The organism is Enterobacter sp. SES19, assembly GCF_011765665.1.
In the GTDB taxonomy this organism is placed as follows: domain Bacteria; phylum Pseudomonadota; class Gammaproteobacteria; order Enterobacterales; family Enterobacteriaceae; genus Enterobacter; species Enterobacter pseudoroggenkampii.
This window is the reverse complement of the sequence record NZ_CP050320.1, coordinates 56,839-114,509: the sequence shown is the minus strand read 5'-3', so window position 1 is coordinate 114,509 and position 57,671 is coordinate 56,839. Positions and strand designations below refer to the sequence as shown.

General features: G+C 58.7%; 47 protein-coding genes and 2 pseudogenes (1 of these 49 running past the window's edge). 19 read left to right on the top strand and 30 right to left on the bottom strand.

The window, feature by feature from the left end; translation table 11 throughout:
• Positions 1-201: 201 nt before the first annotated feature.
• From GXP72_RS00505 to GXP72_RS00495, 3 genes are all read right to left on the bottom strand, one after another.
• The gene (locus GXP72_RS00505; RefSeq protein ID WP_208763381.1) at positions 202-645 is read right to left on the bottom strand and encodes an acetyltransferase; all 444 of its coding nucleotides are present in this window, start codon (positions 643-645) and stop codon (positions 202-204) included.
• A 67-nt stretch (positions 646-712) separates the two neighbouring features.
• Complete coding sequence (locus tag GXP72_RS00500) at positions 713-1,759, bottom strand: class I SAM-dependent methyltransferase (RefSeq protein ID WP_208763380.1); 1,047 nt, start codon at positions 1,757-1,759, stop codon at positions 713-715.
• A gap of 78 nt (positions 1,760-1,837) precedes the next feature.
• The gene (locus GXP72_RS00495) at positions 1,838-2,362 is read right to left on the bottom strand and encodes a lipocalin family protein (protein WP_208763379.1); all 525 of its coding nucleotides are present in this window, start codon (positions 2,360-2,362) and stop codon (positions 1,838-1,840) included.
• A gap of 117 nt (positions 2,363-2,479) precedes the next feature.
• Between GXP72_RS00495 and GXP72_RS00490 the strand changes: the two genes are divergently transcribed.
• From GXP72_RS00490 to GXP72_RS00475, 4 genes are all read left to right on the top strand, one after another.
• Complete coding sequence (locus GXP72_RS00490) at positions 2,480-3,205, top strand: MerR family transcriptional regulator (protein ID WP_032650677.1); 726 nt, start codon at positions 2,480-2,482, stop codon at positions 3,203-3,205.
• A gap of 99 nt (positions 3,206-3,304) precedes the next feature.
• On the top strand, positions 3,305-3,718 hold the full coding sequence (gene uraH / locus GXP72_RS00485; protein WP_032650675.1) for a hydroxyisourate hydrolase: 414 nt from the start codon (positions 3,305-3,307) through the stop codon (positions 3,716-3,718).
• A gap of 102 nt (positions 3,719-3,820) precedes the next feature.
• Entirely contained in the window at positions 3,821-4,780 is a 960-nt protein-coding gene (locus GXP72_RS00480; RefSeq protein WP_024906657.1) for a DUF523 and DUF1722 domain-containing protein, read from the top strand.
• Between the two features lie 147 nt (positions 4,781-4,927).
• Complete coding sequence (locus GXP72_RS00475; protein ID WP_024906658.1) at positions 4,928-6,016, top strand: AAA family ATPase; 1,089 nt, start codon at positions 4,928-4,930, stop codon at positions 6,014-6,016.
• A gap of 662 nt (positions 6,017-6,678) precedes the next feature.
• On the opposite strand, the pseudogene GXP72_RS00470 reads toward GXP72_RS00475, so the two are convergent.
• From GXP72_RS00470 to GXP72_RS00445, 7 genes and pseudogenes are all read right to left on the bottom strand, one after another.
• Positions 6,679-17,508 (bottom strand): annotated as a pseudogene (locus GXP72_RS00470) (hemagglutinin repeat-containing protein); the annotation flags it as partial.
• 651 nt (positions 17,509-18,159) lie between these two features.
• Positions 18,160-18,936, bottom strand: a pseudogene (locus GXP72_RS22800) (filamentous hemagglutinin N-terminal domain-containing protein); the annotation flags it as partial.
• A gap of 95 nt (positions 18,937-19,031) precedes the next feature.
• Complete coding sequence (locus tag GXP72_RS00465; RefSeq protein WP_090420319.1) at positions 19,032-20,729, bottom strand: ShlB/FhaC/HecB family hemolysin secretion/activation protein; 1,698 nt, start codon at positions 20,727-20,729, stop codon at positions 19,032-19,034.
• Positions 20,730-20,911: 182 nt separating this feature from the next.
• Positions 20,912-21,865 (bottom strand): helix-turn-helix domain-containing protein, encoded by a 954-nt coding sequence (locus GXP72_RS00460; RefSeq protein ID WP_061716241.1) that lies wholly within the window; start codon positions 21,863-21,865, stop codon positions 20,912-20,914.
• A gap of 26 nt (positions 21,866-21,891) precedes the next feature.
• Positions 21,892-22,671: an MBL fold metallo-hydrolase gene (locus GXP72_RS00455; RefSeq protein ID WP_061716242.1), complete on the bottom strand. Its 780-nt coding sequence runs from the start codon at positions 22,669-22,671 to the stop codon at positions 21,892-21,894.
• A 122-nt stretch (positions 22,672-22,793) separates the two neighbouring features.
• A complete protein-coding gene (gene nlpA / locus GXP72_RS00450) occupies positions 22,794-23,594 on the bottom strand; it encodes a lipoprotein NlpA (RefSeq protein ID WP_061716243.1) in 801 nt (266 codons plus the stop codon).
• A 147-nt stretch (positions 23,595-23,741) separates the two neighbouring features.
• Complete coding sequence (locus GXP72_RS00445; RefSeq protein WP_048992763.1) at positions 23,742-24,161, bottom strand: GNAT family N-acetyltransferase; 420 nt, start codon at positions 24,159-24,161, stop codon at positions 23,742-23,744.
• Between the two features lie 140 nt (positions 24,162-24,301).
• Between GXP72_RS00445 and GXP72_RS00440 the strand changes: the two genes are divergently transcribed.
• On the top strand, positions 24,302-24,598 hold the full coding sequence (locus GXP72_RS00440) for a YicS family protein (protein ID WP_061716244.1): 297 nt from the start codon (positions 24,302-24,304) through the stop codon (positions 24,596-24,598).
• Positions 24,599-24,659: 61 nt separating this feature from the next.
• Here GXP72_RS00440 and GXP72_RS00435 read toward each other — a convergent pair whose 3' ends face one another.
• Positions 24,660-25,610, bottom strand: a complete 951-nt coding sequence (locus GXP72_RS00435; RefSeq protein WP_023293714.1) for a LacI family DNA-binding transcriptional regulator — start codon at positions 25,608-25,610, stop codon at positions 24,660-24,662.
• 293 nt (positions 25,611-25,903) lie between these two features.
• Here GXP72_RS00435 and GXP72_RS00430 point away from each other — a divergent pair, with 293 nt between their 5' ends.
• The 6 genes from GXP72_RS00430 (at position 25,904) to GXP72_RS00405 (ending at position 31,818) form a co-directional block, all read left to right on the top strand.
• Positions 25,904-26,218: a PTS sugar transporter subunit IIB gene (locus GXP72_RS00430; RefSeq protein WP_061716245.1), complete on the top strand. Its 315-nt coding sequence runs from the start codon at positions 25,904-25,906 to the stop codon at positions 26,216-26,218.
• An 11-nt stretch (positions 26,219-26,229) separates the two neighbouring features.
• Positions 26,230-27,558, top strand: a complete 1,329-nt coding sequence (locus GXP72_RS00425; protein WP_031275290.1) for a PTS sugar transporter subunit IIC — start codon at positions 26,230-26,232, stop codon at positions 27,556-27,558.
• A gap of 17 nt (positions 27,559-27,575) precedes the next feature.
• Positions 27,576-28,952: a glycoside hydrolase family 1 protein gene (locus GXP72_RS00420; RefSeq protein WP_090420316.1), complete on the top strand. Its 1,377-nt coding sequence runs from the start codon at positions 27,576-27,578 to the stop codon at positions 28,950-28,952.
• A 5-nt stretch (positions 28,953-28,957) separates the two neighbouring features.
• A complete protein-coding gene (locus tag GXP72_RS00415) occupies positions 28,958-29,260 on the top strand; it encodes a PTS lactose/cellobiose transporter subunit IIA (protein WP_008500136.1) in 303 nt (100 codons plus the stop codon).
• Between the two features lie 138 nt (positions 29,261-29,398).
• Positions 29,399-30,778, top strand: coding sequence for a carbohydrate porin (locus GXP72_RS00410; protein ID WP_023326394.1), 1,380 nt, complete (start codon positions 29,399-29,401; stop codon positions 30,776-30,778).
• Between the two features lie 134 nt (positions 30,779-30,912).
• Entirely contained in the window at positions 30,913-31,818 is a 906-nt protein-coding gene (locus GXP72_RS00405; RefSeq protein ID WP_061716246.1) for an EamA family transporter, read from the top strand.
• A 48-nt stretch (positions 31,819-31,866) separates the two neighbouring features.
• Here GXP72_RS00405 and nepI read toward each other — a convergent pair whose 3' ends face one another.
• Complete coding sequence (gene nepI, locus GXP72_RS00400) at positions 31,867-33,057, bottom strand: purine ribonucleoside efflux pump NepI (RefSeq protein WP_048992754.1); 1,191 nt, start codon at positions 33,055-33,057, stop codon at positions 31,867-31,869.
• 102 nt (positions 33,058-33,159) lie between these two features.
• Positions 33,160-33,612: a DUF1198 domain-containing protein gene (locus tag GXP72_RS00395; RefSeq protein WP_024907368.1), complete on the bottom strand. Its 453-nt coding sequence runs from the start codon at positions 33,610-33,612 to the stop codon at positions 33,160-33,162.
• Between the two features lie 197 nt (positions 33,613-33,809).
• Here GXP72_RS00395 and GXP72_RS00390 point away from each other — a divergent pair, with 197 nt between their 5' ends.
• Complete coding sequence (locus tag GXP72_RS00390) at positions 33,810-34,610, top strand: MBL fold metallo-hydrolase (RefSeq protein WP_157189896.1); 801 nt, start codon at positions 33,810-33,812, stop codon at positions 34,608-34,610.
• Positions 34,611-34,674: 64 nt separating this feature from the next.
• Here the strand turns inward: GXP72_RS00390 and uhpT are convergent, their stop codons facing one another.
• The 9 genes from uhpT to GXP72_RS00345 all read right to left on the bottom strand — a co-directional run bounded on the left by uhpT (position 34,675) and on the right by GXP72_RS00345 (position 42,742).
• Positions 34,675-36,066, bottom strand: a complete 1,392-nt coding sequence (gene uhpT / locus GXP72_RS00385) for a hexose-6-phosphate:phosphate antiporter (RefSeq protein WP_023309834.1) — start codon at positions 36,064-36,066, stop codon at positions 34,675-34,677.
• A gap of 132 nt (positions 36,067-36,198) precedes the next feature.
• Entirely contained in the window at positions 36,199-37,509 is a 1,311-nt protein-coding gene (locus GXP72_RS00380) for an MFS transporter (protein WP_208763378.1), read from the bottom strand.
• A complete protein-coding gene (gene uhpB / locus GXP72_RS00375; protein WP_061716250.1) occupies positions 37,502-39,007 on the bottom strand; it encodes a signal transduction histidine-protein kinase/phosphatase UhpB in 1,506 nt (501 codons plus the stop codon). The genes GXP72_RS00380 and uhpB overlap by 8 nt, the downstream gene beginning before the upstream one ends.
• Entirely contained in the window at positions 39,004-39,597 is a 594-nt protein-coding gene (uhpA, locus tag GXP72_RS00370) for a transcriptional regulator UhpA (protein ID WP_024907372.1), read from the bottom strand. Before uhpA ends, uhpB begins: the two co-directional genes overlap by 4 nt.
• A gap of 82 nt (positions 39,598-39,679) precedes the next feature.
• Positions 39,680-39,967 carry an acetolactate synthase small subunit gene (gene ilvN / locus GXP72_RS00365; protein ID WP_008500144.1) on the bottom strand — a complete coding sequence of 96 codons (288 nt, stop codon included), beginning with the start codon at positions 39,965-39,967 and terminating at the stop codon, positions 39,680-39,682.
• 3 nt (positions 39,968-39,970) lie between these two features.
• Positions 39,971-41,659: an acetolactate synthase large subunit gene (gene ilvB, locus GXP72_RS00360; protein WP_090420310.1), complete on the bottom strand. Its 1,689-nt coding sequence runs from the start codon at positions 41,657-41,659 to the stop codon at positions 39,971-39,973.
• A gap of 106 nt (positions 41,660-41,765) precedes the next feature.
• Positions 41,766-41,864, bottom strand: a complete 99-nt coding sequence (ivbL, locus tag GXP72_RS00355) for an ilvB operon leader peptide IvbL (protein ID WP_057979964.1) — start codon at positions 41,862-41,864, stop codon at positions 41,766-41,768.
• A gap of 147 nt (positions 41,865-42,011) precedes the next feature.
• A complete protein-coding gene (locus GXP72_RS00350; protein WP_024907374.1) occupies positions 42,012-42,428 on the bottom strand; it encodes a helix-turn-helix domain-containing protein in 417 nt (138 codons plus the stop codon).
• Positions 42,428-42,742: a type II toxin-antitoxin system HigB family toxin gene (locus GXP72_RS00345; RefSeq protein ID WP_024907375.1), complete on the bottom strand. Its 315-nt coding sequence runs from the start codon at positions 42,740-42,742 to the stop codon at positions 42,428-42,430. The genes GXP72_RS00350 and GXP72_RS00345 overlap by 1 nt, the downstream gene beginning before the upstream one ends.
• Positions 42,743-43,230: 488 nt before the next feature.
• Here GXP72_RS00345 and tisB point away from each other — a divergent pair, with 488 nt between their 5' ends.
• From tisB to emrD, 4 genes are all read left to right on the top strand, one after another.
• Positions 43,231-43,320, top strand: coding sequence for a type I toxin-antitoxin system toxin TisB (gene tisB / locus GXP72_RS00340; protein ID WP_023309830.1), 90 nt, complete (start codon positions 43,231-43,233; stop codon positions 43,318-43,320).
• A gap of 64 nt (positions 43,321-43,384) precedes the next feature.
• Positions 43,385-43,831: a GNAT family N-acetyltransferase gene (locus GXP72_RS00335; protein WP_025910712.1), complete on the top strand. Its 447-nt coding sequence runs from the start codon at positions 43,385-43,387 to the stop codon at positions 43,829-43,831.
• Between the two features lie 62 nt (positions 43,832-43,893).
• A complete protein-coding gene (locus GXP72_RS00330; protein WP_208763377.1) occupies positions 43,894-44,727 on the top strand; it encodes an EamA family transporter in 834 nt (277 codons plus the stop codon).
• A 175-nt stretch (positions 44,728-44,902) separates the two neighbouring features.
• Positions 44,903-46,087: a multidrug efflux MFS transporter EmrD gene (emrD, locus tag GXP72_RS00325; RefSeq protein ID WP_208763376.1), complete on the top strand. Its 1,185-nt coding sequence runs from the start codon at positions 44,903-44,905 to the stop codon at positions 46,085-46,087.
• On the opposite strand, the gene GXP72_RS00320 is transcribed toward emrD, so the two are convergent.
• Positions 45,990-47,078, bottom strand: coding sequence for a cellulase family glycosylhydrolase (locus GXP72_RS00320; protein WP_032648552.1), 1,089 nt, complete (start codon positions 47,076-47,078; stop codon positions 45,990-45,992). The genes emrD and GXP72_RS00320 overlap by 98 nt on opposite strands.
• A gap of 84 nt (positions 47,079-47,162) precedes the next feature.
• Positions 47,163-48,089, bottom strand: a complete 927-nt coding sequence (gene dsdC, locus GXP72_RS00315; protein WP_024907380.1) for a DNA-binding transcriptional regulator DsdC — start codon at positions 48,087-48,089, stop codon at positions 47,163-47,165.
• Between the two features lie 204 nt (positions 48,090-48,293).
• On the opposite strand from dsdC, the gene dsdX reads away from it, so the two are divergent.
• Together dsdX and dsdA are read left to right on the top strand one after the other, a co-directional pair.
• On the top strand, positions 48,294-49,631 hold the full coding sequence (gene dsdX, locus GXP72_RS00310) for a D-serine transporter DsdX (RefSeq protein WP_148769886.1): 1,338 nt from the start codon (positions 48,294-48,296) through the stop codon (positions 49,629-49,631).
• Positions 49,632-49,648: 17 nt separating this feature from the next.
• A complete protein-coding gene (gene dsdA / locus GXP72_RS00305; RefSeq protein ID WP_208763375.1) occupies positions 49,649-50,935 on the top strand; it encodes a D-serine ammonia-lyase in 1,287 nt (428 codons plus the stop codon).
• A gap of 35 nt (positions 50,936-50,970) precedes the next feature.
• Here dsdA and GXP72_RS00300 read toward each other — a convergent pair whose 3' ends face one another.
• The 4 genes from GXP72_RS00300 to GXP72_RS00285 all read right to left on the bottom strand — a co-directional run bounded on the left by GXP72_RS00300 (position 50,971) and on the right by GXP72_RS00285 (position 54,689).
• A complete protein-coding gene (locus GXP72_RS00300) occupies positions 50,971-51,318 on the bottom strand; it encodes a DUF202 domain-containing protein (RefSeq protein ID WP_024907383.1) in 348 nt (115 codons plus the stop codon).
• Positions 51,308-51,655, bottom strand: coding sequence for a YidH family protein (locus tag GXP72_RS00295; protein WP_024907384.1), 348 nt, complete (start codon positions 51,653-51,655; stop codon positions 51,308-51,310). Before GXP72_RS00295 ends, GXP72_RS00300 begins: the two co-directional genes overlap by 11 nt.
• A gap of 92 nt (positions 51,656-51,747) precedes the next feature.
• Positions 51,748-53,070 (bottom strand): 6-phospho-alpha-glucosidase, encoded by a 1,323-nt coding sequence (locus tag GXP72_RS00290; protein ID WP_208763374.1) that lies wholly within the window; start codon positions 53,068-53,070, stop codon positions 51,748-51,750.
• Positions 53,067-54,689 (bottom strand): alpha-glucoside-specific PTS transporter subunit IIBC, encoded by a 1,623-nt coding sequence (locus GXP72_RS00285; RefSeq protein ID WP_208763373.1) that lies wholly within the window; start codon positions 54,687-54,689, stop codon positions 53,067-53,069. Before GXP72_RS00285 ends, GXP72_RS00290 begins: the two co-directional genes overlap by 4 nt.
• 221 nt (positions 54,690-54,910) lie before the next feature.
• Here GXP72_RS00285 and GXP72_RS00280 point away from each other — a divergent pair, with 221 nt between their 5' ends.
• The gene (locus GXP72_RS00280) at positions 54,911-55,657 is read left to right on the top strand and encodes a GntR family transcriptional regulator (RefSeq protein ID WP_024907387.1); all 747 of its coding nucleotides are present in this window, start codon (positions 54,911-54,913) and stop codon (positions 55,655-55,657) included.
• Here the strand turns inward: GXP72_RS00280 and GXP72_RS00275 are convergent.
• Entirely contained in the window at positions 55,625-57,286 is a 1,662-nt protein-coding gene (locus GXP72_RS00275; protein WP_208763372.1) for a putative transporter, read from the bottom strand. The genes GXP72_RS00280 and GXP72_RS00275 overlap by 33 nt on opposite strands.
• Positions 57,287-57,451: 165 nt before the next feature.
• On the bottom strand, positions 57,452-57,671 hold the 3' portion of the coding sequence (gene ibpB, locus GXP72_RS00270; RefSeq protein WP_024907389.1) for a small heat shock chaperone IbpB. The gene runs 209 nt beyond the window's last position; 220 of the gene's 429 nt are visible here — the last part of the coding sequence; its start codon lies off the right edge, out of view; the stop codon is at positions 57,452-57,454.

Below are 57,671 nucleotides of genomic sequence, written 5' to 3'. Positions count from 1 at the left end.
GCGCATTCCAGGCAACAGGCAAAGACCCCTAATGCCCCGCGGTTGATTGACCACATACCCTGCCTGGGTTATGTCTGACCGGAGATGGACCAGAAAACGTCCGCTACGAGCGAGGAACTGAAGTTCGCAGTTACTCTCAAAGTCGATGAAGAAATTGCCAGCATTACTGTGTATTAATCAATGGGGAGCAGGTCAAGGGCGTTAAGCCTGTCCACCCAACCGCATATGCAACAGCGGAAACGGATTCCCCTGCCCGTCCAGTTCCGAGCGTCCGACCTGCTCAAACCCCATATGGCGATAAAATCCCACGCCCTGCGGGTTCTGCTCATTCACGTCCACTTCGTTCGCGCCGAACGCTGCGATGGCGTGTTGCAGCAGAAATTTCCCGACGCCCTTCCCCCGGCTCGCGTCATCAACAAACAGCATTTCAATACGGTTTTCATCCACGCCTAAAAAGCCGTGAATAACGCCTGCATCATCGCGGGCCATCACGACCTTGAGGTTAGGCAGATAGGCGTTAAGCAATAACGGGCGCAGCGCCGCAATATCGCTTTCCTGCAAAAAATGATGGGTGGCGCGGACGGAGGATTCCCAGATCGCGACCAGACGTTCGAAGTGTGTGGGGAGTGCGGTTTCGATTTTCATGGCGGGATCATGATTGGAAAACCGAATTATTTCAAGCCACGCTTTGCGGTCTGTTCCCCCCCTCACCCTAACCCTCTCCCTCAGGGAGAGGGGACTGACCGTGCGGTTTTTCATCCCCTACCCTAATCTCCATCACCGCGTACACCCCATCCTTCGGCACGACGACGGTGACGTTTTCCACCGGCACGCCCGCCGCGAGGTGGATATCCTGCAGCTGCTGCAGCGTTCTCGGGTGAATATCCTCCCAGCCGATACCGCGCAGCACAAAGTCAATGTGCGGGCTACTGGTCAGCATGTTCGACACAATCACCGCCCCGCCGGGCTTGACCAGCCGCAGCGCGCGCTGGAGGAAAGTCACCGCATCGGTATCATTGAAGTATTCGAAGATCCCCAGCGCGTCGACCAGTTCGGCCTGATGCTCGCCCAGCTCCAGCAGCAGGTCCTCGTTACGCACCAGCGTATGGAGCAGGTTGCGCCTGAGCAGCGTCAGCTGTTCGCCCACCACAATGCCTTCCTGCGCCGCCATGGTTTCCGCCCAGCTCAGCGCCACCGGGTCTTTGTCCACCAGCGTGAGATAGACCTGCTGGCCGTCGAGCTTTGCTTCACGCAGCGCCTCCAGCACCGGGATGGCGGCACCGCTCGCGAGGCTGACCCAGTTGTTCTCGCTCTCATTGTGAATGTACTTATCCACCAGCGCGGCCAGCACCCTGGCGCGGGAACGCACGCCAACCGCATCGTTCGCGTGGATAAACCACTGGCGGCTGTCGCTGTCCATTTTAGTGCCGTCAGGCAGGCGATCTTCCAGCGGGTTTTGCACCACAAACAGCGCCAGCGCGGAGGGCACCAGCCGGGTGCGCCACGCGGTGAGCGCCGGGCGGTTGCGAAAGGCCTGTTCGGAATAGCGGTTCTGCGGGACAAGCACGGCCTGCTCCCCTTCGTCGTACTCCACCCGCGGCGGCCGGAGCGCTGGCTCGGCTTTCAGGGCGCGGTCAAGGGAGGCGATCTCACGGGCAGCGTCGTCTTTCATCGGCCACTGGTCGCTGACGTCGGGAAATGACGCGCTAAAAATCGTCATATTTTCCGGCGCATCGCCGCGAAAAGGCTGCCAGTTCATGTCGTCTTCCCTCCGTTAGGCTTTTAACGGAAGTCTATCCAGGCGAGCCAGTAATGCCCCAGGAAGAAAGCACGATTTTTATTGCTTCACCCACACCAGCTGGTCAACCCGGAAGCCCAGACTGCGCGCGGTGTTCAGGTAATCCTGCTTCACCGCATCCGGGATGGTCGGCGTGCGCGACAGGATCCACAGGTAATCGCGGTTCGGGCCGCTGACCAGCGCGTACTGGTACTTCTCATCCAGTTTGATCACGTTATAGCCGCCATAGAACGGGCCGAAGAACGACACCTTGAGCGCGGCCGTGGTCGGTTCGCCGGTAAAGTACGCTTTCCCCTCGCTCTCATTCCATTTGTTCTTCACCGGATCGTAACCCCGGTTGAGTACACTGATGCCGCCGTCGCTGCGCTTGCCGTAGGTGGCGGTGACCTGCTCCAGCCCGCGTTCAAAGCGGTTTTCCAGACGGGCGACCTCATACCATTTGCCGAGATAGCGGCTGGCGTCAAAACCAGAAATCGGCTGAACGCCCTTCGGCGGCGTGGGGGATTTACAGGCGACCAGCGTCAGCGCAATGGCAACACCGGTCACAACAGGCCATAGCTTCATGAGAATTCCTTTCATTTGCACGGTTGGACGTTAAGTGTAGTGCACCGTTTCGGCGCTTCATCCCGTTCGGGAAAATTCGTAGTATATTGAGAGTATTCCTCCACTCTGGACACGGACATGGCTTACTCCATCGGCGAATTCGCCCGACTCAGCGGCATCACCGCCACCACCCTGCGGGCGTGGCAGCGTCGCTATGGTTTACTCAAGCCACAGCGCACGGAAGGCGGACACCGCCAGTACAGCGATGAGGACGTCCAGCAGGCGCTCAAAATCCTCGACTGGGTAAAAAAAGGCGTTCCGATTGGCCAGGTCAAACCGCTGCTGGAACGCCCGACGCCGGGACGGACCAACAACTGGCAAACCCTGCAGCAGAACATGCTGCAACGCCTGCAGGACGGCAAAGTCGAATCCCTGCGCCAGATGATTTACGACGCCGGACGCGAATACCCAAGGCCGGAGCTGGTCGCGAACGTGCTGCGCCCGCTGCGCAGCCAGGTTTCGGCCAACGTCGCCGCCGCCATGACCCTGCGCGCGATCCTCGACGGCATCCTCATCGCCTACACCTCGTTTTGCCTCGAAGGCGATAAAAAAGCGCCGGGCGATAATATTCTGCTCAGCGGCTGGCACCTCAACGACCCGTGCGAGATCTGGCTCGAAGCCCTGACGCGCACCGGGCAGGGCCACCGGATCGACATCCTGCCGGTTCCGCCTGACGCGCTGGCACCGGAAATTTTCCCGGAGCGCAAATGGCTGCTGGTCACCAGCGGCAAACTCACCGCCGGGCGGAAAAAGCAGCTGGAGCAGTGGCAGCAGCAGGTATCGCTTGAAGTGATTATCCTCTAATCATTTTCTCCTGCGGGGATCTTCACGAAAAGTTGAATATTTTCCCGCGCCGCAGATGCTAACGTTTTCCTGTGACGAATAATTCCACAGGAAAACACCATGAAAAAAACTGCCCCTCTGCTGATCCTGGCCGCGATGGCCTTTACCCCCGCCGCCTTTAGCGCCGCCCCGGTCGGCACCCTGAGCGTACACATCCTCGACCAGCAAACCGGCACGCCTCCACCGGGCGTCACCGTCACGCTGGAGAAGCAGCAGCAGGACAAATGGACCCCGATTGCCAGCGGCAAAACCGACCACGACGGACGCATCAAATCGCTCTATCCGCAGGATCAGGACATGCAGCCTGGCGTGTATAAAGTGACCTTCAAAACCGCAGATTACTTCCACGGCAAAAAGCTCGACTCCTTCTTCCCGGAGATCCCGGTGCTGTTTACCGTGACCCGCACCAACGAAAAGCTGCACATCCCGCTTCTGCTGAGCCAGTACGGTTACTCGACCTACAAGGGCAGTTAAGACGCATTGATTTTAAAGGATTATAAAAAATAGTTCCGCGAATACTTGGACAAATTAGTCATGTTGTGTAAGTTTTAGTTATATGAACGGGAGGACAACACCATGACAACGAAACCTGTGCTCGGTATTAGCGGATGTTTGACCGGATCCGCCGTTCGCTTTGACGGCGGACATAAGCGTATGGGCTTCGTCATGGATGAGCTGGCCCAGTGGGTGAATTTCAGGCCCGTCTGCCCGGAAATGGCCATCGGCCTGCCGACCCCTCGCCCGGCGCTGCGTCTGATCGTGACGGAACACGGTGAAACGCAGATGCGTTTTAGCCATGCGCCTCACGAAGACGTTACGCAGAAAATGGCGGACTTTACGGCAGATTTTTTGCCGAAAATCGGCGATCTCGCTGGTTTTATCGTCTGCGCTAAATCCCCAAGCTGCGGTATGGAACGCGTGCGTCTGTATGATGAAAACGGCAACCGGGGCCGCAAGGAGGGGGTCGGGCTGTTCACCGCCGCCCTCCTTGAAACCTGGCCGTGGCTGCCTGTGGAAGAGGATGGACGTCTGCACGATCCGGTGCTGCGGGAAAACTTTGTCGAACGTGTTTTTGCCCTGCACGAACTGAACGCGCTGCGTAAAAATGGGCTCACGCGCCGTGCGCTGCTGGACTTCCACAGCCGTTACAAACTTCAGCTGCTGGCGCACCATCAGGCAGGCTACCGTGAAATAGGCCCGTTCGTTGCCTCGCTGCACGAGTGGGAAGACCTGGATGCCTTCTTCGTGGCGTATCGGGAAAAGCTGATGACCATCCTGAAAAAACCCGCCTCGCGGAAAAATCACACCAACGTGCTGATGCATATTCAGGGGTATTTCCGTAGCCAGCTGAACACCCGCCAGCGCGGCGAGCTGCGCGACGTGATCCTGCACTATCGCAACGGGCAGTTGCCTATTCTCGCCCCGATCACGCTGCTGAAGCACTACCTGGCCGAATACCCCGACCGATATCTGATGACGCAAAACTACTTTGATCCCTATCCTGATGATTTGGGTCTGCGTCTGGCAGTCAAGTGATCATAAAAATGCGAAGGCCCCATTGACCCGTAGAGGCCCAAAGCAGTACCCCGTTTAGACGACATCCTCACTGTCGTCTCTTTTTTGCATTTCATCCAAAAGCCTGTGATTATATACAGGTTTATTCTGCAAAAAAGGGGCCTGCCAGTGATCAACACCCTGCACATTCAAAACTACCGCTCCATCCGCGAGATGTCGCTGGAGCTGGAGCAGCTCAACATCGTCTTCGGGCCGAATGGTACCGGGAAATCCAATATTTACAAGGCGATACATCTGATGCACAGCGCCGCCCAGGGGCAGTTTTCCCAGGCGCTGGCGAACGAGGGCGGCATTCTGAAGGTGTTCTGGGCAGGCAAAACCCGCAGCGACCAACTGCGGCGGATGAATCTGGCCGTAGAAACAGAGACCTACGAATACGAGCTGCAGGTCGGGTTTGTGGAGAAGCTGCCCTATCCCTCGCAGTTTCAGCTCGACCCGGTGATCAAAGAGGAGTCCATCTGGCTGAGCGGCCAGCACCGTCGGCCTTCGTCACAGCTGATGAAACGTAAGAACCAGGCGGTCTTTCTGAACAACGTGCATCACGAGAAGGTGACCCACAGCGGCACGCTGTACGAGAACGAATCGGTATTCGGACAGCTCGGCGAACCGCATCTTTACCCGGAAGTGTCCCAGATGCGCGAGTCCCTGCGTAACTGGCGCTTTTATCATGAGTTTTCCGTCTCATCGGGCTCGGCGATGCGGGCTCCGCAGGTCGGTTTCCGCTCCCCGGTGCTGGCCAGCGACGGCGCCAACCTGGCGGCCGCGTTTCAGACTATCGTCGAGATTGGCGACGAGCTGCTGCTGATGCGCATTCTCGATCAGGCCTTCCCCGGCTGCGTGTTTTACAGCGACAACACCGGCGGACGTTTTCGCATGATGATGCAGCGCGAGGGATTGAGCAGGCCGCTGGAACCGGCAGAGTTCTCCGACGGCACCCTGCGCTTTCTGTGCCTGGCGGTAGCGCTGCTCAGCCCGCGCCCACCGGCGTTTATCGCGTTGAACGAACCGGAAAACAGCCTGCACCCGCAGATGCTGCCCGCGCTGGCGAGCTTAATCGCCGAGGCCAGCCGCTACTCGCAGATCTGGCTCACCAGCCACTCGCCGGAGCTGGCAAAGTTGATTGAGAAGCAGAGGTCGTTTTCGCTGTATCAGCTGTCGATGGTTGAGGGGGAGACGAGGGTGGAGAGGCTGGGGTAGTCTCCAGAGGCACGGAGACTGTTTTTTCGCATCTCGCTTCAGTGAAGCATGCCAATAAAGAAACCCAGATACCTGGCCCGACTTAAAGCAGGAGGGGTCCTTCTGGTTTATCTTTCTTTCTGAACCAATTAGCCCCACTGTCGAGCCATTCTTGCCTGTTGCGTTCGATTGATTCTAAATTCATGTTTTCATACCCGAACTCAGCACCACAAATACGACGCACATAAAAATTTTTATTAATAATTACAGTAACCTACGTTTTACTTTTATCCTTCATGTGCAAGATCTAGTTTAAACACCGTTTTGCTCACCCCTTCAAATATCTTCCTGGAAAACAATTTTATAAACTGCCGCTAAAAGGATAAACCTCAACAAAAAAATCACATATTTTTCAGTATCTTATAACTTGAAAAACATAGACACTTGGTACTCATCACACGTAAATCCCTCTTGTGGAGTATCATGAGGCGTACCCTTTGTTGACCAATAACGGAGGTTCGGAACGTTGTCTTCAATTGATTGACGTAATTCCGGGGTCAATTTTCCAGACAACTCAATTACCTGATTCATCTTTGACCATCCAGTAGACACGTTCTCAACGTGGTATCCAACTGATATAGCTAAAGCTACGGCATGTTCGATGTAAGGGGACATAATCATTATTAATGCTCCAGATCTATCTTATCGATCAATTGTAAATTATCTCGGTAATCTTTGATAAAATACTGCGTTGCGCCTCCTGGGCCAAGTAATGGGTTTTCTTTCACAATGCCTGATGGAATTGTTATATCATTGAGTACCTCATAAACACCTATTTGCGGCCGATAACCGAACTCAGGATGTGGTGATACCTGCAGGCTCTGGAAAATACTTGTTCGACTGTAATTTCCGTTTATGAGTGTTTCCAGTGAAGTGTAGTAAGACGATTGCCCAGGAATGCCTCCATATACTTTTTGTCCCGCAGGAATAGTTACTCTTTCCCATAAATCAGCAGCATAACCCCACTGAATTTGATCTGATTTAGCGATGTGAATATCAAAATTCGATGATTCTCTACCTGCCTGGCTAGCAGCAATATTGGCTTTTACATTGCTGGCTATTGTCTTCGCTGTTGTCGCTTCAGCAACTGACTTGCCTATCCCAATTGCGCCACCAGCTCCGACCCCTCCAGGAACTATCGCCTCTGAAGCCATTATCCCTGCATTGTTCAGACACAGTACCGCATTACTTGTACAGGCTGCTAACACAGCTTTTGCTGCAGCGGCTATTTCCGGCGAGGCTGCGGCCAGAACACCACCGCCCAATCCCGCTGGGAGCGCCACCATCAACGCTTCCTGCGTAGACAGACCTCTTTGACATGCTGCACCACCAGGATCAGTATTACAGGACATAACATTTTTCGTATGTTCCTGCATGGCTTTTATCTGACCTTCCTCGGTTCCACCGCCTAGTAAATTATTCTCCGCAGTATTCCTCCCTGCACTGGCCCCAGTCGCCGCGCCAGCCGTATTTCCCCCAGCAATCCCGCCAGCTATGCCCGCTGAAACAGACGCCAGCGTGCTCACGGTCTGCCTCTGCTCTTCCGTCAGCATCGACGGGTCTGTGTCCGGATAAAACTGTTTGGCAATCGCTGTCGCAATCAGTTCGCCGGATGCGGCCCCCACAGCACCCGCTGCGGCACTGTTGCCCTGAAGGGCTGCGGTTACGCCGCCGAGGATGGCATGGGCAATCGCTTTTGCCGCCGTATCGTCATCAATGCCTGCATGATGGCCGATGATGTTCGCCAGCTCCGGTGCTGACGCGCCCGCCAGCGCCCCTCCGATATTGCCGCCCGCCAGTCCCTGCAGCGCTGCCGTAGCCGCCTGGATGCCGCGCTGCATGGCGCTGCCGGTTCCGTAGGTCACCATCACGTTTTTGTATGCCTGGGTATCACGCAGTTTCGCAAGATAGTTCTGGCGCTCTTTTTCTGTCGCATTTGCGGGGAGTGTTGCGCCGGTTTCTTTCTGGGCCGCCTTCAGCCCGTTAAGATCACCCTGCGTCCTGGCAATATCCGCCACCTGGCTACCAATGTCGCTGATCATCCCAACTGCGTTCAGGCGGTTCTGCTCTTTCTCCTTGTCGAAGATTGGGCTGATGCTGTCGTTGGCATGTTCGGTGTCGCGGCTCAGATCGGCCACGTCCTGCTTCTGGTTTGCTTTGTCGCGGATAGTGAGGGAGCCCTCTGCCACGGCGGCCTGCGTGGTGCCTTCCTTATGGCCTTTATTACCCGCAGCGGAGATCATGCCGCCCGGCAGGTTACCCTGGAATTTATCCCCGAAGCTGCCGCCGCCGCTCAGGCTGATACCGGAGTGCGAGGTTTTAAAGTCCGCTTCGTTGTGGATATCGCTGAAGCCCAGCGTCCCGGTATCGAGGCTGTTTTTGTCCGGCGTGGCGGTAGAGGCGATAACCGCTCCATCAAGCTGGGTATGATGCCCCACGGTGATATCGAAGCCGCCGTCCCCGGCATACAGCCCGGTTTGTTCGGCCACCGAATCAAAGCGGCTCTTCATCTTGTCCTGGCTGGCGTTGATATAGCCTGAACCGGACATAGTGCCGAAGGTGAAGCTGCCACCCGCCGCAACGCTGGTCTGCTTGCTGTCGTAGTCGCTGTTGTTCTGCTGGCTGCGCATCAGCAGGTCGTGACCAACATCTGCCACGATTTTATTGCCGTTAACCTGAGCGCCATCAAGAACGGTGTCGTGCCCGCTTTTAAGGGTGACGTTTTTGCCGCTGTCGATCGTGGTTTCGGTCCAGTCGGTACCGTTGCCTTTATCCTTGCCATGCGCGGCGTTGACGTTGGCAAACACGCTGATACCCGCGCCGTTGCCGCCGGCACCGATGCTCACGCCAATGCCGCCGCCGCTGCTGCTGTTCTTGCCGCTGGTTTTTTGGGTATTCGCCGCGCCGGACAGCAGAATGTCGTTCTGTGCATCCAGCGTAGTATCGCCCCCGGCTTTCAGCTGGCTGCCCGCAATCACGATGTCGCCACTGTTTGTACCTTTGTTTTTGCCGCTCGCGGTGATGGAGAGATTGCTGCCTGCGTTCAGCGTGCTGCCTGCCACCGCATCACTCTCAGCATGCTGCTGTGATTTCGACTTCTGGGTCGTCAGCGAGAGGCTCACACCCATTGCGTTCGGGTCGCCGGTGGTTGCCGCCATATCCGCTGCCTGCCCGGCCTGCACGCCGGACAGCACCGTTTTGGTGGCCTGAAGGGCTTTCAGGCGGCCATCACTTTGCTCTTTGGTCTCCTGCGCCGCGCTCACGGCATTGTTAATAGCGCTACCGACGGTGCCGGAGAGCGCCACGGTGAGCCCGCTTTTCTTCTGCTCGAAGGTTTCATCCCGGGTGCGCTTGTCGTGCCCCGGCTCGATGATGACGCTGTCGCCGCTGAGGCTTAAATCCTTCCCGGCGATAAGATCCGCGCCGCCGACGTGGGCCTGGTTTCCAGCAGAAATCGCGACGTTACCGCCCGTCGAACCCACCGTACTGAAGCTCTGGCTCTGGGTGGTGCCCTTCTCACGGAGATCGTGCGTGCTTTTGCTGCTGCCGATGGTGAAACCAATCCCGCCCGAGCCCATCAGGCCGGATTTTTTCTCTTCCTTAAAGCGCCAGGAGGTGTCGCTGTTCGTGGCCGCCACAATATCGACGTTGTTGCCCGCCTTAAGCTTCACGTCGCCATCACCCGCCACGGCGGAACCGTTCACCAGCAGATTATTGCCCGCAACGACCTGCACGTTATCGCCGCTCAGCAATGAACCGGATTCACGCGTCGCGCTGTTCTCCTCAATGGTGTGGGTGGTTTTCTTGCTGAGGAAACCTTTTTTGGTTTTGGTCTGCTCTTTGTAGTGATAATCGCTTTCGGTTGCGGTATTGAGATTGACGTCGCGGCCTGCCGCCACGCCGATATCGCCCTTCGCCGTCACCTGCGCGGCTTCGGTGGTGACATCGCGTCCGGCGAGGATTTGGGTATTCGCCCCGCTGGCGATCTCGGTTCCCTGCTGACGCACCGATTCGTTAATAACGGTTTTCTTGCCTGACCTATAGCTGTCGCCCTGCGTGGTCTCTTCCGCAGCCAGATTCACGTCGCGACCCGCCTGCAGCCCGACGCTTTTCTCCGCCGCCAGCGCGGCGGCCTGAGCGTTGATATCCTGCCCGGCCTTCAGCACCAGGTTATCGCCTGCGGAAATCGTGGTGCGGTCGAGCCCGGTGCTGTGGGACTCGCTTTTCCCTTTCCGGCTGCTTTCGCTGGTCTGTGCCGCGTTCAGGTTGAGATCGTTGCCCGCGCTCAGCCCGGCGCTACCGCCCGCCTTCAGGTCGCTGGCGGTCACGTCAAGGTTGTGCCCGGTATTCACCAGCAGGTTGCCGCCCGCGGTGACGTTACTTCCCTGATACGTGACGGACGAACGGCTGGTTTTCGCCCGGCTGGAGCTGAATGCGTCGTTGATCTGGTTCGCGTTAACGGCAATATCGCCCCACGCGTTCAGCAGCATATCGCCGCCGGAGGCCAGGTTCGCCCCGGTAACGGTGATGTTTTTCCCGGCCTCAAGCGACAGGCTATCCTGCGCGGTAATGGATGCCGTGTTGCCCAGCAGGGTGTCTTTCAGGCCGATCTTGCCGTACTTCCCTCCGGCGTTGATATCAATCTGCTCAACCTGGGTCAGGTTGTTGATGCTGCCGTCCAGGCTCTCCAGCGCGACCGTTTTGCCGCTGATGGTGGAGCTGATGTTATTGATATCGCCGATGGCGCTCAGGTTCAGGTCGCCGCCCGCTTTCATCAGGCCGTTGTTGAGGTTGCTGATGCTGTTCTGGCTGTCGAGCGTCAGGCTGTTTTTAGCCAGCAGCGAGCTGCCGCTGTTGGTGATGTCGCCGCCCTTCAGGGTGACGTTGTTGCCCGCGATCACGCTGCCGTTATTGACGGTGACGTCCTTCGGTGACAGGTAGAGTTTCGGCACCATCACGGTTTCGCCGTTGACGGTGGCTTTCTCCCACCACAGCAGGCTGTGGTCGAGCGCGGCAATCTGACCGGCGGTCAGCGAGACGCCAAACTGCAGGCCCAGCGACTGCTGCGCCGCCGCGGCGTTGTCCATCAGGTAGCGCATCTGATCCAGATCGGAGCCGATGCCGTTCAGGTAGCGGTTACCGGTCTGGTTGAGCACCACGTTGGAGACATAGCGGGTATCGAACGCCGCATCGCCGAGGAAGCGGTAATCGTAATCCGGGTTCAGGTTGAGGCGGCCCAGCATATAGGAGGAGCCGAGGAACTGCTTCTCGTCGGTAAACGCCAGCCGCGTCTCCTGCGGCGCCGTGGACGACGGTTTGACCCCGAGCATTGCGTTCAGATCGGCAAACAGGGCGGGATCGAGCTGTCCGAGACCGTTCAGTTTCGGGTTGATGCCGATCAGGTACGGGCTTTTCGGGTTGTCGGAGAAGACAAAATAGCCGTTGTTGCCCGACGGCAGCGGGTAAGCGCTGGTATCGACGCGCTGTCCCTGATAATGCCCGACGGCTCCGCCCTGAGCGGTTCTGAGATCGGCGGTGGTGACCCCCGCGTTCGCCAGCGCGCCCAGCTGGCCGAGGTTGGCGTTGCCTTTCTGCGTGGTGCCAATGTTGCTGAGAGGCGTGCCGGACGCGCCGCCGTTTTCCAGCGCGCTGCCGCCGTTAAGCTGCTGCAGCGCACCCTGGAGCTGATCGTTCCACTGCGGCGAGTTCACCGCCACGGTGCCGGTAGCGTTCAGCCCCTGTTTTTGCACGCCGCCGCCGACGCTCTGGTTGCTGAGGGTGTTCAGCGACGGGGTAGAGATAACGTTGCTGACGCCGCCCGCGTTCGCGGTGGTATTGGTGTTGCTGATGTTACTGGTAAAGTTTGCGGTGACGTTACCGCCCGCCTGGATGACGGAACGATATATTGTTCCTCCAGATCCTTCGTCCCGATCATCACCCTGTGCAACATAGTGAATGGGGGTCTTCTTATAAACATCTGCGTCGACCGACGCGGAGGGATTTGCTTTACGATTATATTGCTCACGGTCGGCAACATATGTCCTGTAACGCGTCACCGTACCATCAGTCCATGACTGATTTTGCAGAGTCGTACCAGAAAGGAACATATCTTTCGCGGCAAGCAGTGTACTGGCATTATTTTCCAGTTGCCCCGCCTGAATGACCATCCCCTGGGCTGAACTAATCCGTCCCGCTCCACCATTTGCGGACACAGTTTGTGTCGTTCGTAAAATCGCAATCTCTTTCGCCGGACTGTTTTTCATCGGCATCGGAGTAGCTATATCCCTGCATGTAGGACCAGCTCCATGCCCAGGACTGCCACCGCCGCTGCAGGATTCCATGACGATATAGCCATAATCGGTTCCCGCGATCAGCTCAGAAAGAGGGATATCCGCATAGCCGTCCTTCAACCACTTGACCTGCTCCATCAGGTTTTCGGTTTTGCTGTTAAGCACCACCAGACCATCCCTTTGGTTCAGCAAATGCCCCGTTCTGATCGTAATATCACCATTCTGCGTCTCAATATTCCCCGACGTGTTCACCACCTGGCTGTTCGCATTCCCCGCCGCATCCCGCTGCATCCACAGGTTGTTCCCCGCCATGATGTCGCCGCGCTGGTTGGTGATGCTGTCGGCAAACAGCGCCAGGTTATTCGCCGCGTACAGCAGCGCGGTGTTGACGATGGCGCCCGGCGCGCTCAGGGTCAGCGAGCCGCGCGTGCCGGTGAAGCCGTCGACGGTAATGTTGCTCCGGCTGGCAACGGTGATATCGCCCCCGCCCTGCACCGAGCCCGCGGCGTTCAGCGCCACGCTGCTGCCGGAGAGCGTGCTCGCGCCGCCGCCGGTGGTGAGTTGTCCGTTGTTGCTGAGCTGCCCGCCCGCGTTCAGGTTGACCGCCTGCCCCTGCAGCACGCTGCGGTTATCGATGTCGCCGCCGCTGCTGATGGTCAGGGTTCTGCCTGCCGCCACGGCGGTCCGGCTGGTAAACGCGTTCGTCAGCTGCAGCGTTAAGTCCCCCAGGGACACCAGCTGGCCGGTCAGGTCCAGCCCCCGGCTCTGCAGCCACAGGTTGCCGCCGCTCAGCAGCTTACCGCCCGCGCTCTGGGTCACCTGGTCGGCATTAATGTTCAGCTGCGCGTTGCCGAGCAGCGTGCCGCTGTTGTTCAGCTGGCCGTAGTTAACCGTCAGCTGTCCCGCCTGGGTGGTGCCCTGGCTGGCGAAGGTGGTGCCGGTCAGGGTGGCGCGATCGGCTACCCACGTGCCGCCGTTGGTGGCGTTTGCCGCATTCAGGATCAGGTCGGTGGCCTGCAGCCAGCCAGTGCCGGTGAACTGCGGCGTGCCGAGCGTCAGGCGCGCGCCGGAGAGGAATCTGCCGTCGTTACGCGCCTGGGAGGAGGCTGTCACCCGCGTCTCGCCGCCGCCCTGGATCAGGCCGTAGTTAAACAGCGCGGGCGTGGTCAGCGTCAGCGCATCGCGGCTGACGATTTCGCCTCCGCTGTTGTTGGTCAGCGTCCCGCTGAGGGCCAGCGTCGCGCCGTTATCGCCCTGCAGACGTCCGCCGTTGGTGAGCGCCCCGGTGGTGATGCCGAGCGTGCCCCCCTGCATTTTGCCGTCGCTGGTGACGGAGGCCGCCGTGACGTTCAGCGCCCCGCCGGACAGCAGGGTGCCGCCAGACTGCTGGCTGACCGCGCCGGTCTGGCTGAGGGTCAGGCCATTCACGCCGCTGATGGCGCCGCTGTTGCTGAGCGTGCCGCCGGTCAGCGTCAGGTTTTTCGCCGCCCACTGGCCCTGGTTCGCCAGCGTCGCGGCCTGCAGCGTGGCGGCGCCCAGCGCGGTAATCTTACTGCCCGTAGTCCCGGTGAGCGTGTCGGCCAGCGTCATCTGCAGCGCACCGGCGCTCTGCACCGCCCCGCTGTTGGTGAGCGACCGGGCGTTAAGCAGGATGTTCTGTGCCTGCCAGCTGCCGGCGTTGGTCACCGCCCCGGACGCCATCGTCAGAGTACCCTGGGTGAGAAGCCTGCCGCCTGCGCCGTTAATCAGCTCCTGCTGCGGCACGGCCATCGCCATGCGCGCCATCAGCCGCTGCTGACCCTGAACGGTCAGGCTCTGCAGACCGGTCAGGGTGCCCTGGTTGTTAATGCTGCTCTGACGCAGCGTGAGGGTGTTCCCCTGCACGGTGCCGCTGTTTTTAAGCGTGCTGCCGCCGAGCATCACATCGCCCTCGCTGAGGAGCTGCCCGCGGTTATCCAGCGTCTGTGCGGTGATATCCGCCCTGCCCTGACTCATCAGCGAGCCGGTTGAGGTCAGCGTGCCGCCGGTCGTGGCCGTCAGCGTTCCCTGGCTGAGCAGGGACCCGCCGTGCGTCCAGTCGCTGGCGCGGATGTCCGCGCCGTTCCCCTGCAGCGTGCCCTGCGTGGTCAGCTGGCCTGCATCCAGCGTCAGCATGCCGCCGGAGAGGGTGCGCGAGGTCGCGCCCGTGGTCAGCGTGGTGCCGGTGAGCGCCAGGCCGTTCGTTCCCTGCATCAGCCCGCCGTTGTTCATATCGCGGGCAGTGAGGGACAGCGTATCGCCTGTGATGCGCCCCGGGTTCGCCAGGGTATCCGCGGTGAAGGCGGTCGCGCCGCCGCTCTGCAATAGTCCGGTATTCGTTAACGCCCCGCTGAGCGTGCCGCCGAGTCCCGCCTGCCCGTTCACCGTGCCGCTGTTGGTGAGGGCGGTGCCGGTCATGCCCAGCGTGGCGCCCTGCAGCGTACCGGCGTTGGTCAGCTGTCCGCCCGTCAGCGTGAAGCCGCCGCCGGAGAGCCATTTACCGTTCAGCTCGTTGATAAAGCGGTCGGCGGTGGCGTTAACCGCGTTGCTGCCCTGCATCAGGCCGCTGTTGCGCAGCTCAGTACCGCCTGCGGTCAGCGTTTTGCCCGCCACCGTGCCGCTGCTGGTCAGCGTCGTCGCGTTAAGCGCGGCATCTTCGGTGGCAACGATGTTCCCGGTACTGGTCAGGGCATTGCTCAGGCCCAAATCCAGGCTCTGCGCCTGAATATCGCCCCGGTTCGTCAGGTCGCTGCCCCGCAGGGTGAACCCGCCCTTCACCAGCAGCAGGCCGGCGTTATCGAGCGTGTCCAGGGACAAACTCAGGTCGCTGCCGCTCACCATCTGCCCGGTGGCGCCGTTGCTCAGCGCGCGGGTGGTCAGCGCCAGCGTGTCGTTGCCCTGAAGAATCCCGGTGTTGTTCAGCTGCGCGGCGTTCACCGTGAGCGCTTTCCCGGCCAGCTGGCCGTCGTTAAACAGCTGCGCCGCCGTCAGCGTGAACAGGTTCTGGCTGAGCAGGGCGCCCGTGTTATCCAGCCTGCCGGTCGTGGAAAGGGTCAGGCCGTCCAGCGTCTGAATGCTGCCCTGGTTATTCAGGCTCCCGGCCTCAAGCGTCGCGCTGCGCCCCTGAAGGCTGCCCGCGTTGCTGAGGGTTTGTCCGCTCAGGGTCAGGGTATCGCCGCCCGTCACCTGCCCCTGAGCCTGGTTCGTGAAGGTGTTCCCGGACCAGGCCAGCGTGCTGCTCCCCTGAAGCAGACCGCTGTTCTGCAGGTCGCCCCGCAGGGTCAGCACTTTTGCCAGCAGCTGGCCCCGGTTATCGGTCCTGCCGGCCTGGACGTCCGCCGCCTGCTGGCTGAGCACCTTGCCGCTGCTGGTCAGCGTGCCGGTCACCGCCGCCGTCACGCCAGCTTCCCCCAGCGCATTACCGGTGTTGTTCCACTCGCCGGTGGCCAGGTTCAGGGTATTGCCCTGCAGCAGCCCGGCGTTGTTCAGGGTGGTGTGGTGCAGGTCGAGCGCGCCGCCGGAGAGCAGCATGCCCGCCTGCTGGTTGCTGAGCTGTGCCCCGGTCGCCGTCAGGGAATGTGTCCCCTGCAGCGTGCCGCCGTTGGTCAACGACGCGCTGTTAAACTGCGCGTCGGTACCGGCCATCAGTCCGCTGTTCGTCAGGCTGGCGGTGGTCAGCGTCAGGCCGTCCCGGGCAATTACCCGCCCGCCGGCATCGTTGCTGGCCTGTCGGGTCAGGTTCAGCAGCAGCGCGGTGGCGCTGAGCTCGCCGCTATTGGCCAGCGTGTCGCCGTTAAGCGTCAGCGTTCCGCTGCTGCGCAGCGCGCCACGGTTAGTGAGGTCTGTCACGCCGAGCGTCAGCGCCGAGTCCCCCTCAACGGTGCCCTGGTTTTGCAGGCTGTCCGCCGTGATGTGCAGGTCGCTGGCCGCAATATTGCCCGCGTTAGCAAACGCAGTGCCGTTCAGGGTGAGCCGGTCGTCCGCCAGCAGGCGTCCGGTATCGGCGTTGGTCAGGCTGAGGTAGTCGCTGCTCAGGCTGACGCCGTTGATTTCGCCCTGGTTTGTCAGCGTGTCGCCTTTCATGCGCAGCGTGCCGTCGGTGGTGATAAGCCCGCTGTTAGCCAGCACCGGAACGTTCAGCGTTAAATCCTGCGTGCTGTAGACCGACCCGCCCGCGAGGTTCGTGAGTGACCCGGTCTTCAGGCCGAGCAGGGTGGTCCCCTGCAGCAGTCCACCGTTCTCCACCGAGGCAGCGTCCAGCGCCAGCGTACCGGCAACCAACGTACCGCTGCTGGTGATGCGCCCGGGGGCCGTCAGGGTCATGCGGTCCGCTTTTGCGACGCCGGACTGGAGGATGTTCTGTCCGCTGAGCGCGATGGCGCTGGCGGTAAGCTCTCCGCCGCTGGTCAGGTCGCCGGTCGCGTTAAAACTCAGCGTGTCACCGGTGGATTTCCCGGCGTGCGCAATCGTGCCCGCCGTCACCGACAGGGCCCCCTTCGCCGCCTGCGTGCCGTTCAGCGCGGCATTCTGCGCCTGCAGAGAGAGCCCCTGCCCGCTCTGCAGATGCGCATCCTGGCCGGTGGTCAGGTCGCCGGTGCTGACGGTTAATGCCCCCGCCGCGTCCGTCTGCCCGTTCAGGCTGGCGCTGCGGGTCGCGGTAATCTGAACATTGCCCTGGCTGGTGGTGCGGGACGCCTCACCGCTGGTCAGAGTGCCGGCCTGCGCCGTCAGCGCCGTCGCGCCGGACAGGGTGCCGTTCTGTTCAAGCGCGTCTGCCGTCACGCTCATCGCCCCGTCAGCCAGCAGGCTGCCGCTGTTACGCAGGGTCTGCTGCGCCGTGACGTTTGCATTGCCCTTCGCGCTCAGCGTGCCCCGCTGCTCCAGGTTACCGGCGCTTAGCGCCAGGTTACCGGCGCTCTGCAGGGTACCGCTGTTAGTGACCGTCTGCCCCTTCAGGGTGACGTCGTTACCCTGCACCGTGCCGCCGTTTGTCAGCTCTCCTGCATTCACGTCAAGGTGGCCTTTCGCTGCCAGCTGGCCGCTGTTGGACACCCTGTTGCCGGAGAGGGCAATGTCGCGCCCCGCATTCACCTGCCCCTGATTACTGACGGCGCTGCCCGTCAGGCGGACATCGCCCGTGGCATCGGCCCGGCTCTGGCCGTCCATCACCAGCTGTCCGCCGCTCAGGGCCAGATTATCTCCTGCCGAGACCGCACTGGCCGTGGATGACAGCGTGCCGCCGCTGCTGAGGGTCGCGCGGGTATCGCTACCGCTGCGGGTATTCGTCAGCGTGATATCTTTCCCGGCCGCCACGCTGAGCGCGCCTTTGCTGGTGACGCTGCCGCCGCGCTGCGTCAGGCTGCCGTCGGTGGACAGCGTGGTGTCGGCCTGGCCTGTCAGCGTCGCATCCGCAAGCGCTGTGCCCTGTTTGCTCGTGACGGTTAGCGCCCCGCCCTGTGCCGACACGCCGCCGCCGTTTACGGTCAGGGTATCTTTACTGTCCAGCGTCGCCGCGCCGCGGGAGACCAGGGAGGTATTGCTGAGCGTCATCCCCTGCCCGCTGCTCACCGACAGCGCGCCCGCGCTGTTTGTCCCGCCGCCCGTCGTCTGCACTTTCCCCGCAGCGGAAAGGCGCATATCGCCCTGGCTGGCGAGCGTGCTGTTATTGAGTTCCACATCTTGCGAGCTGGTCACATTCAGCGCGCCCCCGGCCTGATGGCTGCCGTTGAGGACCACTCCCGCGCCATTCGCGGTAATCGAGCCGCTGGCCAGGCTGTTCGTGACCGTCAGTTTCCCGCCCGCGTCCAGCTGAATATCGCCCTGGCGCGCGGTGAGGTTGCCGAGGTTCACCCCCACGCCCGTCTCGCTGGAGACCAGGCGGATACGGTTGGCATACATCCCGCCGAGCGCGCCGGTATCCACGGCCACCACGGGCGCGGCGCCCTCACCGGCAATCGGTTTGACGCTGCCGTCTGCGCCCACGCGGTTCGCCCCTGCCGTTACCGTCAGGTCGTTCGCATGTATCGCGGCGTTCACTTCCGTCGCGCGCGCAATGATCGACAGCGCGTCGCTCTTGCTGGCATCCAGCCCCTGGCCTTCAACCGTGATGGCGCCTTTCGTCACCTCCAGCGCCTGCAGGTTACCGCTGGCGTCGAACTGCGGTTTCCCCGTGGTCAGGGTGACGTTCGGGGTGTTGATAAATCCGCACCCGTTACAGGTGATGCCGTACGGGTTGGCCACCATAACGTTTGCCGCCTTGCCGGCGACTTCCGTATAGCCCTGCAGCTGCGAGCGGTTTGCCCCCGTGACTTCGTTGATAATGCCTTTCGCTTCCCGCCCGGCCTGCAGGTTGGGGTTGTTCTGGATAAGCCCGCCCAGCTGGGTCTGGGTTAAACGGTCCGTGCCGTTATTGAGGATAAGCCCCTCTTTGCCGACGTTATACTCACCGAACTGGTTATGCGAGATACCCGCCCCGTTGGGCGTGGCGATGTTAACGACCGGCACCCCGTTCCCCGCCCGATCGACCGTGGTCTGCCCGGTCGGCGTAAGCGCCGCCGCGACGGCAGGCGCCATCGGCTGCCAGACCATTAAGCCGCAGACAATCCAGCTGATCAGACGCTGCGAGAAACGAACGGGTGGGTGACGGGTATCCATAGTCGTAGAGTCTCTTAAAGCATGAAGGCAATGCGCCAGTTAACGCTCACATGATCCGGGCCGAGCCAGTCGGGGTAGTGCAAAGGCGTACCGACCGAAATCTGGCTGCTGTACCAGCGCCCTGCGCTGCTCAGCCCCACCGCGCCACCCCATAACGTGCCGGAGGCAAAGCGGTCCTGACGGTCTTTTTCCAGCCAGCCGCCGTCAACGGCGACCGTTGCGCTCACCGCACCAATCACCGGGAGGGTGAAGAGGGAATACCCCAGCTCGTTACGCCAGTAGCCGCCGTTGTCCCCGGACAGGTACTGCTCTTTAAAACCGCGCACGGAGCTTTCGCCGCCGAGCGTCAGGCGCTCGGAACCGTACAGCCGATCGGGCGACCACTGGCCATAGGCGCTGGTCAGCCACCAGGCATTACGGGTAATCTGCCGCTGGAAGCTGGCGTTCAGGCTCCATTTGCGGAATTCCGCCCGCGGCATATCCCCGGACTTATCTTCGTCGGTTTCGGCATTGAACCACGGCATGCCGTGGCTCCAGGTCGGGTTGAAGGTCGCCACGCCGCCCAGCATTTTTTGCGTATGCGTAATGCCCAGGACCAGGCTGGAGAGGTTGCGCGTGCTGCTCTGCAGCGGCGCGTCGTTAAGCCAGTTGCGGCTGGAGCGCTGAACCACGCCTGCCGCAATGCCGGTTTTGACATCCCCGTTGCGGAAGACCACCCATGACGCGTTAACGCGGTGGGTTCTGGTATCGCCCGTGGAGAGCCAGTTGAATCCCTGGTTACTGATGGTGGTCCGGTAGTTACTCCAGGCGTAGCTGTAGTCCAGTAATCCGTAGCCAAACGGCACGCTGACGCCCGCCTGGAAATTCTGCGCATCGTACGCGCTGGCAAAATCGCTGCTGCGCCCGCCGCTGACAAACCATTTATCCGCCAGCCCCAGCATATTATTCGCGGTGAGCACGCCACTCAGCTGATCTTCCCCGGTACTCTTCTGCCCGCTATTATCCAGGCTTACGGATGCACTTAAGGGAAATTCCGGTTTTGCCGTGAGATTAACGATGGAATATCCGGCCTGCGTCCCCGGAAGAATTTCAATCTGAACCGGGTCGGTACGCAAACGGTTAATTTGCTCCATGCCCTGTTCGATGTCGCGTAAATTAAGAATGCCGCCCACCCGTCCCGGAAACGCCATTTTCAGCATGCGCGGCGTTTCGCCTTCCAGACGGATCGCTTCCAGCCGACCTTCCAGCACAACAATATTCAGCTGGCCGCCGGAGAGATCCTGCTCGGTAAGAAAAGCGCGGCTGGTGATATATCCCCGGCTGATATACCAGTCAGAAATATGGGCGAGAAGTTCCGTTATTTTCGCCATATCCAGACAGCGGCCCTGCCACGGCGCGACAAGGGTCTGCCGGGTTTTCGGGGAGATTAAGGTCGCACCGGAAAGGGTAATGGTATGAATGGTGAAACAGGGTCCGGAGCCGGTAACAGGCAGCGGTCTGGCGGGCGCGGGGCGAGGAATGCTCCGCTCCAGCTCTTCACGCTGTTGCTGGTTCTGTAATAAAAGCTGCTGCTGTTGCTGTTGAATGGAATCGCGATCGGCTGGCGACAGCGGCGCAGCATTGGCGCGCGCTAAAAAAAAGACAGCCAATAAGATAGCAGCAGCATAATTTACTAATGAAATTATTCTATTTTTTATTTTGGAGCTATTCATCCATGCCACAAAAACGTCCGCAATGATTATTTTTGTAATATAAGAGCATTCTTAAGGCGAGTATATCTAATTTGCATTAGGGCACCTAAAATTAATAGTTCTTTCAGAAAAGTGAAAAGGATATTAAGAGAAAATAAGAAATTGTTTAACTCACCCTTAAATCTTGAGTTAGTGGTAATACACTAGGCATGAAGCCGAAACGTTTTTCGCCACTCTGCGGGGCTCACCCCAAAACGTGCTTTAAACTGTTGTCGCCAGGTGACGGCGGAATTAAATCCCACAAGCTCAGCAACGCGTTCAATCGGCATATTTCCGGCTTCAAGCAAAATCTGGCTGCGCCGCAGGCGTTCGGCGGTAAGCCAGTCAGCGACGCTCATCCCCGTGGCTTTAATAAAATGACGGGTCAGGGTTCGGCGACTCATCGAAACCACCTCCGCCAGGGAATCCAGGCTATGCGGTTCGGTGATGTGCTGCTGCAGGTAGTCGATCAGGCAGTTAATGCGTCCGTCGCGGGTATCTTTGGGTACCGGCTGGGCGATAAACTGCGCCTGCCCGCCCTCGCGGTGGGGCGGAACAATCATCCGGCGGGCAATCTGGTTGGCGACCACGCTGCCAAAGCGCTGGCGAATGATATACAGGCAGCAGTCGAGGGCAGCGGCAGTACCGGCGGAGGTGATGATATTGCCGTCATCCACGTAAAGGGCATTAATATCCAGCTGAACGTTCGGGAAGAGCGACTGAAACTGACGTTCGAACTCCCAGTGGGTGGCCGCACGTTTGCCGTCGAGGATCCCCGCCCAGGCCAGCACAAACGATCCCAGACACAGCCCGACGATTTCTGCACCGTGGTCTCTCGCCTGCACCAGGCTGTCGAGCAGCACCTGCGGCGGGCGTTCCAGAACGTGCTGCCAGTAGGGAACGACAACAATATCGGCCTGCCCAATGGCGGTAAAATCCTGCGTGGCGTTGAGAGCAAATCCGTCTTTTGAGGTAAGGAACCCCGGCGTTTCGGCGCAAATCGTTACGTTAAAGCGCTTTTCGCCGGAGACCGAATCGCCAAACAGAATGCAGGGAACGGAGTAGTGAAACGGGCTGAACCCGTCTACCGCGACAATCGCGACGTTGATTAGCGACATCTGTCTCTCCTTTCCCTTTAACGCACTCAGAAAATAACGGTTTCGCCATCCTGGGGAATGCTCACTGCGTCACTCACCTGATTAGCTTCAACGTACTCACGCAGCGCGCTGCGGGTCAACAGGCAGTGGTTAATGGCCTCCATATGGCTCGCCACAATTTTAGCCTGCGGCAGCAGGAAATGAACGTTAAGCACGTCCTCCTGCCCCATAATAATGGGCCCAAAACCAATGACGTGGGCATAGCCGGCGTTCAGCACCACCACGTCCGGCTGGTGTTTTTGCAGATCGGCCGCTACCTCGTCACGCCAGACGGTATCCCCTGCAATATAGAGCGTCTTCTCATCAGGATGACGCAGCACCACGCCACAGGCCTCGCCCAGCCGTTCCGCCAGCTCCGGCACGGCATAAGCGCGATCGGTACCGTGCTGTCCGCCCTGGGTTTTTGTAATCTGAATATCGCCGAAGGTGGTCGCGTCGGTCATGACCGTCAGGTTGCTAAATCCCTGACTGCGCAGCAGCGCGGCGTCACGGTCGTTTTGCACGTAAATCGGTTTGTCTTTGGCGATCAGCTCCGCCGCGGCGCGATCCCAGTGATCGTCATGGGTATGGGTGACGATCACCGCGTCGGCGTCCAGCAGCGTGTTGACGTCAACGGGGAGTTCAACCGTTGGGTTACGGCGTTCGGCATACGCCGTACCGGGGAAGCCCGGATAAGCACCCTTTGGGGCCAGCATCGGGTCGATCAAAAGACGTTTTCCGGCATAGGAAATCAGCTGGGTGGCGTTGCGAATGTGGGTAATGTTCATGGGCTATCCTCCGGTTGGTGTGATAAGGAGGATAGCCAGCCGTCGCAATTGACGCTGTGGGCTAAAGGGCGATTACCGATGGAATCGGGCCAAGAGAAGCAACCTGTTTTCTGTCACATCGTTTACCAGCCCGGCACTGCCCCGCCGTTAAAGATCGTCTCAGCCGCTTTTGCCACTTCAGGTGACTGATACGACTGGATAAACGCCTTCACATTCTCCGCGTCCTTGTTGTCTTCGCGCGTCACCACGATGTTCACGTACGGCGAGTTTTTGTCTTCAATAAAGACGCTGTCATGCACCGGTGACAGCCCGGTTTGCTGGATATAGGTGGTGCTGATGATGGCGACATCCACTTTCGGGTCGTCCAACACGCGCGGCAGCTGCGCCCCTTCCAGCTCCATGATTTTCAGTTGCTTAGGGTTGGCGGTAATATCCAGCGCCGTGGGCAGCAGCCCGGTATCCGGCTTCAGGGTAATGAGCTTCTCTTTTTGCAACAGCAACAGCGCGCGGCCCAGGTTGGTCGGGTCGTTTGGAATGGCAATGGTTGCCCCGTCCTTCAGGTCAGACACGGATTTAATTTTGCGGGAATAGCCGGCCATCGGGAAAACAAAGGTGTTCGCCACGGCCACCAGCTTATAGCCATGCGCCTTGTTATCTTCTTCAAGGAACGGGCGATGCTGGAAGACGTTGGCATCCAGTTCCCCCTGGTTGGTGGCATCGTTAGGCAACAGCGAGCCGCTGAAGCCCACCAACTCCACGTCCAGGCCATATTTCTCTTTTGCCACCTTTTTGGCGACTTCCGCCACATCCTGTTCGGCGCCGTTGATGACGCCGACTTTAATGTGTTTGGCATCGCTGCCACTTTGATCGCACCCGGCAAGCAGTAGGCCAGCCAGTACCAGAGCACCCAATCGACGTTTCACAAGACAGTTCCTTTTGCTGAATGTTGTAGTGACTATATCGACAACGAGGCGGTGAAATAAAAACCGAAAAAGAATCAATAAGAAGGATAAGTTATATGCGGGTATGGCCGGGTGACGCTGCGCTTACCCGGCCTGCGGATTCAGAGCTTAAAGGGCTTTCGCCAGGTAATGTCGCTGCATGCCCGGGTACGGATAATCCTGCAAAGACATCTGCAGCTGGTACCCCTGTTTTTCATAGAACGGACGCGCCTGGAAGCTGGCGGTATCCACCAGCGCGTGCTTGCAGCCTTTGCGTCTGGCTTCATCTTCCGCCGTTTTGATGAGCTGGCTGCCCACGCCGGATCCGCGTACGGCATCGCTCACCCAGAGAAAGTCGATATTCAGCCAGTCGCCTTTGCGCACCCCAATGAGCCCGCCAAGCATGACGCCTTTATCGTCGCGCACGTAAACGCCAATGTCGCCGCTAAAGTTTGTCAGATCGAGAAACTGTCCGTTATACGCTCTCAGGCCGACGAGCAACTCTTCTTTTTCGGGCGCCGTAACCGCATGAGTAATACTCAGGTGCATATTTTTCTCCTTGTTATCTGTGCCGTTTCACTATCTCACACACGCATCGTGGAGAAAATTCATACTTTCGACTGGAGTCGCTACACTGAATGTAACGATATATTTCATGGGAAGCCTGTGACTTCTAAAGGGGGTTATTGATGAAAGCTGCGCACCTGGTCTGCCTGCTGGTTTGTCTGCTGTTCGCCGCGTTTGTCCATGCTCAGGAAAAGGACGATCCGGCGAAAGAGGCGCAGATTAAGCAACAGGTCCTGAAAGATATTAAGAAAACCTGTACGCCACAGAAAAAGCAGAGCGATAAGGCCTGGCAGGCGATGATTTTGTCCTCCGAGGCCAATCAGTTGCTGATCAAAAATGCCGTTACCGCCGTGAAGCGCGACAACCTGGATGCCTACTGGGCGGCGGTTGGTCAGGTGGATTGTATGGAAGATTACTGAGGGCTGGAAACGTGCTTCTCGCCGGGTGGCGGCTGCGCCTTTCCCGGCCTACACAACATGTTTAACGCTTACGCACGTCTGGAATGATCAAATCCCCGCGCAGCACATACGAACCCAGCATCTGCGTTTTCTCCGTCAGCCAGCTCACGATACGCGCCGCCATGGCATCCATAGAATATTCAATCGCCGGGATCACCGGAATACCCGGCAGGTGCAGCGATCCGGCCAGGCTAAAGACCATAATGTCGTCCGGCACGGATTTATTAAACGCCTGCAGCTGCGGGATCACCCGCTGGGCTTCCTGCTCGTCCGCCACCAGCAGAGCGTTGAAGTTCAGCGTGCTGGCGTTATTCAGCAGCTCCTGTAGCGCAACGGACGACGAGGTCGCGTCCATGAACACAAGGTTGCGATTAAAGGGCAGGAAATTTTTCTCCAGCGCGTGCTTGTAGCCGAGCAGCACCTGGTCAGCAAAACCGCTGCCGTGCGGATGGATCAGGGCAATCTGGCGTCGCCCCTGGCTGGTCAGGTAGTTACAGGCGGTTTCGGCGGCAAAGGCGTGATCGAACTGGATGCTGTTGGAATTATCAGACTCCATGCAGTCCACCAGAATGACGTTGTCCATGTCGACGTCCAGCGGGAAACGCGCGCCAATCACCAGGATGTCATCGCAAAGCCCGCAGGAGAGTTCCTCAAGAGCGTGCATCACTTCCGCTTTGCTGTGCGCGAAACGCAGCAGCAGGTGTTTTTGATGCTGGCTGAGCTGTTTTTCCAGCGCGTAGAGATAACCGGTGGTCTGGTTAATGTTTTCCTGGGCGCAAATCACCCCGATACAGCCCGTAGACTGGCTCAGCAGCGACTGGGCAATCACATTAGGCCGGTAGTTAAGCTCATCCACTGCCTTCAGAACGGCCTGACGGCTGGCTTCCTTTACGCCACGCGACCCACTCAACACTCGCGATACCGTGGCTTTAGACACCCCGGCAAGACGTGATACATCATTGATTGTCGACATCTCTTTCCCCTGGCAGGCTTACCTCGCGCCTGCAAATTCCATGACCGCTTCGGCTCACATTATAGCCAGAGCGGAGTATATCCGTTTCCGTTTTCCATGGAAACCGATTTTCCGTTTCCACTCCAAATGATGTCAAAATAGCCAAATTATGTGACCTGCATCCGGTTAATTAGCCTCATAAGTATTGGATCTTGATGGTTGTCACAGTTCTGTCTTTTATGAATGGAAACCGGTTTCCGTATCATGTCCAATCATCCTCGCAATAACTTTTTACATTTAGAGGATGGTTGTCGATGTTCAAGATTATGCTGTGTTGCTCTGCCGGGATGTCCACCAGCCTGTTGGTCAGCAAAATGGTCGATGTCGCGAAAGAACGTGGTTTGTCGGTGAAGATTGATGCGTACGGTGTTTCCGAATTTGATACGCAGTTTCCGCAATACCAGGTGGTACTTCTCGGACCGCAAGTGAAATACATGTTACAGACACTCTCAGACAAGGCGGCGACGCATGGCATTCCGGTGCAGCCCATCGACATGATGGACTACGGCATGCAGCGTGGCGATAAAGTACTGGACTATGCTCTGTCGCTCATCGAAGCGGCACACTAAAAGGTGTTCACATGAGTTCGTTATATCAATCCATGGTTGCGGTGATTGAGCAGTCAATTACCCCGCTGGCCGCGAAGCTCGGTCAGCAAAAGTACGTGATTGCCATCCGCGACGGCTTTACCGCCGCGCTGCCGTTTATGATCATCGGCTCGTTTATGCTGGTGTTCATCTTCCCGCCGTTCTCGGCGGATACCACTAACAGCTTCGCCCGCGGCTGGCTGGATTTTTCCCAAACCTACCGCGAACAGCTGATGCTGCCGTTTAACCTCAGCATGGGCGTGATGACCTTCTTCATCTCGGTAGGGATTGGGGCGAGCCTGGGGCGTCAGTTTAACCTCGACCCGGTGATGTCCGGCCTGCTGGCCTTTATGGCCTTCCTGCTGGTCGCCGCGCCGTATGCCGACGGCAAAATCTCAACCCAGTACCTCTCCGGCCAGGGCATCTTCACCGCGCTGATCGCCGCCATTTACTCAACCCGCGTGTACGCCTGGCTGAAGCAGAACAACGTCACCATCCGCCTGCCAAAGGAAGTGCCCACCGGCGTGGCGCGTTCGTTTGAGATCCTGATCCCGGTGATGGTGGTGATCGGCACGCTGCACCCGCTGAACCTGTTCATTGAAGCGCAGACCGGGATGATTATCCCGCAGGCGATCATGCACCTGCTGGAGCCGCTGGTGTCCGCGTCTGACTCCCTGCCTGCCATTCTGCTCTCCGTGCTGCTGTGCCAGATCTTCTGGTTCGCGGGTATCCACGGCTCGCTGATTGTTACCGGCATCATGAACCCGTTCTGGATGGCGAACCTCTCGGCAAACCAGGCGGCACTGGCCGCAGGCGCGGCGCTGCCGCACGTTTATCTGCAAGGTTTCTGGGATCACTACCTGCTGATTGGCGGCGTCGGTTCCACCCTGCCGCTGGCCTTCCTGCTGCTGCGCAGCCGCGTTACCCACCTGCGCACCATCGGCAAAATGGGCGTGGTGCCAAGCTTCTTTAACATCAACGAGCCGATTCTGTTCGGCGCGCCGATCATCATGAACCCGATGCTGTTTATCCCGTTCGTGTTCGTTCCGCTGGTCAACGCCTGCCTGGCGTACGGCGCCACGAAGCTCGGCTGGCTGGCACAGGTGGTCTCGTTAACCCCGTGGACTACGCCCGCGCCGATTGGCGCCTCGTGGGCGGCGAACTGGGCGCTGAGCCCGGTGGTGATGTGCCTCGTCTGCATGGTGATGTCGGCGCTGATGTACCTGCCGTTCCTGCGCGCCTATGAGCGTACGCTGATTAAAAACGAAGAGCAGAAAGCCCAGGCTGCAGCCGTGGGTGCCGCTGAAGCCACAAGTAATTAAGTCAAAGAGGAAGGGTCATGAAATACGCATTTCCCGATAACTTCTGGTGGGGCAGCGCAAGCTCCGCTCTCCAGACGGAAGGGACACGAGAGGGTGAAACCACGTGGGACTACTGGTTTGCCCGCGAGCCGAACCGTTTTCACAACGGCGTGGGGCCGCAGCACACCTCCACGTTTTATCAGCACTGGAAAACGGACATTCAGCTGTTAAAACAGCTGAACCACAACAGCTTTCGTACCTCGATTAGCTGGGCGCGCCTGATCCCCGACGGTATCGGTGAAGTGAACCCGGACGCGGTCGATTTTTATAATCAGGTCATTGATGAGCTGAATGAACAGGGCATCACGCCGTTTATCACCCTGTTCCATTTCGACATGCCGATGGCGATGCAGGAAATTGGCGGCTGGGAAAACCGTGACGTAGTGGACGCGTACGCCCGCTATGCGCAGATTTGCTTCGAGCTGTTCGGCGACCGCGTGCTGCACTGGTTTACCTTCAACGAGCCGATCGTGCCGGTGGAAGGCGGTTATCTGTACGACTTCCACTACCCCAACGTAGTGGATTTCCGCCGGGCGGCCACCGTGGCTTATCACACGGTGCTGGCCCATGCGAAGGCGGTTCAGGCCTACCGCGCCGGGCACTACGCGGGGGAGATCGGCATCGTGTTGAACCTGACGCCGTCGTATCCGCGTTCGCAGAACCCGGCAGACGTGAAGGCGGCGCACGTTGCGGATCTGATGTTTAACCGCAGCTTCCTCGACCCGGTCCTGCGCGGCGAATACCCGGCCGATCTGGTGGCGCTGCTGAAATCTTACGACCAGCTGCCCGCCTGCAAGCCGGAAGACGGTTTCCTGATTGCGGAAGGGAAAATCGACCTGCTCGGCATTAACTACTATCAGCCGCGTCGCGTGAAGTGTCGCGACAGCGCGGTGAACCCGCAGTCGCCGTTTATGCCGGAATGGTTCTTTGATAGCTACGAGATGCCGGGCCGCAAGATGAACCCCTACCGCGGCTGGGAAATCTACGCGCCGGGTATTTACGATATTCTGATTAACTTGCGCGACAATTACGGCAACCCCCGCTGCTTTATTTCTGAAAACGGCATGGGCGTCGAAAACGAGCAACGTTTTATTGAAAATGGCCAGATTAACGATCAATACCGCATTGATTTTATATCTGAGCATTTAACGTGGCTGCATAAAGGCATAAGCGAAGAGTGTAATTGTCTTGGCTACCATATGTGGACATTTATTGATAACTGGTCGTGGTGTAATACCTATAAAAATCGCTACGGATTTATCCAGCTCGATTTGGAGACGCAGCAGCGCACCATTAAGAAAAGCGGGGAGTGGTTTGCCGCCACCGCCTTAAATAACAGCTTTGATAAAGAGTAATGATGATGATCGCACTAGAAGAAGCCGTAATGGAAATTATCGTCAACGCCGGGCAGTCCCGCAGCCTGTGCTTTGAAGCGCTGCACGCGGCGCGCCAGGGCAACATTGACGAAGCCAAAAGCCTGCTGCGCGAAGCCGACGGCTACGCGCGTCAGGCGCACAAGATGCAGACCAAACTGATTGAGCAGGACGCGGGCGAAGCCCGCCAGCCGATGACCTTAATTATGGTGCACGCGCAGGATCATTTAATGAACTCCTTATTAGCGCGTGAATTATCCGAAGAAATTATTCATTTATATCAGAGATAGTCTATGGCGAAATAAATTACTGTAATACCTCTGTACCTAAAACTAGAAATCCACTTGTTCTGATGATAGCGACATATTCTGTCAGATCGGAGCGGGATGGTTATTGTCTGAATAAAATTAAACTATATTGAGATAACCATGAATACGATTAAAAAACTTCCATTAACCATGGCGGTTATCGCCGCGCTTTGCCCAATTTCCGTGCTCGCCCAGGAATTCACGCAGGAGCAAATCGACGCCATTGTGGCGAAAGCGGTGGATAAAGCCCTGGCCGAACGTCAGGCCAAAATGGATGCCGCCGTCGCGAAAAAAGCGGACGTGGTGACCGAGCCGCAGAGCGCGGCGCAATCCCCGGACATGGCGATTCCGTTCGGGATTAAATTTACCGGCTACGCCCGCTATGGCGCGCACTTCCAGGCCGCCGATCAGAAATATGTGGCGGTCGATGGCTCCTACAACGGCGCGTCCGCAATTGGTCGTCTGGGTAACGAAGGCAACGGCGGCGAGTTCCAGCTCTCTAAAGCCTTCAAGGGCGAAAACGGCGCCATCTGGGACATCAACGTGATGATTGACCACTGGGGCGACGAAGTTAACCTGAAAAAGGCCTACGCGGGGGTGACCAATATTATGGCCTCCAACCCGAATGCCTATTTCTGGGCCGGTCGCGACTTCCACCAGCGTCCGCAGCAGGGCATCAACGATTACTTCTGGATGAACCACGACGGCCAGGGCGCCGGGGTGAAGAACTTCGATATCGGCGGCGTGCAGTTTGACGTCGCTGCCGTGGCGGCAGTGGAATCCTGTAGCCCGGAAGTGATGGAAGACGAAGCGAACCCGTCACGCATCACCTGTACCGGCGGGTCCGGCACGGGCGACAAAGGTAACTACGCGGCCACCTCTAAAATCCACGGTATGAAGCTCGGTCCGCTGGATCTGGAGCTGTACGCCAACTACGGCTTTGATTCAAAAGCGGTGGAGAGCGATGAGCGTCTGAACGCCTGGCAGGGCGGCGTGGTGCTGAGCCACACCAACGACAGCGGCGTGAACAAGGTGATTGCCCGCTACTCCGATAACTCGGACAACAGCGTGTTCAATAAAACCGAAGACCTGACCACGGTCTACGCCAGCTTCGAAGGGCTGTACAAATTCACCCAGGCCACGCAGGTGGAGTACATCCTCGCCTTCCACGACTACGACAACAGCCGTGATAAGACCGACAACCGTAAGAACTACAACGCCATCGTGCGTCCGATGCACTGGTGGAACGACGTTCACTCCACCTGGCTGGAAGCGGGCTGGCAGCACGTGGATTACGACAACGGCGGCGATAATAAGGGCTGGAAGCTGACCCTGTCGCAGAACATGTCTATCGCCATGGGGCCAGAGTTCCGTCCGATGCTGCGCTTCTACGTGACCGGCGGCAAGGTGGATAACGCACGCACCGCGCGCGTGAATAACACCAAAGACGAGACGCTCGACGACTTCAACGTCGGCGCGATGTGGGAGGCGTGGTTCTAGTAGAGCGCCGTTTGTTTCGCCCGGCGGCGCTGCGCTTGCACGGGCCTACAAGGTTTTGTAGGCCGGGTAAGCGTAGCGCCACCCGGCAAGATCCCATGTTATGCTACAAAAAAACCAACATAACAGGGGAGAAAATGGGTTCCACACGTAAAGGGATGCTGAACGTCCTGATCGCCGCCGTTTTATGGGGCAGTTCCGGCGTTTGCGCGCAGTACATTATGGAGAAAAGCCACATTTCTTCGCCTTACCTGACCATGGTTCGCCTGCTGTTTACCGGCGTGATCCTGCTGACGCTCTCCTTCGTTCACGGCGACAAGATTTTCTCGGTCATCAAGCATCGTAAAGACGCCCTCAGCCTGCTGTTTTTCTCGCTGGTCGGCGCGCTCACCGTGCAGCTCACCTTCCTGCTGACGATTGAAAAATCCAACGCAGCGACCGCTACCGTGCTGCAGTTTCTGTCACCGACCATCATTGTGGCGTGGTTCGCGCTGGCGCGGAAAAAGCGTCCCGGCGTGTTTGTGCTGTCGGCCATTATGACGTCGCTAGTTGGCACCTTCCTGTTGGTGACCCACGGCGACCCAACCTCGCTCTCCATCTCGCCTGCCGCGCTGTTCTTCGGTATCGCCTCGGCGTTTGCCGCCGCGTTTTATACGACGTACCCGTCAACGCTGATTGCCCGCTACGGTACGCTGCCGATTGTCGGCTGGAGCATGTTGATTGCCGGGGTAATGCTGACGCCGTTCTACGCCGGGCGCGGGACCACGTTCGTGATTGACGGCAGCCTGCTGCTGGCGTTTTTCTATCTGGTGGTGATTGGCACGGCGCTGACGTTCAGCCTGTACCTGAAAGGCGCGCAGATGATCGGCGGGCCGAAGGCGAGCATTCTGAGCTGTGCCGAACCGCTGAGCAGCGCGTTGCTGTCGGTGATTTTGCTGGGCGTGGCGTTCACCCTGCCGGACTGGCTGGGAACGCTGCTGATTGTGTCGTCGGTGGTGCTGATTTCGATGGATTCGCGTAGAAGGGTTAAGGCATCGGCGTAGCCTGATGCCCTCACCCCAACCCTCTCCCACGGGAGAGGGAGAAAAACACTACTTCGCTTTAACCTTCCCTGCCACCAGCAGCGCCGTCAGCAGCATCAGCGTACCGGAAATCACCAGCGGTGACGTCAGCCCCAGATGGTCGAGCGCCACGCCGCCAATGGCCGCACCGCAGGTGTTTGCCAGCTGGATCACCGCCACCTGAATCGACCCGGCTTTTTCCGCCTGATCGGCAAGCGAGCGGGTGATCCACGTCGACCAGCCCACCGGCACCAGCGCGAAGGCAAAGCCCCAGATAATCGCAATCGCCGACGCGACCCACTTATCGCTGCCCCACAGCACCAGCACCGTGGCGCTCACTGCCAGCACCAGCGGCGCACCCGCCAGCGCCACCTTCAGGGAGCGCTTCAGGAACTGTGACGACAGCGACGTGCCGACAAAGCTGGCGATACCGAAGCTCAGGAGCACCAGCGTCAGGCCGTCGACGTCAAAGCCCGCCATGGTCATATACACCGGGCGTATATAGGTGAAGAAGGCAAACTGCCCAGCAAAGGACATAAAGATCGCGGTCATCCCTGCCAGCACGCCGGGGCGCTTCAGCAGGCTGAACATGTTCTGCTTATGATGCGCCGCTTCGCCCGGCAGGGACGGCAGCGCCTTCCACACCCAGATAATGCAGAGCAGGCCCATCACTGCCGCCGCGTTGAAGACGTTACGCCAGCCGATAATCCCGCCCAGGAAACTGCCCAGCGGCGCGGCAATCACCAGCGCGATAGAAACCGCACCGAAGATAACGGAAAGCGCTTTTGGCACGGTGCGCGCAGGCACCAGGCGCATGGTCAGCGAGGCGGACATCGCCCAGAAGCCGCCGAGCCCCAGCCCCAGACAGGCGCGCCCGAGCAGCAGCAGGGTGAAGCTTTCCGCGAAGGAGACCAGCAGGCAGGAGAGCGTCAGTAGCACGCTGAACAGGATGACCACTTTACGGCGGTCGATGGTGCCAATCACCTGGGTGATAAACAGGCTGGCGAACATCGCCACGAAGGCGGTGACGGTAACGGACTGACCCGCCACGCCCTCGGAAATGCCCAGATCCTGCGCCATCGGCGTCAGGAGGCTGACCGGCAGAAACTCAACGGTAATCAGGCAGGCGACGCAGAACGCCACGGCGAAGACGGCCGACCAGTTGGGGCGTGAAACCTCGTTGGTCTGCGGTCTGGTCGTGGGCTGGATATGTTCTGTCATGGCGTCACCTGAAGATAAAAACGTACGGAAAAGTCGCGCAGTTTATCATCAAAAGTGTGACGAATTTAACGTTTAGACAACTTTTGTCGTTTTTACAGGGGATCAGTGCAGATAAAACACGCCCTCTTCCGGCAGGAAGAGCTGGTTATAGCGCAGCTGGAAGGCGTTCAGCTCCTGCGGATCGGGTTCCATCTCGCGCATAAAGCCAAGCGCGAGACGAATTTGTGCATCGGTGATAGGCGCAGCCAGGCGGGCTTTACGCAGCAGGCGGTGCCACGTGTGCAGGTTCTCTTCACTACCGTCGACAATGCAGACCTGCCAGATCAGCAGCACCTGCGCCGCGTTTTGCAGATGCGCTTCGTCCGGGCGCTCAAGGTAGCGGATAAACTCATTGCCCGACGTTTTACCAAACTGGTCGATCATCGACTCAACCGGCATCGGGGTGATGCCAAGCCGCTCGCTTAAACGTTTGATGGCGCGGCGGGAATCTGAGGTCAGGACGCGAAATCCCACCACAAACACCACGGCAAGCGTTGCCAGCATTATCCAGACCATGCGTTCTCCTTAGACTAGCCGCTCATCATAGCGGGAAACGCACGGCGTCGACAGCGGGTAGAAGCATAATAGTGAATGGAAAAGCGCTGGAAAAACGGCAGGAAAGTCGTTTTAGTTTTTATAGGGACGATTATATATACACGGTGTATGGTCAATGCCTGGCGGTAACGAATCTTCACTTCAGGGAAAGAGCGAACATGTCCATAACAATCAGTGTCCTGCTGGAGAACAGACCTAATCCCGGCGCTAAAAATTTACTGCGAGCTAAAGCAGGACTCAGCCTGTTTATACAGGATGAAAATGATTCCATTCTGTTTGATACCGGTCCGGATGATAGCTTCATACATAACGCAGCTCTGATGGGAGTCGATTTGACCCGCCTGACCGCAGCTGTACTTTCTCACGGGCACTATGACCATTGCGGCGGCGTTCCGTGGTTACCGGATAATTGCCGGATCGTCTGCCATCCCCACGTGGCCTGCGAGCGTTACTCGGCAATACAGTTTTCAGGGTATACCGCCAGATTAAAAAAGTTGTCGCTGAAAAATGATTATTCACACTATCGCATGGAGTACAGCAGCACCCCGCTCCAGATTGGGAAGCGCTTTATATGGTCAGGGGAGATCCCTGTCGCCAAACCGCACGCATACGGTGTTATCGGTAGTAAAAATGCGAATGTGGATTATGTGAAAGATGAAGGGGTTCTAATTTATAAATCTGACCGTGGCCTGGTCATTTTTATCGGCTGTGGGCACCGAGGTCTGATCGATATTGTGCGTCACTGTCAGAGAATAACCGGCATCAACCATATTCATGCAATTTTCGGTGGTTTCCATCTTCGCTGTGCGTCACCGCGTAAGCTCTGGGCACTCAGGCAGTTTCTGCACGGCCTACAACCCGACAAAATAATGGGCTGCCATTGTACGGGTAAATGGGGCAATTTGTGGTTGCCGGACGCGGTTACCCCGGCAACAGGGGATATTTTTGTTCTGGGGTAGGTCTTAACTCAGCTAATAAAAAAAGCCCGGCATCACACACCGGGCAAAGAAGTTACCTGCACACTCAGGCTGTTTTTAATTTCTGCGCACGATTCTCACGGCGAATTTTACGTTCTTCCAGCACGGCAACCATCGCCATCAGGACGATACAGCCGATCGCTGCCGCATCCAGCGCCGCGAAGGTACCCGCCCAGCCGGTGAGGCCGAAAATCGGCGTGCCGTCAGCAATCATCCCCAGACCCAGCTTGGCGAAGCTGTCGCCGATCAGGTAGGCGAAGGTGCCCTTAATCCCATCGGCGGCGCCAATCGCTTTTTTCGGGACGAAGCCCACTGCTGCCACGCCAATCAGCAACTGCGGACCAAACACCAGGAAGCCGAGCGCGAACAGGGACGCCAGGTAAACGTACTGGTTGCTGGCGTGCTGGTAGACGCCGAGCGTGGCGATAATCAGCGCCAGCGCGACGCAGGCCACCAGCGCGCGACGGCCGTTGGCGAGGTCGGAGAGCCAGCCCCACAGCAGGGTACCAACCAGCGCGCCCACTTCGAACAGGGTGAAGCCCTGAATCGCCACCTCTTTAGAAAGCTTCAGCTCCTGGAAAGCATACACGGTGGACCACTGGTCGATGCCAATGCGCACCACGTAGAGGAAGATGTTCGAGAAGCAAAGCAGCCAGATCACTTTGTTTTTCAGCACGTACTCAACAAAGATCTGCCATTTGGACATCTCGTTTTCTTCGGTCTCTTTGTCCTCTTCGCTGATCTCCTCGCCAAACAGCTCTTCGGCTTTGCCGAGGCCGTACGATTCCGGGGAGTCGCTGCCGTAGCGCAGGCCGATAAAGCCGACAATCAGGGCGATAATCGACGGGAAGATAAACATGCCGATCACGTGGCCGTCGAACAGGTAGTTAGCGCCAAACAGCGCCACGCCAGCCGCACCGGCACCGCCGAGGTTGTGGGAGATGTTCCACATGCCGAGGTACGAACCACGCTTGCGGCGCGGGGTCCATTTGGTGATGGTGGAGTAGCTGCACGACCCGCCGGTACTCTGGAAGAAACCGCTCAGGGCGTAGAAGGCGATCATCAGGAACAGGCTAACGGACCCTGCGCCCATGCTGGCGCTGAAGCCGAGCATACATATGGCGGAGAGGATAAGCATAAACGGCAGGAACTGCTTGGTGTTTTTGCCGTCCGCGTAGTAGGACACAACGGTTTTACCCACGCCGTAGGTGATGGAGAAGCCCAGGCCAATCATCCCCAGCTGCGTCATGCTCAGCCCGTAGGTGGAGATCATGTCGTTCTGCGCGATGTTAAAGTTTTTACGGATCAGGTACATGGTCAGGTAGCCGATGAAGACCACCAGATAGGACTGCATGAACGGTTTGAACCACATCTTGCGCCGCACGTCGAGCGGCAGATCCAGGGTCGGCTTGCGCACCTGATTTAAGAAGGCCAGCATGACTGAGTTACTCCTGAGCTGATTTTTGCAGCATTGTAAAAACCAGCCGGGAGAGATGCCTGAGACAGCGTCCAGGTGAAACCGGGAAAATTTCTTAGTTTTGCGCCACTCGGCAGCAAAAGGTGAGGCGCGTCACGCTTCGCGCGGCGCCTGCGCGTTCAAAAACGGCAGCAGCAGCAGGGCGGAGATCCCCGCCGCGATGGCGATCACCGCGAAGAATCCGCTCCAGTGCCAGATGTCGATCACCCGCGCCAGCGGCCAGCCGGAGAGCGATGCGCCGAGGTAGGCAAACAGCCCGACAAAGCCCGTCGCCGCACCGGCTGCCTCTTTGTGCGAGCACTCCGCCGCCGCCATGCCGATCAGCATCTGCGGGCCGAACACGAAGAAGCCGGTGGTGAAGAAGCACGCCGCCTGCATCACGTAGCTGGCGAACGGCATCAGCCACAGCGAGCCGACGGAGAGCAAAATCCCGGCGGCGAATATCAGGTTCATCGGGCCGCGGTTGCCGTTGAACAGCTTGTCCGAGCCCCAGCCCGCCACCAGCGCGCCGATAAACCCGCCCAGCTCGAACATCGTCACCGCCGAGTTGGCGGTCACCAGGTCCACGCCGAGCGTCTCGGACATGTACAGATTGCCCCAGTCGTTGATGGCCGCACGCACCACGTACACCAGTACGTAGCAGAGCGACAGCAGCCAGATATACGGGTTTTTCAGCACATATTTGGTGAGGATCTCTTTGCGCGTCAGCCCCGCCCCCTCCTGCTGTTGCGCCATTTCCATCTCGTCGTGCCGCCAGTCGCCCACCGCGGGCAAGCCAACGGTTTGCGGCCTGTCGCGCAGGCGCCAGCAGAGGAACAGCCCGGCGACAATCGCGAGGCCGCCGGCAATCATCATCCCCGCGCGCCAGCCGTAGTGCAGCGTTGCGGCACCCACCACCATCGGGATCAGCGCCCCGCCGACATTATGCGCGGTGTTCCAGATTGCCCACCAGCCGCCGCGCTCGTTGCGCGAATACCAGGCGGTGAGCAGGCGGGCGCAGACCGGCGCGCCCCAGCCCTGGAAAAAGGCGTTCAGTGCCCACAGCAGGGCGAAGGCCCAGAGCGAAGTGGAGAAGCCAAACAGAATGTTGACCACGCCGGTGGCGATCAGCCCAACGCCCATAAAATAGCGCGCGTTAGAGCGGTCGCTGACGATGCCGGAGAAGAACTTCGACAGGCCGTAGGTGATGTAAAACAGCGTCGCCAGCAGGCCGATATCGGTGCGCGTCATCACGCCGCTGGCGAGGATCTCCGGCGCGGCGGCGTTGAAGCTTTTGCGGGTAAAGTAGAAAAGCGCGTAGCCGAGCCAGATAGCGATCAGAATATGGCGACGCCAGTAGCGGTAGCGGGCGTCGATTTCCGCTTTGTTACCTATCGGTGCGGCGTTCGCGGGGGTCTTAAACATGGTGGCTCCTTAGCGGCAGGCTGACGCTGACGCGCGTCCCGTGGGTGCAGGAGAGGTTCAGCGTGCCGCCGAGCGCCTTCACGCGCTCGCGCATGCCCGCCAGGCCAAAGCCCTGCTGGCCGGAGCCCGGCGGCAGGCCGCAGCCGTCGTCTTCAATTACCAGCATCAGGCGTTCGTCCTGCTCCCAGCCCTGGATCGTGACCGCGCTGGCACTGGCGTGTTTGACGATATTGTTCAGCCCCTCCTGACAGACGCGGAACAGCGTCACGCGCTGGCCTTCGCTCAGGACAGATTCGTTAATTCGCCAGTCGAGATGGCTGACAATGCCGCGGCTTTCCAGCTCCATCTCGCGCATCAGGGAACGCACCGCCTGCTCCAGCGACAGGTCGTCGAGCTGGCGCGGACGCAGCCTGCCGAGGAGGCGTCGCACCGAGTCATACACGCCCAGCGAAAGCTGCTCGATATGCGCTCCGCCCTGCTTCACGCCCGCGTTTTCCGCCGCCAGACGCTGGACAATGCCCGCCTGGGTGCGGATGGCGGTAATCGTCTGGCCGATATCATCGTGCAGCTCGCGGGCGACCTCCTGCCGCACGCTCTCTTCGGTCTCCAGCAGGCGTTCAGCCAGACGCCGGTTGCGCGCCAGCTCGGTTTGCAGGGACTGGTTCAGCTCGCGCAGACGCTGGATACCCGCCCCGAGCAGCAGCCCGGTCAGGCTCTGGGCCAGCAGGGAAAGCAGCAGGTCCACAGGATGGTCGTGCCAGGTCTGGCTGGCGATCAGCGCGATGGCGTTCATTAGGGTGGCGATCAGCGCTCCCTGCCAACCGTAGTGCCAGGCCAGGGCAATAATCGGCAGCGCAAGGCAAAACGGGGTAAAGCGTGAAAGCTCGGCAGGTAGACCCAGCTGAAGCCACAGGCTCACCACGAACAGCAGCAGATACCAGATGAGGTGCCGGGCGCGCCAGTTCACCGGTTGGGAAACCAGCGCCGGGCCGAGCGGCTGCCAGACGGTACTGGTGAGGTAATGCCAGATGACGAGGCAGGTCGGCGCGAGGGTCAGGCCGCCGGTGAGGGTCAGCAGCAGCGCGTTGAGCATCTCCTTATCACCCGCCCACGGCAGGGACTGCAGCAGCGCGGCGGCAATCAGCGCCGCCCCCTGCCGCAGCAACGTGCGCCAGTCGCGCTGGTGACGGTAGCGGGAAATGAGGGCAACAGGGAGCAGCGTGAGCAGGCTTCCGGTCATCAATAATGGCAGGTGCACCAGAGCGACTTCCTGCGCCAGCCAGACCAGCAGCAGCCACTCTGCGCCCAGCAAAACCGGCCAGTATCCGCGCGGGCACTGGAGCATGAGCCCCAGTCGCAGGCCGAAGGGAAACAGCAGCACCGCCAGCTCGGGGCGTTCCACCAGGTGCAGGCTGATGCTCCATAAGCAGAACCACGCGGCGGAGAAGATAAAGAAGCTGGCAACGACGGCGATCAGCCGCGAAAAGACGGGACTCATTGCCAGCTGTCGAACATGCGGCGCGCCAGCTCGACGTCGTTGCTGACGTTAAGTTTTTCCATCAGGTTGGCGCGGTGAACGTGTACGGTTTTCGGGGACAGTTCCAGCTCGGCGGCAATCTCTTTTACCGACATCCCCTGCGCGAGCTTCTCAGCCACCTGACGTTCGCGTCTGGTGAGCGGATCCTGACGTCCGGCCGCCAGCTTGATGGCGATATCCGGCGTTAAATAGCAGCCGCCGGTGGAGACGGTGCGCACCGCGGCGATCAGTTCGTCCGGGCTACAGCGTTTGGAGAGAAACCCGCGCGCCCCCGCGTTGAGCGCCTGCTCGACCAGCGCCGGGCTGTCGTGGACAGACAGCATAATCGTCGACATCCCTTTCGGCAGCTGGCTTAACAGCTCCAGCCCGGAGAGATCCGGCATCGAAATGTCGCAGATACAGACCTGCACCCCGCGCCCCGGCAGGCCCGCCAGCGCCTCGCGACCGGAGCCAAACTCGGCCACGACCTGGAAATCTGGTTCGAGGTTGAGAAGCTGGGCAAAGCCAGAGCGGACGATAAGGTGGTCGTCGATAAGGGCGATGGTGGTCATGTGTCTTCCTGCGGTCTGAAAACGCCGGATGGCGCTGCGCTTATCCGGCCTACAAGAGCGAAAGACGCTTACCTTAAGCGATCTATTCGAAAAACACCGCAATTTTGTTAAACATGGTGGGATCGGACTGGTTACGCGCCACGTTGGTGACATCTTCCAGCTTGTCGATCTGCGCCATCATCTGCTCCAGACGCTGGTCATCGTTGACCAGTAGCCAGATGCGGCTGTGCTCGCTGCCCTGAATCGGCAGACAGAGAATGCCTTCCACGTTAAACGCCCGGCGGGCAAACAGCCCGCAGACGTGGGTCATGACGCCAGGGTGGTTGCGGACGGTGAGTTCCAGAATGACGTTATCATGTTGTTTCTGCATGGCTTATTCTCCCACCATCTCAGTATTTGCCGCACCCGGCGGCACCATCGGATACACTTTTTGTTCAGGGTCGATACGCACGTGGATCAGCGCCGGGCCGGGACGAGAAATCGCCGCCTGCAGCGCCGCCTGCGCGTCTTCTTCGGCGTTCAGATCGCAGGTGTGCAGGCCAAAACCGGCGGCAATCTGCATAAAGTTAATCATTCCCGGGTAGGTCGCCGCAAATACGCCCTGCTTGTAGAACAGGCTCTGCTGCTGATGCACCAGCCCCAGCGCCTCGTTGTTCATCAGGATGATTTTCACGTCTAACTGGTTTTCGGCCGCGGTCGCCATCTCCTGAATGTTCATCATCAGGCTGCCGTCGCCGGAGAAGCAGATGACCTTGCGGTCCGGGTTGGCGAGCGCTGCACCAACTGCTGCAGGCAGACCAAAGCCCATAGTGCCCAGACCGCCGGAGGTCAGCCACTGGCGCGGACGGTTCAGCGGGTAGGCCTGAGCGGTCCACATCTGATGCTGGCCCACGTCGGTGGTGATAATCGCGCTGTCGTCCACGCAGGCAGCAACGGCGTTGATAAGACCATAGTGGCTCAGCGGGTCGCCTTCGGTTGGGATGGCGCCCGGGAACTCGCGCTGCAGATCGGCCACCAGCTTACGCCAGTCGGCGCGGTCGGTTGCGTCCGTCTGCGGGATCAGCTCCGCCAGCACTTCGGCAACATCGCCCTGAATCGCCACGTGCGGCTGCTTGATTTTACCCAGCTCGGCGCGGTCGATATCCACGTGAATGATCTTCGCGTTCGGGCAGAACTGCTCGGTTTTGCCGATCGCCCGGTCATCAAAACGCGCGCCCATAACAATCAGCAAATCAGCCTCTTGCAGGATGTAGTTGGTGCTGCGCGCGCCGTGCATGCCCAGCATCCCCAGGGACAGCGGGTGCGCTTTTGGCAGCATGCCCAGCGCCATCAGGGTCATGGTGGTCGGCAGGTTGGCTTTTTCCGCAAACTCACGGATTTCATCCGCAGCATTAATCGCCCCGCCGCCCAGATAGAGCACCGGACGTTTGGCGGCGTTGATCATGGCTGCGGCATCGCGCACGCTCTCAGCGCTGAATGCTGGCGCGGGGGCACGGTCGCCCGGCTCCGGCAGCACGTCGATCTCGATCTCTGCGGTCTGGACATCCTTAGGAATGTCTATCCACACCGGGCCCGGGCGGCCGGACTGGGCAATGCGGAACGCATCACTGATAACCTGAGGAAGTTCGCTGATATCGCGAACTAAATAGTTATGTTTGGTGATGGGGATAGAGATGCCGTAGGTATCCACTTCCTGGAACGCATCGGTGCCGATCATCGAGGACGGCACCTGGCCAGTAATGCAGATCAGCGGAATGGAGTCGAGGCGCGCGTCGGCGATGGCGGTCACCAGGTTGGTTGCGCCCGGCCCGCTGCAGGCCATACAGACCGCCGGTTTACCCTGGGTACGCGCCATGCCCTGAGCGATAAAGCCTGCCCCCTGCTCGTGGCGTGCCAGGACGTGGCGGATCTGCGTGCTTTGGCTTAACGCATCGTACAGCGGCAGCACCGTGCCGCCGGGGATGCCCGCAACCGTGGTGATGCCCTGTCGCTCCAGCAGATGAACGATCAGCTGCGCGCCAGTAAAACGCGTCTTGTTGGATGTTGTGCCCGAACTTGCCATGCTCCAGTCCTTTTCTTCTGGGCCGACTTTCCGGGGAGGCTCTTAAACGAAAAACCCCGCCCGGTTTGCGCCGGCGGGGTTTTGGATTCGTGTGTTGATCCAGTCCCTACGGCGCATTGCCGACGACCACCACCACACGCACGACGACCACTGCGGCTGGTTGCGCAGTTTTTAGTAGAGTCGAAGTGAAGATGGATGAAGTCATTGGGGACCTGTGTTTGGAATCATTAATTGAATTTATACAAACACAGGTTTTCGGGCGTGACAATGGAAAAATTTTCATCTGCGCAAAAATGCGTCAGGGATCACGTTTCGTTTGTTGGGTGGTGACACTCAAAAAGTCGACTTTGACTCACTCAATAAACAGCGCAGGTGATACCCCAAATCTGGCCGCCAGCTTTTTAATATGGTTCAGCGTAAGCTGTCTCTGACCATTCAGAACCCGTGAAACCATCGATTTACTGCCAATTTCATCCTGAAAATCCGATATCGTCAGGTTGTACTGATCCATTAAGGTTCTTAAAACCGCAACACCGACGGGAACGGACTCCATCTCCTTGCGTAATGCGACTATCTCTGGCCGGTTGGCTTCGTAACGGCTAATCCTGGCGCACACAATATCCAGCAAGGGGCTATCGGGCTCGTTCATGAGCAGATACTCAACCAGCTCAAGCGCATCTTTATAATCTTTCTCGCTCGGCTGTTCACCCAGTAAAGGAACAGCCGCAACAAGGGCATGCGTAGCTTTCATTGCATCAGCGACGATCATCATTTCTTCCCCTTAGTGCGATGTTTCTCCGTAAAACGGTCATATTCCTTATGAGTAAAAACATGGCGCACATAAAACTTTTGGCTTTCAAAGAAGATGAGAGCCACTACTCTGAGATTGTTGTTTGCAATATCAATAACATAATGCTTATCCAGATACTTAAAGTTATCCAGCGTCGGAAACAGTTTTTTCAGCGCAGCAGGTGTCGGGCAATGGCTCTTTTCGATGGTGCGGCCTAAAAACAGGAGCTCTTCCTTGTGCTGCGGAAACTGAGTTACCGCATCATAAATTGCCTTCATAGAGATTAAATGCATACTGCATGCCTGCCGCGTCCGTTGCCATTATGGCAACAATACCATGCATTGCCAATGTGTCAACAAACATCGTTGCGCCATCTAACATCTGAAAACAAAAAACCCCGCCGGAGCGAGGTTTTTATCAGGGTTTTGCGGTTGGTTGCCGCAGAACACACTGTGTTACGTCAACGAAAAAAGTATACGCGATCGAAGAAGAACGCGCAATTCCGGCACGGATTTTGACGTTTTTGAGTATGGATCGCCTTTCGATTTTTGTCCAAAAAATACTGTTCATACATACAGTATTTATCTATACTGAGGGTGTTCGCAGTGAGCGAGGGGGCCGCAGTTCTACCGGCGCAACGAAGTCCTGGCTGAAACGGGTGGTGCCGTCAGTGCCTTAACCCCTGAAGTGAGCACACTGTGTTACGTCAATCCAGGTGCTGGCAACAGGCGGCGGAAAGGTACGCCAGCATCGTGCTCCTTTTAACCAAAAGGAGACGCGTATGAGCGTAGTGGATATGGTGATACTTATCCTCAAACTCATTGTTGCTGTACTGCAACTGCTTGATGCTGTCCTGAAATTCCTTCGGTAATTCAGGTTCAAGTCGCACCTGAGAGGGGCGGGCAACCGCCCCTCTTTAATAACGAGGGAATGCTATGTCGCGTCTGTTAATTGAGCCTGTCACACCGGATGAGCCGGGGTATATCGCCCTGAAGGCGGAAAGTATTGCACTGAATTTTAACATGCTGCGCAGGCTCGAAGAGAGCTGGCAGCGGGGTGAGAACCGCTTTAACGCGCCGGGTGAAAAGCTGTTAGGTGCGTTTCTTAACGGCAAGCTGGTGGGCGTGTGCGGCCTCAACCGCGATCCGTTCAGCCAGCAGCCGCGCGCCGGACGTATTCGCCATCTCTACGTCAGCGAGAAGTGCCGCGGGCTGGGGATTGGCAAGCAGCTTTTAACCGTCGTGATGGCCGATGCCAGCATCTGGTTTGATTTCCTCAATACCCATGCGCCGGACGCTGCCTACGGGTTTTATCGCCGGGCAGGATTTACGCTGGTCTCGGACGAACCGCGGGTGACGCACCGCCTTTTTTGTGCGGTGTAACCGGCTGGCAGCTTCAGGACGTGAATGTTACAGTTGAGTGACAATTCATCACCCGATATGCCATGACCATCACCGTATTCTGCATTTTGCTGTTCGCCGCCCTGCTGCATGCCAGCTGGAATGCCATTGTCAAAGCCGGAACGGACAAGCTCTATTCCGCGATTAGCGTCAGCGGCTCCGCCACGGTTATCGCTCTGGTCTTACTGCCGTTTTCTCCACAGCCCTCTGCCGCAAGCTGGCCGTTTTTGATTGTTTCCTGCGCCTTGCAGGTGGTGTACACCGTGCTGGTGGCAAAGACCTATCAGGTCTCCGATATGAGCCAGACCTATCCGCTGATGCGCGGCACCGCACCGCTGCTGGTGGCGCTGATCAGCGTGCTGGCGCTTGGCGATCGTCTCTCCTGGCTCGCCTGGTCCGGCATTGGGGTAATTTGCCTGTCGATTCTGGCGATGGCGATGAACGGGCGCACGCAGTCGCGGAAAGGGATCTGGCTGGCGCTGCTGAATGCCTGTTTTATCGCCGGGTATACGCTGGTGGACGGCACCGGCGTACGGCTGTCGGACACCGCGCTGGGCTATACGCTATGGACCTTCTTTATGAACGGTTTCTGCCTGCTGAGCTGGGCGATGGTGGCGCGTCGGCGCGAGGCGTCCGGCTACCTGCGTCTGCACTGGAAAAAGGGGTTGCTCGGCGGCGTTGGCACGATGGGCTCATATGGTCTGGCGCTGTGGGCAATGACGCAGGCACCGCTGGCAGTGGTCGCGGCTCTGCGGGAAACCTCCATACTCTTTGGCGCGCTGATCGCTTTTTTGCTTTTAAAAGAGAAGGTTGCGGGCCTGCGCATCGCGGCGGCGCTGGGCATTGCCGGCGGCGCCATTCTGCTGCGCCTGGCGTAAAGCACTGGCAACATTAGTTGCCGTTCTTGTTTACAAATCCTGCCTTTACCGGTTTTTTCATTCACCAAGACAATGCTTAAATTGTCATCTCTCTGTGGTAGATTCCTCGCGCATTTATGGGAATGCGCAGTCACTTATTCTTCATTTTTCTCTTTTGGCAAAAGTATTCAGCGACATGAAAAAGCAACGGAACGTTAACTTATTGTTGATGCTGGTGTTACTGGTGGCCGTCGGTCAGATGGCGCAAACCATCTACATTCCGGCGATTGCCGACATGGCAAAGGAATTAAACGTCCGCGAGGGCGCGGTACAGAGCGTAATGGCAGCCTATCTGCTGACCTATGGCGTTTCGCAGCTCTTCTACGGCCCGCTGTCCGACCGCGTCGGGCGTCGCCCGGTGATCCTGGTGGGCATGAGCATTTTCATGGTGGCGACGGTAATTGCCATTACCACCCACAGCCTGACCGTATTGATTGCCGCCAGCGCCCTGCAGGGCGTCGGGACCGGCGTCGGCGGGGTGATGGCGCGTACCTTACCGCGCGATATGTATCAGGGTACCCAGCTGCGCCATGCCAACAGCCTGTTAAACATGGGTATTCTGGTCAGCCCGCTGCTGGCCCCGCTGATCGGCGGCCTGCTGGACACGATGTGGTCCTGGCGCGCCTGCTACGCCTTCCTGCTGGTGCTCTGCGTGATTGTCACCTTCAGCATGGCGCGCTGGATGCCGGAAACGCGCCCGCTGGATGCGCCGCGCACGAAGCTTATCACCAGCTATAAAACGCTGTTCGGCAACGGCGCGTTTACCTGCTATCTGCTGATGCTGATCGGCGGCCTGGCGGGCATTGCGGTGTTCGAAGCCTGTTCCGGCGTGCTGCTAGGCGCGGGGCTGGGCCTGAGCAGCATGGTGGTGAGCATTCTGTTTATTCTGCCGATCCCGGCGGCGTTCTTCGGCGCGTGGTTTGCCGGGCGACCAAACAAACGCTTCTCCACCCTGATGTGGCAGTCGGTGATCAGCTGTCTGCTGGCGGGTCTGATGATGTGGATCCCGGGGCTGTTTGACGTGATGTCGGTCTGGACGCTGCTCATCCCGGCAGCGCTGTTCTTCTTCGGCGCGGGGATGCTGTTCCCGCTCGCCACCAGCGGCGCGATGGAGCCGTTCCCGTTCCTCGCAGGTACGGCGGGCGCGCTGGTGGGCGGCTTGCAGAATATCGGCTCCGGCGCGCTGGCCTGGCTCTCGGCGATGATGCCGCAGACCGGGCAGGCTAGTTTGGGCCTGCTGATGACGCTGATGGGGCTGCTGATTTTACTGTGCTGGCTGCCGCTGGCGTCGCGTGTCCCGCATCACGAGCAGCCGGTTTAACCGCATGATGGCCCGGCTTCTCGCCGGGCTTTTCACAGACAGGGGCGATCATCGCCTGTAATAACGGCTCTGGCGCTGGCCGCCAGGCGCCCTCTTCTCCGTCGTAAAACTGGAAATCCGCGTTAAGCGCATACGGGATTTTCGCCTTTTGCAGCTCGCAGGCCATAAAGGTGGCGAAGGCCAGCTGCGAAGCGGTTGGCGTAAAGCGGCTTGATTCTCCCACGCCCCAGCCCCCGACCCAGCTAACGTGCCCGGTTTTTTGCTGCCAGTGCAGCGCGGCGTTGATGCGGTTATGGATAGCCGCTTTCTCCGCCGCCGTGCCGGACGTCCACGGGTATTTACCGCTATTTTTCAGCGGCCCCCACGGGAAAATATGCCACTCCGCCAGCAGGTAGTTCTGGCTGTGCGCAGGCAGCTTCAGGCTGGATAAATCCTCCGGCGCGGCACGCAGGCGCGGCGCAATAAAGATCATGCGCTGCGGGTCCATGTCGTGGATCGCTTTAATGGTTTTTTCATACACGCGGTTTAGCGACGCTAGGTTGTGGTTAAGCTTGTCGGCTGGCTCATAAATGAGATCAAAACCCAGCAGCGGGTAGCTCTGACCGAAATAGTGCGCTACGGCAATCCACCAGTTGATCGTCTCTTTTTCGTTGTCGGCTTTTGGGTCGTTTTTATATTCATCAGCCTGATAAGCGATTATCGGGATCACGCCATACTGCTCGCAGGCTTCCACCAGCTTGCGCAGGTGAATCAGCCGCGCTTCCGTCGGCTCATCGGCCACGCGGATGCGCACGTGAGTAATGCCTTTTGCACGAAAATCGCGAACCACCAGCGGGTCGAATTCGCGTATGCCGCGCTCGGTTCGCGCCCAGTCCACATCCATCCCGACGCCAAGCTGCTGCGCATAATGGGCAGCCGTCAGCGGCGGCTCAGCGGCAATCGCCCAGCCGGAAGAGATCAGTAATGCAGAGACAATAAAAGGCTTTAACACGGTTTACCCTGGATAAATCGAAAGCATTACCTGTATTTAGCACGCTTTTTCATATTTGGTGTAGCGCGAAAGCGTAATAATTCTTCAACCTGCCAGTTCTCTCAGCCAGCCGATAAAGGCGTCAATTTTCGGCCACTGACGGCCAGAAAGCGTCGAAATATAGTAGTGCTGATGGCATTTCAGGGTCTTTTCGCCAAACGGGGCGATCAGCTCGCCTCGTTCCAGCCGTTTCTGCACAAGCCGCTTTCTCCCCATCGCGACGCCGACGTGGTTGATGGCCGCAATAATCGCCAAATCAGAACGATCGAAACCAATACCAGACGATGGCGGCATGTTCACCGCAAAGTGCTGCGCCCAGCTCAGCCACTCATCCGTACCGGAATCATTGCTCCAGGCCTGACGGTCATGCAGCAGCGTGCAGTGGCTGAGGTTATCGGGGTTTTTCAACAGTTCATGCTCACGGGCATATTGTGGTGAACAGACGGGCAAAATTTCCTCGTCCATCAGGAAGTGATGAGAGAGATGGTTAGGCGGCGTATCGTCGAAATAAAGTGCCAGATCGATACCCGTTCGCTGCATATTGACGTAATCATTGCCGGTCAGGATGGTGAGCGAAATCGACGGGTAGCGACGGGTAAAATCACCCAGCATGGGTACCAGCCAGCACTGGGCGATCGACGGCCGGGAGTAGACCGTCAGCGTACCGGACAGCGCCTGGTTTTTGATATCCAGGATCTCCTGATTCAGGGTGTCGAGGGATGATTTTAGCGTCCAGTAGACGCGCTTTCCCTCCTGCGTCAGCTCGACTTTACGGTGCGAGCGGACGAACAGCTGAATGCCCAGCTCCTCTTCCAGCAGGTTGATGCGGTGGCTCACCGCGCTGGGGCTAAGCGACAGCTCCTCCGCCGCCAGCGCGAAGGACTCATGCCGGGCGGCCACTTCAAAGGTGTACATTTTCGACAGCTGCCAGCCGTTTAACAGCCGGTTTCTGGCTTCATTTGCATCGGTCATCACAATTCTCACGCGTGGTTGCTGCGCTCAGCATACCGTTTAAGGGTGAATTTATGTGAACCTAATACGAATTAAGTGTGCTTTTTAGAGCGCAGTCACTCAGTTGATCCAATCTGGCTCACCTGAACGCCAATTTATATCGTTTGTCAGCCCACGCCGATTTTTCGTCCAATACCCTCAGATGACATAAGGGTGAGGTGAGATATGGGATCTCAGGTCTGGGTTGTGGCAACGCTGCTGGTCAGCATTGTGTTGATTGTTTTAACCATCGTAAAACTGAAGTTTCACCCGTTCCTCGCGCTGCTGCTGGCGAGCTTTTTCGTCGGCGCGATGATGGGGATGAGCCCGCTGGATATGGTGAACGCCATTGAGAGCGGGATTGGCGGCACGCTGGGCTTCCTGGCGGCGGTGATTGGTCTGGGCACCATTCTCGGCAAGATGATGGAAGTCTCCGGCGCGGCAGAGCGCATCGGGATCGCACTGCAGCGCTGCCGCTGGCTGTCAGCAGACGTGATTATGGTGCTGGTGGGCCTGATCTGCGGTATCACGCTGTTCGTGGAAGTGGGCGTAGTACTGCTCATCCCGCTGGCGTTTTCCATCGCCAAAAAGACCCACACGTCGCTGCTCAAGCTGGCTATTCCGCTCTGTACCGCGCTGATGGCGGTGCACTGCGTGGTGCCGCCGCATCCTGCTGCCCTGTTTGTGACCAATAAATTAGGTGCGGACGTCGGGACGGTCATTGTCTACGGTTTGATGGTAGGCCTGATGGCCTCGCTGGTCGGTGGCCCGCTGTTCCTGAAACTGCTCGGCAATCGTCTGCCGTTTAAACCGGTTCCGGCGGAATTTTCAGACCTGAAGGTGCGGGAAGAGCACACCCTGCCGTCGCTGGGCGCCACGCTGTTCACGGTGCTGCTGCCGATTGCCCTGATGCTGGTGAAAACCATCGCCGAGCTGAATATGGCAAAAGAAGGCACGCTGTATACGCTGCTGGAGTTTATCGGCAACCCGATCACCGCCATGTTTATCGCCGTGTTTGTCGCTTATTACCTGCTGGGGATCCGCCAGCACATGGGCATGGGCGCGATGCTGACGCACACCGAGCACGGCTTCGGCTCTATCGCCAACATTTTGCTGATTATCGGCGCGGGCGGCGCGTTCAACGCCATCCTGAAAACCAGCGGACTGGCGGACTCACTGGCGCATATTCTCTCGAACCTGCACATGCACCCTATCCTGCTCGCCTGGCTGGTGGCGCTGGTGCTGCATGCCGCCGTTGGCTCCGCGACGGTGGCGATGATGGGGGCGACGGCGATCGTCGCGCCGATGCTGCCGCTCTACCCGAACGTCAGCCCTGAGATCATCACCATTGCCATCGGTTCCGGCGCCATTGGCTGCACGATCGTGACCGATTCCCTCTTCTGGCTGGTGAAGCAGTACTGCGGCGCGACCCTGAATGAGACCTTCAAATACTATACGACGGCGACGTTTATCGCCTCGGTGCTTGCACTTGGCGGCACATTCCTGCTTTCCTTCATTATCTGAGCGCGAAGAGACGTATTATGGAAAACGCAACTATCACTACTTTAACCGCACAGTTTCCTCTGGTTGAGGATCTGATTGCCCTGAAAGAAACCACCTGGCTTAACCCGCGAACCACCACGCTGGCGGAAGGACTGCCCTATGTCGGGCTGACCAAAGCCGACGTGGACGACGCGCACGCTCGCCTGAAACGCTTCGCGCCGTATCTGGCGAAAGCCTTCCCGGAGACGGCCGCCACGGGCGGGATTATCGAATCCGAGCTGGTCGCGATCCCGGCAATGCAGGCGCGGCTGGAGAAAGAGTCTGGCAAATCCGTTCCCGGCACGCTGCTGCTAAAAAAAGACAGCCATCTGCCGATCTCCGGCTCGATCAAAGCGCGCGGCGGCATCTATGAGGTGCTGGCCCACGCGGAGAAACTGGCGCTGGAAGCCGGGTTGCTGAGCGTTGAAGACGACTACAGCATTCTGCTGGAGCCGCGCTATAAGGAATTCTTCAGCCAGTACAGCATTGCGGTAGGCTCAACCGGCAACCTCGGGATGTCCATCGGCATTATGAGCGCCCGCATCGGCTTTAAGGTGACGGTGCATATGTCCGCCGACGCCCGCGAGTGGAAGAAAGCCAAACTGCGCAGCCACGGCGTCATCGTCGTGGAATATGAGCAGGATTACGGCGTGGCGGTGGAGCAGGGACGCAAGGCGGCAGAAAGCGATCCGAACTGTTTCTTCATTGACGATGAAAACTCCCGCACCCTGTTCCTGGGCTACGCGGTGGCAGGCGAGCGACTGAAGGCGCAGTTTGCCGCACAGGGCCGCGTGGTGGATGCGGATCATCCGCTGTTCGTCTATCTGCCGTGCGGCGTCGGCGGCGGCCCCGGCGGCGTGGCGTTTGGCCTGAAGCTGGCCTTTGGCGATAACGTCCACTGCTTCTTCGCGGAGCCGACGCACTCCCCGTGCATGCTGCTGGGTGTTTACACCGGCCTGCACGATGAGATTGCGGTGCAGGATCTGGGCATTGATAACGTTACGGCGGCGGACGGTCTGGCGGTAGGGCGCGCGTCCGGCTTCGTGGGCCGCGCGATGGAGCGCCTGCTTGACGGGTTCTATACGCTTTCCGACCAGAGCATGTACGACATGCTCGGCTGGCTGGCGCATGAGGAAGGCATTCGGCTGGAACCGTCCGCGCTGGCGGGCATGGCCGGGCCGCTGCGCGTGCCTTCAGATGCCAGCGTTACCCACCTGGTATGGGCGACCGGCGGCGGCATGGTGCCGGAAGACGAAATGGCGAAGTATTTAGCAAAAGGCCGTTAACCGTAGGCCCGGTAAGGCGTAGCCGCCACCGGGCTTTAAAAGCTCACAATTTGCTGAATGTGAGTCACTGCGAAGAGTAAAGACAGAGACAGCACGGCCAGGGCGATCAGGAACTTATCCCTCACCGCCTTCGGCTGCACAAAATCGTTCTGCGCCACGTCCATCAGGTTTCGACTGCGGGTATAGCGCCATAAAATAATCGCCACCAGCGCCAGCACGACAAGCGAGATCCAGAACGGCACCCCGGTGCGGTGCCAGTTGTGCTTAATCGCGAGGGCAATCAGCGCACCATACCCCAGCAGCGTGCGCAGCCAGGCGAGTGACGTCCGCTCCGGCTGCAGGCCGGGGTCCGCTTCGCGTCGCGCTTTGCGGCTATCCGCCATAGAACACCAGCACCATCACTACGCCCGCCACCGCCAGCAGAATCGCGCTGATGATAAGCAGCCCACGCGTATAGGGCAGATCCTGCTTCAGACGCATCGCCTTCTCATTGCGCAGCCAGCGCAGGTAGCCGTAAATCGCCAGCACGCCCGCGAACAGGCACAGCAGCAGCGCCAGCACCTCGCGGATCAGCGGCGTGGCGAAATCGGGCGCGAGCTGATCGAGCCCCACCCCGGCGGCAAGGAATCCCAGCGCGGTGCGGATCCACGCTAAAAACGTGCGTTCATTAGCCAGCGAGAAGCGGTAGTCCGGCGCTTCGCCGAGGCGGGAAATTTTCATGAAGGTTCCTTGTCGTGCTACGGGCAGGCTTCAGCATAGCGTAAATCGACAAGGACAAGGAGACCGGCATCGGGCGATGCCGGTCAGGACGATCAGTGCAGCTCTGGCCAGTAATCCTTATTGGCCTCGATCAGGTCATCCAGAATCGCCTTCGCGACGGACGCGCTCGGCACGGTTTTCGACAGGGTGATCGCCTGCCAGAGTTTCTGGTACGAGCGCTGCTCCCAGGCATCCACCACCAGTTTTTCCACCGCCACCTGCTGGCTCATCAGCCCTTTCTGGAAGTGAGGAATATCGCCCACCGTGAGCGGCTCCGGCCCGTTATGGCCCACCAGGCACGGGATCTCCACCATCGCGTCGGCATCAAAGTTATGGATGGCCCCGTTGTTTGGCACAATCAGCAGCATCCGCTCCTGGGTGTTAAAGGCAATGGCGGTCGCCAGATCGACGATGTACGACGCGTGTTCGTCGATTTCCAATTCACCGGCAGAGGATTTTCCCGCCTCGATAATCGCCCGGCAGGAACTGAACACGTGCTTCTCACGGTGATCCATGACCTCATTGGCGCGGGTACGTTCCGGGTTGGAATGCGCGACCACGTAGTCCGGGAACAGGTAATACTTCAGGTAGGTGTTCGGCATGGTGTCCGGATCCAGCGCCTGCACGTCTTTTGCTTTAGCGAACGTATCGTTCCAGCTCGCTTCGGTATGAGCGTCGTCAGAAGGCGGGACATAGCCGTTTTTCGCCACGTATTCACGCAGTTTCGGCATCAAATCGTTGCCGTTCAGATCTTCAATCGACGTCCACCAGCCGAAGTGGTTCAGGCCGTAGTAGCGCACGCGCATCTCTTTGCGGTCCTTCAGGCCGACAATCTGCGCCATGCGCCCTTCAATGCCGATCGGCATATCGCAGATGTTGAGGATTTTGGCGTTCGGACGCAGGCGGCGCGTGGCTTCCGCGACAATCGCCGCCGGGTTGGAGTAGTTCAGCATCCACGCGTTCGGAGAGTACTGCTCCATATAATCCACCAGCTCCAGCACGCCGCCGATAGAGCGCATGCCGTAGGAAATCCCACCCGGGCCGCAGGTTTCCTGACCCAGCACGCCGTGGCGCAGCGGGATTTTTTCATCTTTTTCGCGCATCGGGTATTTACCCACGCGGATATGTGCCATCACGAAATCGACATCGCTAAAGGCCGCTTTCGGGTCGGTGGTGTAGCTGAACTCAATCTCCGGAGCCTGTTCCTTAAGGATAATTTTGCACGCTTCGGCGATGGTCTCCTGACGCGCGCCGTCGTTGTCATAGAACTTCAGGGCGCGCAGCGGGAAACGGTCACGGTTGGCTAACAGCATCAGGACGATACCAGGCGTAAAGGTGCTGCCGCCGCCTGCAATGACAACTGAGAATTTTTTCATGATATAGCCTCTGTCAGGGTGGTTTGTTCATTCGTTAAGGGGGTTTTCATCAGCGATTCCAGCTGGTCGCGCACCTGAGGAACGTGCAGGCCGACAATCACCTGAATGCCGTTGCCGCGTCGCACCACGCCGTGGGCGCCGAGGGCTTTGAAGACGTCATCGCTTTGCGTTTTCGCCATATCGACCAGGGCGATGCGCAGGCGGGTGGCGCAGTTGTTGATGCTTTCGATGTTGGCCGCACCGCCCAGCGCCTGCAGGAATCCGGCGGCCTGCCCGACCTGCTGGCTGGCCGCAGCCGGAGCTGTGGTTTGCCCACGCGCCGCCTTATAGTCGGCCTTGCTGTAGAGCTTGATTTCGCTCTCCTCCCGGCCCGGCGTTTTCAGGTTCAGACGCGCAATCAGCGTTTTGAAGACCACGAAGTAAATTCCGGTGAAGCAGACGCCGATGCCGATCTGGGTGAAGACCGTCGCGGCGTGGTTATGGAACATCGGGATCCAGTTTTGCGGCAGGAACTGATCCAGCAGGCCGCCGCCCATGTTCCCGACCACGCCAAAGGTGTACATCACCGTCGCCATGGTCGCCGCCAGCACGGCGTGAACGGCAAACAGCAGCGGCGAGATAAACAGGAAGGTGAATTCGAGCGGTTCGGTAATGCCCACCAGCACCGCGGTAAGCGTGGCCGGGACCAGCAGCCCCGCGACCTTGACGCGGTTTTCCGGCGACGCGGTGTACCAGATCGCCAGCGCAATCCCGACCGAACCAAACACTTTTGAGTTACCGTGCAGGGCGAAGCCGCCTTCCGGGAAGAGAGTTTTCAGCGGCAGGGTGCTCTGACTGAATTCCTGCAGGTGCTGCGCCCAGTAGACCTGAATCCCTCCCTCAACCGCCGCCGGGCCGAAGATGAACGGACCGTAGACGAAGTGGTGCAATCCGGTTGGGATCAGAATACGTTCCAGGAAGGTATAGACCCACACGCCCAGCGCCCCGGCAGAGCGCAGGAACGCCTGCAGAGACTCAATGCCCATCTGCACTTTCGGCCAGCCCAGCAGCGTCAGCCAGGCGCAGGGGATCATGACGAAGAACGCGAGAATAACGACAAACGAGCTGCCCTGGAAAATCCCCAGAAACACCGGCAGCGGCTTGTCAAAATAGCGGTTGTGGATGGCGGTGACGATGCCTGAAATCACGATGGCACCGATGATGCTGGTATCGAGCGTTTTGATGCCGGCAATCATCGCCAGCCCGCTTCCCGCCGTCGGTTCGGCGGAGAAGTCGACGCCAAAGAAGTGGCCCCAGGTCATCCCCATCGCGTTGATGAAGTAGTTCCAGGTCAGGAAGCTAATCAGCACCGCCAGACAGGCGCGGCCCTGGGCCTGCTTCGCCAGGCCAATCGGCAGGCCGACGGCAAAAATCAGCGGCATATTGCGAAACACCGCCCAGCCGCCCTCTTCAATGATGTGAACAATCTGCGCGAAAAGATGATCGGGGGCCGTTAAGACTTCGCCGACAAACAGCGGGTTGCGAAGCATGATGGCGATTCCCACCACGATCCCGGCGAACGGAAACAGCAACACCGGGGTAAACATGGCACCGCCAAAACGTTGTATTTGACTGAGCATTTATAAATCCTCATGAAACAACCTGTAGGGGTAGAGGCCTTTATGGTTTTTTGCTGGCCTGAGGTGAGCATAAGAACTTACTGATGCGCGAACATGGCGTGCCGCTGCGATTCGTGATCGCATTCATGGTTTTATTTTGACCAATCAGGTCTACTTTTTTCGGTAAATATAGACATGTCAGGACGCCATCCACGCCCTGATAAGGGCAGAGAGGTCTACTGGTGATCTACAAATCTATTGCCGACAGATTGCGGCTGCGGCTGAATTCGTCGGACTACAACATCGGAAGCCCGCTGCCCGGCGAAAAAGCGCTGGCGCAGGAGTTCGGTGTGGCGCGAATGACCATCCGCAAGGCGCTGGATCTGCTGGTGAGCTGGGGGCTGGTTGAGCGGCGGCACGGCAGCGGCACGTTTGTGTCGCGTAAAGACGTTCACCACGAAACCACCAACCTGACCGGGCTGGTGGAGGTGCTGCGCCAGCAGGGAAAAGAGGTGCAGAGCAAGGTGCTGCAGTTCGAAGTGATGCCCGCCCCACCCGCCATCGCCAGCCAGCTGCGGATTCAGGTGGATGAGCGGATCTACTTTTCCCGACGGGTGCGCTACGTGGACGGGAAGCCGCTGATGCTGGAGGACAGCTTTATGCCGGTGAAGCTGTTCCGCAATCTGTCGCTGGCGCATCTTGAGGGGTCTAAGTTTGATTACATCGAGAAGGAGTGCGGGATCACCATCAGCGGGAACTACGAGAGCCTGACGCCGGTGCTGGCAGATAAAACGCTGGCCGGCTATATGAACCTCCCGGAACAGACGCCGCTGCTGCGCATTACGTCCCTTTCCTACAGCGACAGCGGCGAGTTTCTCAATTATTCCGTGATGTTCCGAAATACCAGCGATTACCAGGTGGACTACCATCTGCGGCGCATCCACCCGGACGACCTGCTAGCCCATCCCCCAGAACAGCACCGCCAGTAGCTGCGGCGTAATGATGCGCAGGAACATCACCAGCGGGTAGACGGTGGCATAGGAGAGCGCGGCCGCGCCGCTGGTGGCGTGCAGGTTGTTGGCAAAGGCCAGCGCGGGCGGATCGGTCATGGAGCCCGCCAGCATGCCGCACAGCGTCAGGTAGTTCATTTTGGCGAACATCCGCGCCAGTATGCCCACCGTCAGCAGAGGAATAGCCGTGATAAAGATGCCGTAGCCGACCCAGCTCATCCCTTCGCCCTTGATCAGCGTATCGACAAAATCCCCGCCGGACTTCAGCCCGACCACCGCCAGGAACAGCACGATGCCCAGCTCGCGCAGCGCCAGGTTGGCGCTCGGCGGCATAAACCAGTAGAGCTTACCGATGCAGCCGATACGCCCGAGGATCAGCGCCATAATCAGCGGCCCGCCCGCCAGGCCCAGCTTGAGCGCCACCGGGAAGCCCGGCACGTACAGCGGGATCGAGCCAAGGAGTACGCCAAGCCCGATACCGATGAACACCGGCAGCATCTGCACCTGCTGCAGTTTTTGCTGGGCGTTACCCACCATATCCGCCACGGCGTCGATGGACGACGGTCGCCCAACCAGGTTGAGGATATCCCCGAACTGCAGGCTGGCCTCCGGGCTGGCGACCAGCTCGACACCCGCACGGTTGAGGCGGGAGATCACCACGTCATAGCGTTCTTTTACCTGCAGATCGCGTATTTTTTTGCCAAGAACATGCTCGTTAGTCACCACAACGCGTTCCACGCGCATATCGGTGCCACGGGTTGAGAGAGAGGTATCCACTTCCTGACCAATCACCAGCCGCGCGTTGTTTAAATCGCCGGGCTGGCCGACCAGATGCAGCAGATCGCCCTGCTGAATGATGGTGCCAGGCGCGGGCACCATCAGCATATCGTCGCGCTTAAGGCGCGAGCAGATGATATTGGCGCTGTTCAGGATCGGTACGTCCTGAATCGCCATATTGTTCAGGTTGGGGTTATCAACCCGAATGTTGATGGTTTTAATCGGCATATGGCCGTTGGTGAGCGTGGTTTCGTGGTCTTTCGCCTCTTTATCAATGTTAATGCGAAACAGGACGCGGACCAGCCACATGGAGAGCAGAATGCCGCAAATGCCAAACGGATAGGCCATGGCGTAGCTCATCCCCATCTGATCGACGATGCCGGGTTCGATGCCTAAATCGCGCAGGATTTGCTGTCCGGCACCGAGCGCGGGCGTGTTGGTGACCGCTCCGGAGAAAATGCCCAGCACCACGGGCAGCGGGATAGAAAAAATCTTATGCAGAATGGCGGTGACAAGCCCGCCCATCACCACAATGCCGAGGGCAAACAGGTTGAGCCGTAATCCGGAGACCCGAAGTGAAGCGAAAAAGCCCGGCCCCACCTGAATCCCGATGGTATAGACGAAGAGGATCAGGCCGAACTCCTGAGTAAAGTGGAGCATCTCGGCGCTGAGGACCAGCCCGAGCTGGTCGGCAAAGTGGCCGACAAAAATGCCGCCAAACAGCACCCCGCCTATCCCAAACCCGACGCCGCGGATTTTGATATTCCCTATCCACAGGCCAACAACAGCGACCAGGGCCAACACGCTGACGGTTAACGCGATATCACTCATGATCCACTTCCTTGGCATAACCTTAGTTATGCTAAGGATTCTCTCAGAGCCGTGGGCGGTTGTATGGGCGATGGCGCACAAAAAAGCCCTGCCGGGGCAGGGCTTTATCTTTTCACCCTCTCCCTGTGGGAGAGGGCCGGGGTGAGGGCATCAACCCGCACACTGTTAACTGTTTAACGCCGGCCGGTCGCTAATGGCGATACGCTGCGGCGGAATGGTTTCCGGCACGTTGCGGGTCAGGTCAATATGCAGCAGCCCGTTGGTAAACGTGGCGCCGGACACCTCCATATGGTCTGCCAGGGTAAAGCTCAGGCTAAACGGCTGATTAACCAGCCCCTGATGCAACCATTTGGTCTCGGTCTCTTGTTTCTCCGGCGTACCTTTC

Coding starts and splice junctions, on each gene's coding strand:
- ilvB (WP_090420310.1), bottom strand. CDS start 41,659: ATGGCAAGTTCGGGCACAACATCCAACAAGACGCGTTTTACTGGCGCG.
- GXP72_RS00440 (WP_061716244.1), top strand. CDS start 24,302: ATGAAAGCTGCGCACCTGGTCTGCCTGCTGGTTTGTCTGCTGTTCGCC.
- GXP72_RS00495 (WP_208763379.1), bottom strand. CDS start 2,362: ATGAAGCTATGGCCTGTTGTGACCGGTGTTGCCATTGCGCTGACGCTG.
- tisB (WP_023309830.1), top strand. CDS start 43,231: ATGAGCGTAGTGGATATGGTGATACTTATCCTCAAACTCATTGTTGCT.
- GXP72_RS00390 (WP_157189896.1), top strand. CDS start 33,810: ATGTCCATAACAATCAGTGTCCTGCTGGAGAACAGACCTAATCCCGGC.
- GXP72_RS00300 (WP_024907383.1), bottom strand. CDS start 51,318: ATGGCGGATAGCCGCAAAGCGCGACGCGAAGCGGACCCCGGCCTGCAG.
- uhpT (WP_023309834.1), bottom strand. CDS start 36,066: ATGCTGGCCTTCTTAAATCAGGTGCGCAAGCCGACCCTGGATCTGCCG.
- GXP72_RS00275 (WP_208763372.1), bottom strand. CDS start 57,286: ATGAGTGATATCGCGTTAACCGTCAGCGTGTTGGCCCTGGTCGCTGTT.
- uhpB (WP_061716250.1), bottom strand. CDS start 39,007: ATGAGTCCCGTCTTTTCGCGGCTGATCGCCGTCGTTGCCAGCTTCTTT.
- GXP72_RS00395 (WP_024907368.1), bottom strand. CDS start 33,612: ATGGTCTGGATAATGCTGGCAACGCTTGCCGTGGTGTTTGTGGTGGGA.
- GXP72_RS00345 (WP_024907375.1), bottom strand. CDS start 42,742: ATGCATTTAATCTCTATGAAGGCAATTTATGATGCGGTAACTCAGTTT.
- GXP72_RS00480 (WP_024906657.1), top strand. CDS start 3,821: ATGACAACGAAACCTGTGCTCGGTATTAGCGGATGTTTGACCGGATCC.
- emrD (WP_208763376.1), top strand. CDS start 44,903: ATGAAAAAGCAACGGAACGTTAACTTATTGTTGATGCTGGTGTTACTG.
- GXP72_RS00350 (WP_024907374.1), bottom strand. CDS start 42,428: ATGATCGTCGCTGATGCAATGAAAGCTACGCATGCCCTTGTTGCGGCT.
- dsdX (WP_148769886.1), top strand. CDS start 48,294: ATGGGATCTCAGGTCTGGGTTGTGGCAACGCTGCTGGTCAGCATTGTG.
- GXP72_RS00460 (WP_061716241.1), bottom strand. CDS start 21,865: ATGTCGCTAATCAACGTCGCGATTGTCGCGGTAGACGGGTTCAGCCCG.
- GXP72_RS00290 (WP_208763374.1), bottom strand. CDS start 53,070: ATGAAAAAATTCTCAGTTGTCATTGCAGGCGGCGGCAGCACCTTTACG.
- GXP72_RS00295 (WP_024907384.1), bottom strand. CDS start 51,655: ATGAAAATTTCCCGCCTCGGCGAAGCGCCGGACTACCGCTTCTCGCTG.
- dsdC (WP_024907380.1), bottom strand. CDS start 48,089: ATGACCGATGCAAATGAAGCCAGAAACCGGCTGTTAAACGGCTGGCAG.
- GXP72_RS00500 (WP_208763380.1), bottom strand. CDS start 1,759: ATGAACTGGCAGCCTTTTCGCGGCGATGCGCCGGAAAATATGACGATT.
- uraH (WP_032650675.1), top strand. CDS start 3,305: ATGAAAAAAACTGCCCCTCTGCTGATCCTGGCCGCGATGGCCTTTACC.
- ivbL (WP_057979964.1), bottom strand. CDS start 41,864: ATGACTTCATCCATCTTCACTTCGACTCTACTAAAAACTGCGCAACCA.
- GXP72_RS00425 (WP_031275290.1), top strand. CDS start 26,230: ATGAGTTCGTTATATCAATCCATGGTTGCGGTGATTGAGCAGTCAATT.
- GXP72_RS00490 (WP_032650677.1), top strand. CDS start 2,480: ATGGCTTACTCCATCGGCGAATTCGCCCGACTCAGCGGCATCACCGCC.
- ilvN (WP_008500144.1), bottom strand. CDS start 39,967: ATGCAGAAACAACATGATAACGTCATTCTGGAACTCACCGTCCGCAAC.
- GXP72_RS00330 (WP_208763377.1), top strand. CDS start 43,894: ATGACCATCACCGTATTCTGCATTTTGCTGTTCGCCGCCCTGCTGCAT.
- GXP72_RS00505 (WP_208763381.1), bottom strand. CDS start 645: ATGAAAATCGAAACCGCACTCCCCACACACTTCGAACGTCTGGTCGCG.
- GXP72_RS00455 (WP_061716242.1), bottom strand. CDS start 22,671: ATGAACATTACCCACATTCGCAACGCCACCCAGCTGATTTCCTATGCC.
- GXP72_RS00445 (WP_048992763.1), bottom strand. CDS start 24,161: ATGCACCTGAGTATTACTCATGCGGTTACGGCGCCCGAAAAAGAAGAG.
- nepI (WP_048992754.1), bottom strand. CDS start 33,057: ATGACAGAACATATCCAGCCCACGACCAGACCGCAGACCAACGAGGTT.
- GXP72_RS00405 (WP_061716246.1), top strand. CDS start 30,913: ATGGGTTCCACACGTAAAGGGATGCTGAACGTCCTGATCGCCGCCGTT.
- GXP72_RS00410 (WP_023326394.1), top strand. CDS start 29,399: ATGAATACGATTAAAAAACTTCCATTAACCATGGCGGTTATCGCCGCG.
- GXP72_RS00465 (WP_090420319.1), bottom strand. CDS start 20,729: ATGAATAGCTCCAAAATAAAAAATAGAATAATTTCATTAGTAAATTAT.
- uhpA (WP_024907372.1), bottom strand. CDS start 39,597: ATGACCACCATCGCCCTTATCGACGACCACCTTATCGTCCGCTCTGGC.
- GXP72_RS00430 (WP_061716245.1), top strand. CDS start 25,904: ATGTTCAAGATTATGCTGTGTTGCTCTGCCGGGATGTCCACCAGCCTG.
- GXP72_RS00420 (WP_090420316.1), top strand. CDS start 27,576: ATGAAATACGCATTTCCCGATAACTTCTGGTGGGGCAGCGCAAGCTCC.
- GXP72_RS00415 (WP_008500136.1), top strand. CDS start 28,958: ATGATCGCACTAGAAGAAGCCGTAATGGAAATTATCGTCAACGCCGGG.
- GXP72_RS00335 (WP_025910712.1), top strand. CDS start 43,385: ATGTCGCGTCTGTTAATTGAGCCTGTCACACCGGATGAGCCGGGGTAT.
- dsdA (WP_208763375.1), top strand. CDS start 49,649: ATGGAAAACGCAACTATCACTACTTTAACCGCACAGTTTCCTCTGGTT.
- GXP72_RS00380 (WP_208763378.1), bottom strand. CDS start 37,509: ATGTTTAAGACCCCCGCGAACGCCGCACCGATAGGTAACAAAGCGGAA.
- GXP72_RS00435 (WP_023293714.1), bottom strand. CDS start 25,610: ATGTCGACAATCAATGATGTATCACGTCTTGCCGGGGTGTCTAAAGCC.
- GXP72_RS00285 (WP_208763373.1), bottom strand. CDS start 54,689: ATGCTCAGTCAAATACAACGTTTTGGCGGTGCCATGTTTACCCCGGTG.